Genomic DNA, 49,129 nt, shown 5'->3' with positions numbered 1-49,129 from the left:
GGGCACCAGCCGCGCGCCGGTGCGGGAAGCCTTGCGGCTCTTGGCGCAAGAAGGGCTGATCGAGCATCTGCCCCGGCGCGGATTCCGGGTGGCGGTGTGGTCCCGGACCGACATCCTGGAGCTGTTCGAGTTGCGGCGGGTCCTCGAGCGCTACGCCATCGACAGCGCGTTCCCGCTGGCCGCCGAGGGCGACCCGCTGCGACGGGTCCGAGCGGCACTCGAGGAGATGCGCGTCGCCGACGCCGCCGGTGACGCGTTCGAGCGCGACAATGCCCACCGCCGGTTCCACGCGGCCATCGTGGCGCTGTCCGGCAATCGGCAACTGGAACTGGCCTACGAGCCGATCCTGGTCAAGCTACAGCTGCCCATGGCCCGCAACCTGCGCGCCGAGTCCCGGCTCACCCAGCGCCACAACGGTATTCGACGGCACGAGGAGCTGCTGGCAGCCCTGGAATCCGGTGACGCCACGACGGCGCGCGAGGCGCTGTTGCGGCACGGGGAGCGGGCCTACCTGGACCTGGATATCCGCTAACACAGCGGATACATTGCGACACCGCCGATTTCACACATTCTGTCGACAATCGACAAATGGTGAACCCGAGCCCCACGATCGCGGAGATCCTGGCCTCACACGAAAGCGGCAGCGGCTCTCCGACCCACACCGCCGCCCGGGTCGCGGACGCCATCGCCGCGCGCGGCGACGACGGCACCTGGATCACGCCGGTCCCGCGCGAACAGCTGCTGGCGGCGGCCGCCGAGATCGAGCGACGGCCCGGCGCGCGCACGCTACCGCTGTACGGAGTGCCGTTCGGGGTGAAGGACAGCATCGACGTCGCGGGCCGGCCCACCACACTGGCCTGCCCCGACTACGGCTATACCGCCACCAGGACCGCGCCCGCGGTCGAGCGCCTGCTGGAGGCGGGCGCGCTGTTCGTCGGCAAGACGAACCTCGACCAGTTCGCGACCGGCCTCAACGGCACCCGCACGCCGTATCCGATCCCGCGCTCGGTGTTCGGCGGCGAATTGATATGCGGCGGTTCCAGTTCCGGGTCCGCCCGCGCGGTGGCGCTCGGCGAGGTGCCGTTCTGCGTGGCCACCGACACCGCCGGGTCGGGGCGGGTTCCCGCGGCGCTCAACGGAATCCTGGGCTGGAAGCCCTCGCGGGGGCTGATCAGCGCGCGAGGCCTGGTCCCGGCGTGCAAATCGCTGGACTGCCTGACGCTGATGGCGGGCACCGTCGAGGACCTCGATCGGGTCTTCGAGGTGATCGAGGGCGTGGATCCACACGATCCGTGGAGCCGCCCGCGCGGGCCGCGCTTCGGCGGCGGGCGGTTGCGGGTCGGACTGCCCGATCCCAGCGAGCTGGAGTTCTTCGGGGACGAAGTGTTCCGCACCGCGCACCTCGACGCCCGGAATCGACTGGTACGCCGCGGCTTCGACTGCGCGCCGACCACCCTGGAACCGTTCCTGGCCGCCGGAGAACTGCTCTATCAGGGCCCGTGGGTGGCCGAGCGGCTGGTGGAGTTCGAGGACTTCCTCGCCGAGCGACCGGATTCGATCCTGCCGGTGATCCGCGAAATCCTCACCGGCGGTTTCCGATTCACCGCGGTGGACGTCTTCCGGGCGCAGCAGCGCCTGCAAGAACTGCGCGCCACGGTGGCTCGGGTCTGGGACGACGTCGACGTGGTGGTGACGCCGACCATCGGCACCACGTTCACCGTCGCGCAGGTGCTGGCGGATCCGATCGCCACGAACACCGTGCTGGGCCACTACACCCACTTCGGCAACCTGCTGGACCTCACCGCGATCTCGGTGCCGATGGGCCTCGCCGCGGACGGCCGCCCGCTGTCGGTGATGGTGTTCGGCCCGGCGCTGGCCGACGACGTGGTGCTGGCCGCGGCGGCCCGCCTGCTCGACGAACCGCGCCCGGTCGTGGCGCACGCGGATCTCAGACTCGTACAGAAGGAACGGCGATGACGGCACTCTCCCGCGTTCCGGCGCGACCGGGCGACTTCACCTTCGACCCGAACCGGGTGGCGCTGCTGGTCATCGACATGCAACGCGACTTCCTGCTCCCCGGCGGCTTCGGCGAGAGCCTGGGCAATGATGTGGCCCTGCTGCGCACGGTCATCGAACCGCTGGCCGGGCTGCTGGCCACCGCACGGGCGGCCGGGATTCCCGTGATCCACACCCGCGAAGGTCATCGGCCCGACCTGTCGGATTGCCCGCCCGCGAAACTGCTGCGCGGGGATCCCACCCAGCGCATCGGCGACCCGGGCCGGTTCGGCCGCATCCTGATCCGCGGCGAGTACGGGCACGACATCATCGACGAGCTCGCGCCGGTGGACGGCGAAGTGGTGATCGACAAGCCCGGCAAAGGCGCGTTCTACGCGACCGGGCTGGCAGATGTACTGGCGGACAGGGGAATCCACTCGCTGCTGGTCACCGGTGTCACCACCGAGGTCTGCGTGCACACCACGGTGCGCGAGGCCAACGACCGCGGATTCGAATGCCTGGTGGTCTCCGACTGCGTCGGTTCGTATTTCCCGGAGTTCCAGCGCGTCGGGCTGGCCATGATCGCCGCCCAGGGCGGCATCTTCGGCTGGGTCGCCGACTCGGCCGCGGTCCGCGCCGCCCTCACCTCCGCCGTCTCCCCCCGCCCGGTCCAGTGAACAGGAAAGCCCATGTCCGTCGAAACCCCGATCGCCGGTGAAACCGGCAGCGCCGCACCGCTGTCGCTGCCGTGGTGGACCCGCGGCGACACCAATGCCTTCTTCGGCCTGTCGTTCAATATCCTCGTCAATGTCCTGACCCTGACCACGCTGTCGATCGCGGTGGTGAAGATCCCCAGCGCCGACGTGCTGGGCACCGTACTGCCCGCGCTGGGTGTGGCGCTGGTGCTGGGCAATCTGTACTACATGCTGCTGGCGCGGCGGCTCGCGCGGCGTGAGGGCCGCGCGACGGTCACCGCGCTGCCCTACGGGCCGAGCGTCCCGCACATGTTCATCGTGGTGTTCGTGGTGATGCTACCCATCTATCTGAAGACCAACGACCCGGTGCGGGCGTGGTCCGCGGGTCTGGCGTGGGCGTTCATGATCGGCGTGATCGTCATGATCGGCGCGTTCGTCGGACCGTACATTCGCCGGATCACCCCGCGCGCGGCCATGCTCGGCACGCTGGCGGGCATCTCGATCACGTTCATCGCCATGCGCCCCGCCGCGCAGATGTGGGAAGCGGCCTGGATCGGATTGCCGGTGCTGGCCATCATTCTCATCGGCTTCTTCACCGATGTGCGACTGCCCGGCAATGTTCCGGTCGGCCTGGTGGCACTGCTGGTGGGCACCGCCATCGGGTGGATCGGCGGCTACATGTCGGTGCCCGACGTCTCCCGGGCCGCACACGATATCGCCCTCGGGTTGCCGGACCTGCGCCTGCACCTGCTGTTCGACGGGCTCGCGCACCTGGCGCCCCTGCTGGCCACCGCTATTCCGCTGGGCGTCTACAACTTCACCGAGGCCATGAGCAATGTCGAGAGCGCCGCCGCCGCGGGCGACAACTACAACCTGCGCAGCGTGCTGCTGGCCGACGGGTTCGGCGCGATCATCGGGTCCGGTTTCGGCTCGCCCTTCCCGCCCGCCGTCTATATCGGCCACCCCGGCTGGAAGGACGCGGGCGGACGGACCGGCTATTCGCTCGCCAGTGGAGCGATCATCGGATTGATGTGCCTGCTGGGCCTTTTCGGCGTGCTCGCCACCCTGCTCCCCATTCCGGCGATCGTCCCGATCCTGCTCTACATCGGCCTGCTGATCGGCGCTCAGGCTTTCCAGGCCGTCCCGCGCCTGCACGCGGTCGCGGTGGTGGCCGCGCTGCTGCCCAATCTGGCCGAGTGGGGCGTCGGCCAGATCGACAACGCGCTCAGCGCCGCCGGGACCTCCGCCGACAAGATCGGCGCGGGCGCGCTGGGCCAGGCCGGCGTGGTCTACGACGGCCTGAAGACCTTGGGCGCGGGCGCGGTGCTGGCCGGGCTGGTCCTCGGCACCATGGTCACGTTCATCCTCGAAAAGCGCTTCCGCGCAGCCGCTCTCGCCGCCACGGTCGGCGCCGCGCTCAGCTTCGTCGGCCTCATCCACGCCACCGAGGTGGCCTGGGCCGCCGCCCCGAAGGTCGCCCTCGGCTACCTCTTCTTCGGACTCGTCTGCCTCGCGTGCTCGTTCCTGCGCGGCACCCGCCCGGCCCCTGACCCCGACCTGCCCGACTGAGCCGCTCGGGCGGTCACCGTCTCGCATCCGACGGCGGCCGCCCCGCACCACCCCCATCGGTCTCGTCCAGAAAGATCCGCAAGCCCTCCCCGATCTTGCCCGCCGCATTCTCCAACTGCTCGGGCGAGAGCACCTTCCCGAACGACGCTGCCTTCAGCAGCTGCCGCTGCACCTCCTCGAGGTTCATCGTCGCCCAGTCGCGTCGTGAGAGTTCCGCCATGGTCGGGGACAATACCTCGAGTAGAACGTTTGTTCGAGTGCCGGAATCGTGACAGCGGCGCGTCAGGGCGGTGTCAGCTCCGTGTAAGCGGGGGTGGGGATTGTCGGTGGCGTGAACAGCACTGTGATCGCCGATTCCGGACTGCGGACGATGTACCGGGAGCCGATGGATCTCGGGGCCCTCGATCCGGGCTTCGAGCGCGGGCTCACCGCCGTGGGCCGGTTTCTGCGTGGGGATCATGTGGTCGCGCAGTTGATTCGGTTCGCGGTGGTGGGTGGGGTCAGCAATATCGCGTATGTCCTGATGTTCATGGCGGTGAACGGGAGTGGGGCGCTGGTGGCGAATATCGCGGGGTCGGTGATCAGTACCGCGATCGCGAACGAGTTGCACCGGCGGTTGACTTTCCGGGCGGCCGGGCGGGTGGGGTGGTTCAGCGCACAATGGGAGGGCGGCGGGCTGGCCGCGGCCGGGCTGGTGATCAGTACGGCGGCGTTGGCGGGGCTCGGTTTCTGGGCGCCCGGGCTCGGGGAGCTCAGCCAGGCGACGGCCGTGCTCGTGGTGATGGCGGCGGTCGGCGGGATGCGGTTTCTCGCGCTGCGCGGGTTCGTGTTCTGAGGCGGGGTGTCACATTTCGATCGGCCGCGGTGTCCAGTGGGTGACACGAAAGACGGGAGCCCCGCCATGATCGGTACTCACCACCGGCTGGAAGCGATTCGGCGACACCGCGTCGTTCGACACCACCTTGGTCAACGGCCATCCCGCACTGGTCATGCGACGGGACGGTGAGGTGGACACCGTCCTGGCGTTGCGCATCGACGACGGCCTCATCACCGGGTTGTACGCGGTCCGCAACCCGGAGAAGCACTCCCACATGGACCACGTGACCGCGCTGAGCCGCTGACCCGTCAGCCGCGGCCGATGTAGGGCATGCCCGTCGCCATCACGGTCACGAACGGGACGTTCACGTCCAAGGGCAGGTCGACGGTTTGGGCGACGACCCGGGCGACGTGGGCGGCGTCGATGGTCGGTTCGGAGCGGATGCTGCCGTCGGCCTGCAGTGATCCCGCCGCGATGCCGGCGGTGAGTTCGGTTGCGGCATTGCCGATGTCGATCTGCCCGACCGCGATGCGGTGGGCGCGGCCCTCCAGGTTGAGCGCCTTGGTGAGACCGGTGATGCCGTGCTTGCTGGCGGCGTAGGCCACCGTGTTGGGGCGCGGGGTGTGGGCGGAGATGGATCCGTTGTTGATGATCCGCCCGCCGCGCGGCGTCTGGGTCTTCATGAGCCGGAACGCGGCCTGCGCGCACAGGAACGCGCCGGTGAGGTTGATGTCGACGACCTGCCGCCACTCCCCCGCGGACAGTTCGTCGATCGGCTTGCTGGGCCCGAAGATCCCGGCATTGTTGACCAGCACGTCCAGCCGCCCCCACTGCCGCGTGAGGTGCGCGAACACCTCGTCCACGGCGGCGGGATCGGTGACATCGGCGGGGACGACGTCCACGCCGCCCGGGCCGGGTGCGGCCGCGGCGGTCTCGTCGAGGGTGGCACGGGTGCGTCCCACCGCGACGACCTGATGCCCGGCGGCGGTCAGCGCGTGGGTCATGGCGCGCCCCAATCCGGCTCCGGCTCCGGTGACGAGAACGATCTTCGATGTGGTCACGGGATCCGAGCGTATTCGGTCAGTCCGCGGCCCGATCGGCCGGAAGCACGTTGGTGCGCAGGTGCCGGACCAGGGCGACCAGCCGTTCGAGGGTGGCGTGCTCGGGATCGGCGAGCCGCAACTGGAGCAGTTCGCGACCGGAGGCGTGCAGGATGCGCGCGGTGTATCCGGGAGCCGATTCGCGGGAGTGACGCGAGGTCAGGCGGTTCCGGCCGCGGTCACCCGGGCCGCCAAACCGTCGAGCACGACGGCTCGCTCGGGTGGCACGCCGATGTGCATGTGCACCAGATCGGTTCCCGCGGCGGCGAATTCGAAGGTGAAGAACGAGCAGCAGCTGGTTTCGCGGGCGGCGAGCTCGCGGGCCCGGGGTTCGGCGCTGCCGTCGAGGTCCAGCCGCAGCCGGGTCGCCGAGATCCGGTCCCAGCCGAGCACCGCGTCGCGGAACAGGGCGTCGAATTCGGCGACGCGCAGCGGTTGTTCGACGGTGGGTAGCGCGCACGCCTCCACCGGGACCCACGACGGCGCGGGGAGGTTGCCGATCGATCGAATCTCGGGTTTGCCGGCCATGACTCGCACCTCCTGCCGCCCGGGCCATCGGTCCGGGATCTCCCTACGATGCTAGGCCGTTCCAGTGGGCGCGGCACAGAGCCGTGATCACATCCGCTCGCGCAGAAGGAGATAGGCGTCGAGTTGGGCCGCGCCGGACAGCAGGGCACGGCCGCGGGCGTTCATGCGCTGCTGCCAGGCGGCGAGGAAGGCGGTCAAAGCCTCGGTTCCGCCTGCCTCGTGCAGGGATTCGAGGAATTGCGCGACGTGGGACAGCGGGTATCCGCCGCGGCGGAGCTGCCGGGCGATCTCCGCGTCGCGCACGACGTCGGGCCGGTACTGGCGATAGCCGGTGGCGGGGTCGCGGTCGGGGCGCAGAATGCCCTCGGTCTCCCAGGTGCGCAGGGTCGCGGCGTGCACGCCGAGGCGGTGCGCGAGTTCGCCGACGGTCAGCGGGCGGCCGGGAATCGGGGCGGGCGGTGCGGCGGAGAGGCTGTCGAGTGCGGTCGCGACATCGGTGAGGGTGATGCGTTCGGCGTGCAGCGCGGTGTGTGTGGCGTCGATGAGCCGATAGGCGGCCTCGGTGTCGCCGCGATGGCAGGCGCGCAGGATCTCCGCGGCGCGTTCGTGGCCGTGGCCGACGCGCAGGGCGAGGAAGGCGCGCAGGGCTTGCGCGTGTGCGGGGGTGTAGCGGCGGTAGCCGTTGTCGGCGCGCTCGGTGGGCGGGAGGATGCCCGCGTCGTCGTAGTTGCGGATCGCCTGTGCCGACAGGCCGTGCTCACGGGCCAGATCGATCGGCCGCACCGCCATCTCCTTTGAGGGTTTTCCTGCACTGAACAGGATACTTTTCACGTAAGTCTCACTCGAACCTTCAACGATACTGTCGAAGGCAGTCCTTCTGGAAGGAGTGCCATGTCCGCAACCACCCCCACCTCGCTGAGCGCGATCGGCCGCCGAGTCGATGATCGCGCGAACCTGGGCCTCGCCCTGGACGAGTTGCTGTCCACCCGCACCACGCCCCCGGCCGTGTTCGCGCTCGGCGAGCCGACCCACGGGATCGCGGCATTCCCGCTGCTGCGCAACGACATTCTGAGCCAGCTGGTCGACCGTGGGTTCCGGTCGATCGCGTTGGAGATCGATTTCCTCGCGGCGGGATTCGTCGACGACTACGTCAATGGGTCGGAGGCGGCGATCGACAGCGTGCTGTCCGCGGGGTTCAGCCACGGGTTCGGATCGATACCCGGTAATCGCGAACTCGTCGAGTGGCTGCGTGACTACAACGCGGGCCGCGCACCCTCGGATCGGGTGCGCTTCTACGGATTCGATGCGCCGGTGGAATATTCGGGCGCGCCGAGCCCCCGGTCCGCTTTGTGCGCGCTGGCCGGCCGACTGCCGAAAGCTCTGCTGCCCGCATCGGTCACTGAACTCGACGCCCTGGTCGGCGCCGACTCCGAGTGGACGAACCAGGCGGCCATGTTCGATCCGTCGGCATCGATCGGCGACTCCGAGCGCGCCCGCGCGCTGCGCCTGATCGCCGACGACCTCGCCGATACGCTGCACCGCGCGGGACCCTCGCTGCGCGCGAACGATCCGACCGGCTACGCCGAAGCCGTCGCCCAAGCGCGGATAGCGGTGGGGTTGCTGCGGTACCACGCCGCCATGGCCACCCCCGGCCCCGACCGCATCGGCAGCCTGTCCAGCGTGCGATCGGAGATGATGGCGGACAACATCCTCGCGATCGTCGAACGCGAGCAGCAGCGCGGCCCGACCCTCGTCTTCGCGCACAATTCGCACCTGCATCCCCGGGTGCCGGACCAGCCCGCATGGAGCAATGCCGGCGCGCTGGCCGCCTTCACCCTCCGCGAGCGCTATCTGTTCGTCGCGACCGACGCGACCCCCGATCCGGTTCCGGGCACTCTCCAGGGCATGCTCGCCGAGGCGACCCCCGGCCGCGCCCTGTTCCCGGCACGGGCGCTCGGCGCCGCTCTGTCCCCCGTGATCGTGTCCGCCGAACCGATCGTGCGCGGCCACTTCCCGCTCACCATCGCCGATCTCGACGGCGCCGACGCGGTCGTCTTCCTCACCGACACCGACGGCGTCCAGCATCAATACTGGTAGCGGACGCCCGCCGCGCGGACACCCGGCCACTGTCGGGTGTCACGGAATTGTCTGTGCCCACTGCCAGACTCACCGGTATGCGGTGGGCGGTGGCGGAGACGGGTGACGGCGGGGCACGGGTGTGCCCGCTGGACGAGCGCGGCCGACCGGCGGGCCCGGTGGTCGAGGAGTCCTCGCTCGCGGAGGCGGTGCGGGCGCGGCCGGAGGTCGAGCGGTGGGTGTGGCGGTCGACGGCGGCGATCTACAAGCGGCTGCTCGACACCGGGGTGCGGGTGGATCGCTGCTACGACGTGGAAGCGGCCGAGGCGCTGCTGATCGGGCACGAACAGGGCCAGTCGGGGCAGGCCCGGTCGCTGGCCGCCGCGTGGGCGCGCCTGCACGGCCTGCCGGTTCCCCAGGACGCGCCCGCCCGGGCCGCCGACACCGAACCGACCCTGTTCGAATCCGGGCCGGTGCCACTGCCGTCCGGGACCGACGAGTTCACCGCGCTGCTCGAGGTGTACGCGGGACAGGTGGCGCGCACCGCCACGGCCGAACACCCGGCCCGCATGCGCATGCTGCTCGCGGCCGAGTCCGCGGGGCTTTTGGTGGCGACGGAGATGTCACGCGCCGGGATTCCGTGGCGCGCCGATGTCCACCGTGAGCTGCTCGATTCCCTGCTGGGCGAACGCGTGCCCAGCGGGTCGGAGCCGCGACGGCTGGCCGAACTCGCCGACGAGGTGTCGCGGGCCTTCGGGACCGGGGCGCGGGTGCGGCCCGACCTCCCCCAGGACATCATCCGCGCGTTCGCGCGCGCGGGAATCCTGTTGTCCTCCACCCGCAAATGGGAACTCCAGGACATCGACCATCCGGCCGTCGAACCGCTGCTGGAGTACAAGAAGCTCTACCGCCTCCACACCGCCCACGGCTGGTCCTGGATCGACCAGTGGGTGCGCGACGGCCGATTCCGCCCCGAGTATCTGCCGGGCGGCACGGTGACCGGCCGCTGGACCACCAATGGCGGTGGCGCGCTGCAGATTCCGAAGATCGTGCGCCGCGCGATCCGCGCGGACCCCGGGTGGCGGCTGGTGGTCGCCGACGCCGACCAGATGGAACCCCGAGTGCTGGCCGCCATCTCCCGCGACCGCGGCCTGATGGAGGTGGCGGGCCGCGGCGAGGACCTCTACGCCGACCTGGCCGCCCGGGCCTTCGGCGGTGACCGCGCCCAGGCCAAGATCGCCATGCTGGGCGCGATCTACGGCCAGACCTCCGGCGACGCGCTCACCCACATGGCCGAACTGCGGCGACGCTATCCGGCCGCGGTCGCCTTCGTCGACGACGCGGCCACCGCCGGCGAACAGGGCCGCCTGGTCCGCACCTGGTTCGGCCGAACCTGTCCTCCCGCAACCGCTTTCGACCAAACCGACGACGAGGCAGGCGGTTCCCCGGGTTTCGGCAGCACCCCGCGGGCCCGCGCCCGAGGCCGCTTCACCCGCAATTTCGTCGTCCAGGGCAGCGCCGCCGACTGGACGCTGCTGGTGCTCGCGGGCCTGCGCCACGCCCTGCACACCGCCGGACTGCGCGCGGAGCTGGTGTTCTTCCAACACGACGAGGTCATCGTCCACTGCCCCGAGGAGGAGGCCGCGACCGTCGCCGAAGCGATCGCCGTGGCCGCGGACACCGCCGGTCAGCTCGCGTTCGGGCCGACCCCGGTGCGCTTCCCGTTCACCACCGCCATCGTCGAGTGCTACGCGGACGCGAAATAGGCCTGGTCGGGAGCGCCAGCCGCTCACGGCGTTTCACCCACCCAGGGCGGCGACTGCCCCGCAGTGTTCGTCGGCCGCCTGCGCTACTCATCGCGCGAGCCTCACTGCTCGCCCGCGCTCTCCAGCAGTCGCGCCTGGTAGTGCCGCATACCCGCCAGCCAGCGGTCGTAGTCGGCGCCCTTGCGGCGGTACATGTCGAGGACTTCCGGGTGCGGCAGGATCAGGAAGCGTTCGTCGTCGACGGCGGCCAGCACCAGTTCGCCGACCTCGTCGGGGGTCAGGACCGCGCCCGCCGAGGTGACCGCGCGGGTGGCGGCCATGCCGAGGGTGTCGCCGGAGTGTTCGCCCGCGCGCAGCAGCGGGGTCTCCACACCCATGGGGCACAGGCAGCTGACCCGGATCCCGGCGTCGCCGTAGGTCACCGAGAGCCATTCGGCGAATCCGACGGCGGCGTGCTTGGTGACCGAGTATGCGGCCGAACCGATCTGGGTGAGCAGCCCCGCCGCCGAGGCGGTGCTGACGAAGTAGCCCTCGCCGCGTTCGACCCAGCCGGGCACCAGCAGCCGCGCCGCCCGGATGTGCGCGTTGAGGTTCACGTCGAGCGTGACGCCCCAGTCCTTGTCGTCGCCGAGTCCGACCCCGCCCATGACGCCCGCATTGGCGAAATACAGGTCCACCGGCCCGAATTCGGTCTCGCACCGGGCGATGAGCTCGGCGATGCGATCGGCGTCGGCCACATCGGCTCCGACCGCCACCGCCGCGCCCGGGAATTCCGGTTCCAGCGCGGCGACCACGGCCGCGGCCGCGTCGGCGTTCAGATCCGCCACCACCACCCGCGCCCCAGCGCGCACCAGCCGAGCGGCGATCGCCCCACCGATGCCGCCGCCACCTCCGGTGACGATGGCGTTCTTACCCGCGACCTGCACGGATGCTCCCTCCAGCCGATTCCGGCCGCCGATCCGCGCCAGCGGAGGCTGGATCGAACGCGCCGGCTCATGGAAATATGAACCCTGCGTCGGATTCAAGTTCATGACTCTCTCGGCGTCAACCGTCCCGGTCCCGAAAAGGTGGACAACCGATGCGGACAGCACATCCGGTGGACGAGTGGAATCGGCTGGGCAGCGGGCAGGTCGCGACCAGTGGCATCGAACTGCGGGTGGTCGAGCACGGAGAGGGCGCGGGCCACTGGATTCAGCAGCAGCGGCCCGAGGAGGTCGATGCCGCGTTGCTCGAGTTCGCGCGCGGCCTGGGCTGACCGGTCAGTCCGTCTTCAGTTGCAGCGCGTTCACCCACAGCTGGGTCAGGGTGGTGACCAGCTTCTCGAACGGAATCCGTTGCTTCTGAACGAAAACCATCGACGCCATCCGGCTCACCATGGCCGACAGCGCGTGCGCGGTGATCATCGGATCCAGGTCGGCGCTGGCCTGCCCGGACTCCTGTAGTTCGCGGATCATGCGCGCATTGCGCTGCGCGAACGCCTTCCCGCGTTCCATCCGCATGCGCCGGAAGTTCTCGTCGATCTGGGCGACCTGTTCGAACAGGGCCATGAGCCGGGCATTGCGCTTGTAGGACAACAGGTAATCGCGGTTGGCCGCCTCGATCAGGGCGCGCGGATCGGTGATCCCGCTGCGCTCGCGCACGTGCGGATGCAGCATCTCCTCCGACACCTGCTCGACCAGCGCGGCGAAGATCTCTTCCTTGCTGTCGAAGTAGGTGTAGAAGGATCCGGCCGCCATACCCGCCGTCTTGGAGATATCGGCGATCTTGGCGTCCAGGTAGCCGTCCCGCTCGAACACCTCCCGGGCGGCCGCGATCAGCGCACCCCGGGTCCGCTGTCCACGCCGGGTGGGCGGCGCGGCCCGCCGCGACGCACTCTCGCCTGCCATCGATTCGGACGCCAAAACTGATCACTGCCTGTCGTTTCGCGGATGATTCTCCAGGCGGCAACCGTATCAATACGGGCGGGCCGGACAGCACAGGACGGCGCGCGCCCGCCCATCCGCCGTTCGGCGGCGGGTCGGGTGGAGACTGGGTGGATGCAGGAATCCTCGCAGGTGATCGTGGTGGACGCCGCCAATGTGGTCGGGTCGCGGCCGGACGGGTGGTGGCGTGACCGGGCCGGGGCGGCGCGGCGGCTGCTCGGCGAGCTGGGTGAGCTGCGGATGCTCCTGCCCGGGTCGACGCGGATCATCGTGGTGCTGGAGGGCGCGGCCAAGGCCGCCGCCGACCAGGACGGTGACGGGCACGCCGCCCACGGTGAGAGCGGGTCGGCGGGATTGCGCGTGGTGCTGGCCGGCGGGTCCGGCGACGACACGATCGTCGAGGTGGTGGCCGCCGAGGTCGGGGGCTCTGATCCCATGCCCGCGATCACGGTGGTGACGGCCGATCGCGGATTGCGGTCGCGGGTCGAATCCCTCGGCGCGACAACGGTCGGGCCCGGCTGGCTTCGAAACCACCTGTCATAGGCGGTCTTCCACCCCTGGTGATCGCGTTTACCCTGATACCGCCCTGAGGCGATATCCCCCGCGGGTGGGATTTCCCGGGCGGCGGTTTTCGGTAGGTTCGGAACGGTGCAGCCGCCGTTGAACGTTCGTCTGCGCGGGGTGGGCCTGATATTCGGTGTGCTCTGCGTGTCCCTGCTGGGTTCCTTGTTGGCGCCGCAGGCCCGGGCCGACGGGGCCGTGAGCGGCGGCGATCTGACCGTGGCGCAATCGCTCGGGGCCCGCGAGCTGACCGTTGTGGTGCGGCGGGCCGAGGCCGGGCCCCTGCGAGTCGAAGTCGTGACGCACGCGGGATCAGCGCCGGGGACGCTCGCGCTCACCGCCACGCCCGTCGATCGTGGGGGCGAGACGTCCACGGGGACTGTCGAGCTCGGGGATCGGCCCGGCATCTACGCCGCAACGCTGCGGGTGGATCACGCGGGACCGTGGGAGTTGACCGTCTCCGATGGCGAACGCACCGCGCGGATTCCGTTCCTCGTCGCCGCGCGGGTCGTGACGCCCTGGGAGCGAGCGGCTTACGGCGGATTCTTCGCGGCCGGAGCGCTGCTGCTGGTGGCCCTGGGCACCGCGCTGCTCTCCAAACGTGGGTGGCCGACCTTGATCCCCGTTGGCGCGTTGATCGCCGCGGTGACGGTGGGCACGACCGGGGCGGTGTTGTCCTCGCATGCGCCGCAGCCGCGGCCCGCGGGCAGTCTGCTCGATCCGACCTCGGGCAATATCGGAAATCCGTATCCGGAGCGGGAGCTGCCGCTGACCACGAATTACTCACGGCCCCCGGCCAATCTGACGGTGCGCGCGCAGCCCGCCGACACGGGAAAACCGGCCGAACTCGCGCTGTCGCTGACCGATTCGGCGACCGGGCGGCCGGTGGACGACCTATTGGTCAGCGATGACGCGCTCCTGCATCTGATGGTGGTCGGGCCCTCCGGACGGCTGTGGCACCGGCATCCGATCCGGGTCGCGCCCGGCGAGTATCGGGTCGGTCTGGGATCCATCGAATCCGGGGATTACGCGGTGGCCGCCGAGATCGCGCGGCGCGGTGGCGGCGTGCAACTGCTGCGCTCGGCGCTGCGGATCAACGGCCGAGGCGACACCGGTCCGGCCGATGGCCGGGGCGTCGCGCCGAGTGGGGCGACGCTGACCACGACCGAGGCGGTCTCGGGTGAACCCACCACGCTCACCGCCGCATTCGGCGGTCCGGCCGATCTCCAGCCGTGGCTGGGCATGGTCGGTCATCTCATCGCGGTCGGCCCGCTGCCCGAGGGCGTGCCCGCCGGAACGGCCGCGGCCACCGTCCCCGTCTGGGCGCACGCGCACGCCATGGCCCCGCTGCCCGCCGTCGGCTCGCAACCGCCCGACGAGACCGTGGCCGCGTTCGGCCCGAATGTTGCTTTCACCTTCACTTTTCCGCTGCCCGGCCGGTACCTGGTGTGGGCGCAGGCCGAGCGCGGCTACTCGGTGATGACCGTTCCGGCCACCGTCGACGTTCGAGCGGGGGTTCCGCAATGACCAAGCGCACCGGAGTAATCGTGGCCGTCGTCGCCGTCCTGGCGGCGGTCGCGGCGTGGCTGTTGTGGCCCGCCGATGCCGCGCCCTCGGTGTCCCGCAGCGCCGCCGGGCCCTATCAGGTGGAACTGCGGGTGTCCGGCGGGTCCGCGCACGCCGGTGACAACACCGTCGATCTCGAGATCACCGACGCCCAGGGCACGGCCGCGACACCGGAGAAGGTGTCGGTGGAGCCCGCCATGCCGCAGATGGGTCATGCCGTCCCGCCGAGCGCCGCCACGGCGGTGACGCCGGGCCATTACCGGGCGATGGTGACGCTGCCGATGCCCGGGCAGTGGGAGATCACCGTGAAGCTTTCCGGCGCACCGGGTTCCGGGAGCGCCGTCTTCTCCGTTCAGGCCGATTGAATCGAAGGAAAGAGGATCAGGAGCAGCATATGGACCTCACCGCCACTGGTCGCGGGCTCACCCCCGAAGCGACCGCACCGATCACCGTCCGCCCCTGGCTACCCGCGGCGATCCTGTTCGCCGCCAGTATGACCTTCGCGGTCGGGTCCACCTGGGACATCCAGTGGCACAGCGATGTCGGACCCGACACCTTCTTCACCCTGCCGCACCTGTTCATCTACGCCAGCGCGGCGGTGGCCGGATTCACCGGTCTGACAGTCATTCTCATCACCACCGCCGCCGGTCGTGCGGGCCGCCGGGTGGACGGCGAGCTGGGCGGTCCCGGTATCGGCGTGTTCGGCCGGACGTTCACCGCGCCGCTCGGGTACATGGTGGCCGCCCTCGGCGCGGCCTCGTTCCTGCTGTACGGGCTGTGGGATCTGTGGTGGCACAGCCTCTACGGGTTCGACGCCATCATCGACTCGCCGCCGCACATCGGGTTGTTCCTGTCCAGCACGGTGATCTCGGTCGGCGCGGTGATCGTGTTCGCGGCGGCGCGGGCGCACCGGTGGGGCCGGGTGGGCGCGCTGTTCGCGCTGGCGCATCTGGCGACGTCGAGCACCGTCACCGCGCTGGCGGTGCAGCGGCTCAGCACCGGGTCGGTGCGGTGGACCGTGGCCGTCACCGCGTTCATGGTGATCCTGCTGATGGTGGTCGGCGCCGGCTTCGAACGGTGGGGCGCGACCATCACCGCGATCTTCGCCTCCCTGACCCAGGGCGTGTTCTGGTGGTTCGCGCCGTGGGCGGCCCGGACCTACGCCGATTTCGTGGGATTGCCCATGCGCGAACACATTCGGGGCATTCCGGCGACCCCGGCGCTCATCCCGTTCTGCCTGATCCCCGTCGGCATCGTGATCGACCTGCTGCTGCGCCGCGCCGACGCCCGCGCCCGCCTGCTGCCCGTCGTGGCCGGCGCCCTCGGCGGGGCGATCATCGGCGGCTTCAACCCCGTCCAGCAGATCATCATCTACGACGCCCACCTCCCCCGGGCCGCGGTCATCGTGGCCACCACCGTCGCGGCCGCCGCGCTCGGCGCCCTGGCCGGGTACCTGGGCCGCCCGTTCGGCGAGATGCTGCGTCTGGCCGCCCCCTCCGAGAAGGTCAGCGCATGATCAACCGCCTCGTCACCCTCGCCGCAACGCTTTTCGCGATCATCGGACTGACCGCGGCCACCGCGGGCACGGCTTCGGCTTATCAACCGGTGAATATCGTCCACACCGAACACGTGCAGGCCGGACCATATTCGCTGACCGTCGGATTCAGTGAATGGCCCCTGCGCGCCATGCAATCCTTGGACTTCACTTTCATCCCCGACGGCGGTGTCGACGACAAGACCGGCACCCTCACCGAATACCTGCCCAATGGCAAAGTCCGCCGCGCCGAACCCCTGTCCCGGCATCCGCGCAAGCGCGACGTGTGGGGATTGGATGTCCGCTCGCTCGACCAAGAAGGCTCCTGGAAATTCCATTTCGCCATCGACGGCCCGCAAGGCCGCGGTGAAGGCGACCTCGCCAACCTCCAGGTCCTCGAACAGCCCGGTCCCCCACTGGGTATCAGCTGGGCGATCAGCACCCTCCCCCTGATCGGCCTGATCGCCTTCCTCGTCCACGCGTGGCGCCGCAACCGCCGCACGGCCCCGGTCATGCAACCGGCCTGATGGCCCGGCCGGTAGTCCCGACGAGAGCGCGGGACTACCGGCCGAACGGGCGGGCGCGGGTGAGGATTTCGTCGACAGTCTGCGAGACCGTCAGGTCGGACGTGTCGAGCCAGAGGCCCAATCGCGGGGTGTCGTCGCGAAGCCCGTGATCGAGGTCGGCAACCGTGAAGGTGCCGTACGCCTGCTTCGCGCGACCCGACTCCCGCCGTGCGACCACCTCCTGGCTCGGCGCCAGGACCACGACGTACAGCGGATCCGTACGGATCTCGCCGATCAGATACGGCAGCATCGCACCGAGCACGACGTCCTGCAGCACCGCGGTGAACCCGGCCTCGGCGTAGGCGTCAGCGGTTCGGGCCGCGGAACTGCTCGGGTTGCACCAAGAAGCCGGGCGGGTGGCTGAGCCGTGGTTGGCGTGGACGGCGGCCTTTCAGGAAATGGCGGGCCGTATCGGATGGATCGCCCCACCCCACATCGACTCGACCGGTACGCCCAAGGTCGACGACCGCCACCATGCCGGGGAGTTGATGGCCGCATCACTGGTGCGCCTGCGCGACCGCACCCGCCCACCGGTCCGTTGGTGGTCACGCCCCTAATCCATGTCCGAGCCTTACCGAAGGTGGGGCCCTTCGGGCTGCGTGCGTCACGAATGCTCGTGCGACAAGCGCGTTCGCAAAACTACATAGAGTGTGGTTGCGTCGCCTGTCCTACCGCACTGGGGCTGACGCCAAGCCAGGAGCCGTCACCCGCCGATCCCAGCCCACAGACTGGACGCATCACCTTCTACAGAAAACACCCAACCCCATCCCTTCGTCTTCCCCGGAATGACGCGCGGCCGAGCCGTGAGTGCGGCTGGTAGGTGAGGGGCCTCGCAAGCTCGGCCACCCTCTCCCTTCTCCAGGACCGTCCGACAGATCCTGGACACGACACCACGGTCAGCGTCTTTACGAGTCAGGACGACCACCGCGGGGTTCACCCACATCATTACTGCGTCTTTTGTCTCGAGTCTTCTTTTGCCCTTGCTCTTCTTGGCTTTGTGACACGCCGATGATCTCTGCGTGTATCGACTACGCCCAAGGTCCGGTTCGCCTAGCGTGAGCACGTTGGCGTCGAGAGGGGTCGAAGATGCGGGCCGGAATGTTGAGCGTGACGGACCTGGTGGCCAGAGTTGCGGCGGGCACCATCGATACGGTGCTGGTGGCCATGACGGACATGCAGGGCAGATTGCAGGGAAAACGTTGCTCGGCACAGTATTTCGTGGAGGAAGTACTCAACCACGCCACCGAGGCCTGCAACTACCTTCTCGCCGTGGATGTCGAGATGACGACGGTCGACGGCTATGACATGTCGTCGTGGGACACAGGCTACGGCGACTTCGTCCTGCGCCCGGACCTGAGCACCCTCCGCCTGCTGCCCTGGCTGCCCGGCACCGCCCTGGTGCTGTGCGATGTCGAGCAGGTCGACGCCCACGGAAACCACGGACAGCCGGTCACCGCCTCCCCCAGGCAGGTGCTGCGCGCCCAGCTGGATCGCCTGGCCGAGCACGGCCTGTACGCCTATGTCGGCACCGAACTCGAGTTCCTCGTCTTCGACGACAGCTACGAGTCCGCGTTCCGCGGCGGCTACCGGAACCTGACGCCCGCCAACCAGTACAACGTCGACTACTCCATGCTCGGCACCGCGCGCATCGAGCCCTTGTTGCGCCGGATCCGCACCGAAATGTCCGGTGCGGGAATGTATGTCGAGTCCGCAAAAGGCGAATGCAATCCGGGTCAGCACGAGATCGCCTTCCGCTACGACGAGGCGCTGGTCACCTGCGACAACCACAGCATCTACAAGACCGGCGCGAAGGAGATCGCGGCGCAGGACGGCCGCAGCATCACCTTCATGGCGAAATACAATGAGCGGGAAGGCAATTCCTGCCACATCCACATCAGCCTGCGCAATGCGGGCGGCGAGCCGGTGTTCACCGACGGCGACGGCCCCTCGAAGCTGATGCGGCACTTCATCGCCGGGCAGCTGGACTCCCTGCGGGACCTCACCTACTTCCTGGCCCCGAACATCAACTCCTACAAGCGATTCCAGGCCGGAAGCTTCGCCCCGACCGCGCTGGCGTGGGGCCGCGACAATCGCACTTGCGCCCTGCGCACCGTCGGCCACGGCCCGTCGCTGCGTTTGGAGAACCGCATCCCCGGCGGCGATGTGAACCCGTACCTGGCCGTCGCGGCGGTCATCGCCGCGGGCTTGCACGGCATCGACCAGCAGCTCCCCTTGGAGCCGGAGTTCCACGGCAACGCCTACCGCTCCAACCGCCCGCGCGTACCGAAGACCCTGCGCGAGGCCGCGCAGCTGTTCGGCGAGAGCAAGGTCGCCCAGCAGGCGTTCGGCGCGGACGTGGTGCGGCATTACCGCAATGCCGCACAGGTCGAGCTGGACGCTTACGATGCGGCGGTGACCGACTGGGAGCGCATCCGTGGCTTCGAACGACTCTGACCCCGCACGGCGGCCGATCATCGGCCTGCCCACCTACTCCGAACGCACCCGGTTCGGCCACTGGGACGTGGACGCCGCCGTGCTGGCGCGCACCTACGTGGACCTGACCGAGCGGGCGGGCGGGATTCCGGTCCTGTTGCCGCCCACCGGCGCCGCGCGGCCCGAGCTGATCGAGCGCCTCGACGGCCTGGTCCTCACCGGCGGCGCGGACCTGGATCCGGCCCGCTACGGCGCGACGCCCCATCCCGAGACGGGCCGACCGCGGCTCGACCGCGACGAATCGGAATTCGGGCTGTTCGAGCTGGCCCGGGAGGCTGATCTGCCGATCCTGGCGATCTGCCGCGGACTCCAGCTCGTGAACGCCGCCCTCGGCGGCACGCTGCACCAGCACGTCCCGGATGTGGTCGGCCACACCGGTCATTCCCGCACGCCCGGCGTCTTCACGGTCACGACCGTCACCACCGTGCCGGGCACCCGGCTGGCGGAGATCACCGGACCGGAGTTGAAGGCGCACTGCCACCACCATCAGGCCATCGACACGCTCGCCCCCGAACTCACCGTCGCCGCCCACGCCCAGGACGGCATCATCGAGGCGGCCGAGACCCGCGAGGGACCGTTCCTGCTGGGCGTGCAATGGCATCCGGAGGAGAACGCGACCGAGACCCGCCTCATGCGGGCCCTCGTCGATCAGGCCGCACAGTACGCGAAGGAGCGCAACCGGTGACCACGACCGACGTCGTCAACCCCGCCACCGAGACCGTGGTGGCCACCATCGAGGCGGCCGACGCGGCCGCCACCGACGCCGCCATCGAACGCGCCCACCGCGCGTCGACCGGCTGGCGGGCCGTCTCCCCCGGCGATCGGGCGCGACTGCTGCGCCGCTTCGCCGAGGCGGTCGACGCCGAGATCGAACAGCTCGCCCGGCTCGAGGTGAGCAATGCGGGCCACACCATCGGCAATGCCCGCTGGGAGGCCGGCAATGTCCGCGATGTGCTGCACTACAGCGCGGGCATGCCGGAACGGCTGACGGGCAATCAGATTCCGGTCGCGGGCGGGGTGAACATCACCTTCTGCGAACCGCTCGGAGTGGTCGGCATCATCGTGCCCTGGAACTTCCCGATGCCGATCGCGGCGTGGGGCTTCGGGCCGGCGCTCGCGGCCGGGAACACGGTGGTGCTCAAGCCCGCCGAACTCACCCCGCTCACCGCGATCCGGCTCGGCGAGCTGGCCCTGGAAGCGGGCCTGCCCGAGCATGTCTTCCAGGTGATCCCGGGCCGCGGCTCGGTGGTCGGGGCGCGCTTCGTCACGCATCCGGCCGTGCGCAAGGTGGTGTTCACCGGCTCCACCGAGGTGGGCAAGCAGATCATGGCCGGTTGCGCCGACCAGGTGAAGCGGGTGACCCTGGAACTGGGCGGCAAGAGCGCCAATATCGTGTTCGCCGACGCCGATCTGGAGCGCGCCGCCGCCACCGCGCCCTACGGCGTGTTCGACAATGCCGGGCAGGACTGCTGCGCCCGCTCCCGGATCCTGGTGCAGCGCAGCGTCTTCGACCGCTTCCTCGAACTCCTCGAACCGGCCGTGCGGGGCGTGCGGGTCGGCGATCCGGGTGACGAGTCCACCGAGATGGGCCCGCTCATCTCCGCCGCCCACCGCGATCGCGTCGCCGGATTCCTGGAACCGTCGACCAAGGTGGCCTTCACCGGCGCCCGCCCCGACGGTCCCGGATTCTGGTTCCCGCCAACGGTCGTGCTGCCCGCCTCCCCCACCGACCGGGTGCTCACCGAGGAAGTGTTCGGACCGGTCGTCGCGGTGCTCCCGTTCGACGACGAGGCCGACGCCCTGCGCATCGCCAATGACACCGAGTACGGTCTGTCCGGCTCGATCTGGACCTCCGACGTCGGCCGCGCCCTGCGGGTGGCGCGTGGCGTCGAGGCGGGGAACCTGTCGGTGAATTCCCATTCCTCCGTGCGGTATTGGACGCCGTTCGGCGGATTCAAGCAGTCCGGCTTGGGTCGCGAGCTGGGGCCCGACGCGGCGAGGGCCTTCACCGAAACCAAGAACGTCTTCCTCGCCACCGAATGAACCGCATCGCCGACATCCATCAATCGAAGGAGATACGTTGCAGCGCTTACAGGATCGGGTCGCGGTCGTCACCGGCGGCGGCAGCGGCATCGGACTCGCCACCGTCCGCCGGTTCGCCCAGGAGGGCGCCAAGGTCGTGGTCGGCGATATCGACCCGGTCGCCGGTGAGGCCGCCGCGGCCGAGGTCGGCGGGCTCTACGTGAAGGTCGACGTCACCGACGAGGACCAGGTGCGAGCCATGTTCCAGACCGCCGTGGACGCCTACGGCGGCCTCGACATCGCCTTCAACAACGCGGGCATCTCACCGCCGGACGACGATTCGATCCTCACCACCGGCATCGACGCCTGGCGGCGCGTACAGGAGGTCAATCTGACCTCGGTGTACCTGTGCAGCAAGTACGCCATCGAGCACATGCTCGAGCGCGGCAAGGGCTCGGTGATCAATACCGCGTCGTTCGTGGCGGTGATGGGCGCGGCCACCTCGCAGATCTCCTACACCGCCTCCAAGGGCGGCGTGCTGGCCATGAGCCGCGAACTGGGAGTGCAGTTCGCGCGCCAGGGGATTCGCGTGAACGCGCTGTGCCCCGGACCGGTCAACACTCCCCTGTTGCAGGAGCTGTTCGCGAAGGATCCGGAGCGGGCCGCCCGCCGGCTGGTGCACATTCCGACGGGCCGGTTCGCCGAGCCGGAGGAGATCGCCGCCGCCGTGGCCTTCCTCGCCAGCGACGATTCCTCCTTCATCACCGCCTCGCAGTTCCTGGTCGACGGCGGCATCTCCGGGGCGTACGTCACCCCGCTGTAGTCAGGCGCCGACGGGGGCCTCCGCGGCCCCCGGCGGCTCCTCCACGGTCCGCTTGGGCCCGGTGAACCAGCGCCGGGCCGAGGCGAACCACCAGATGGCGATCGCGCCGACCACCCCGACGAGGGTGATGGGCGCGTAATTCACCGAGTTCCAGGTGAATCCGTCCACCCACGGATATCCGTGGTCGTCGGTCGGCAGGATGAACAGCACGCTGATCAGCACGATCCAGATCAAGGCGATGATCCCGACCGGCCGGTACCAGCGCCCGAGCTGCCACGGCCCGGCCTGGAATCGATCCCCGCGCAACAGCCGCAGCAGCACCGGAATCCCGTAGGCGATGTAGAGCCCGATGGTGGCCACCGAGGTCGCCGCGGCGTAAGCGGTCGGGGCGTTGGCGGCGGGCACCAGCATCGACGGAATCAGCAGGATGAACGCGAACACCGACACGAAGATGACCGCGTTCACCGGCACCCGCCGCGACGACAGCGTCGCCCACAGCTTGGATCCCGGCACCGCGCCGTCGCGGGCGAAGGCGAACAGCATGCGCGAGGCCGCGGTCACCGAGGCGTAGCCACAGAACAATTGGGCGATGGCGGCGATGATCAGCAGCAGCCCGGACCAGAACGAATTCAGTGAATTCTGCAGGATGTAGATGACCGGATATCCGCTGTTCTTGGTCGGGTCCAGGGCATCGTCGAGATTCGGTATCGCGAACGTCACCGCCATGATGAGCAGATAGCCCGCGACCGCCGACACCACGATGGTGTTGATGATCCCCTTGGCCGCCATCCGCGAGGCGTCGTGGGTTTCCTCCGACATATGCGCCGAGGCGTCGTATCCGGTGAACGTGTACTGCGCGTGCAGCAATCCGAGCAGGAAACTGAACGCCACCCCGCCGAAGCCCACGGCACTGTTGTCGACCGTCTTGGTGAACACGAACCCGATGCTCTGATGGTGTTGCGCCCCGAATCCCAGCACCACCACGAACACGGCGACACCGCCCACATGCCACCAGGCCGACACATTGTTGATGACCGCCGACAGGTGCGGGCCGATCACGTTCAGCACCGCGTGCAGCACCAGGATTCCGGAGAACACCAGGAAGATGGCGGTGCGGTCGGTGCCGATGTCGATGCCGATCACATTGAGCACGGCGGTGGTGAAAATGGCCGCGCCATAATCGATCGCGGCGGTCACCGCGATCTGCCCGATCAGGTTGAACCATCCGGTGAACCAGCCCCACACCGGCCCGCCCAGTTCCGACGCCCACCAGTACAGGCCGCCGGAAGTCGGGTAGGCCGAGGCCAATTCGGCCATGGCCAGGCCCACGAACAGCACCATCACCGAGACCAGCGGCCAGCCCCACGCCATGGTGATGGGCCCGCCGTTGGCGAGTCCGATTCCGTAGCTGGCCAGGCCGCCGGTGAGAATGGAGACAATGGTGAAACTGATCGCGAAATTCGAGAATCCCGACCAGGATCGGGCCAATTCCTGTTTGTAGCCGAGTTCGGCGAGCCGCCGTTCGTCATCATCGGATCGAGACTGGGTTGCGGTCATGGGCACTCCCGAGTGAAAACGCCGCCCTCACACGGCGTTTGCCAGGAGCCCAGTGTGCGGCAATCCCGCTGGGTCCGCAGGGGCAACGCCGAAACCGGTCGCCCGGTAAGGTTGGCGGCCCGGCACACGGAGACAACGAAGCTTGACCATAGACACGGTGTCTCGATAAATTCGAAGGGTCCCCGCACGACCACGCTCTCGGCAGGAGAATCCGGTGACAACTCCCCCGCGCGATCCGCACCCCGAGTACCACGACCCGGACGCCGCCGACACCCTCTACGCGACCAAGCCGCCCTGGGACATCGACCGCCCCCAACGCCCGTTCGTGGACCTCGCCGACGCCGGTGAACTGCGCGGCCGAGTGCTCGACCTGGGTTGCGGCACCGGCGAACACGCCCTGCTCGCCGCGCGCCACGGCCTCGACGCCACCGGCATCGACCAGTCCGCCCACGCGCTGGACCTGGCCCGCGCCAAGGCCGCCGACCGCGGCCTGAAGGCCACCTTCCGCCGCCACAGCGCCCTCGAACTGCCGACGCTCGGCGAAACCTTCGACACGGTCCTGGACTGCGGCCTGTTCCACCTCTTCGACGGCGCGGACCGCACCGCCCTGGTGGCCGGCCTGGCCACGATCCTGCGCCCCGGCGGCCGCTACTTCCTGCTCGGTTTCAGCGACCGCCAGCCCGGCACCTGGGGACCGCATCGCCTGCACCGCGGCGATATCGAGTCCGCCTTCGCCGACGGCTGGCGGCTGGACTCGCTCGAGCCCGCCACACTCGACATCCTGCCCGACCCCACCCCCGTGGCGGCCTGGCTCGCGGCGCTGACCCGGCTCTGAACCGGCGCGCGCTCAGGCCAATCCGGCGCGGAGCACGAGAATCGCGATCTGCGTGCGGTTCTCGAGCCCGAGCTTGGCGATGACCCGGCTGACGTGCACCTTCACGGTCGACTCGCTCATGTGGAGGGTGCGGGCGATCTCGGCATTGCCCGCACCGGTGGCGACCGCCCGGGCGACCTCGCGTTCCCGGTCGGTGAGCGCCTCGAGCTGGGCCAGGGCGTCGGGCTGCTGCGCGCCGGGCCCCTGGGCGAACGCGGTGAGCATGCGCTTGGTGATCGAGGGGGCCAGGATGGCGTCACCGGCGGCGACCACCTCGACCGCGCGGGCGAGTTCCCGGGGCGGGGTGTCCTTGAGCAGGAATCCGGCCGCACCGGATTCCAGTGCGGCATAGACGTATTCGTCCAGACCGAAGGTGGTCAGCACGACGACCGCGGGCGGTGCGGGCAGGGCGCGCACGCGGCGGGTCACCTCCAGCCCGTCCACGTGTGGCATCCGGATGTCGGTGACGACGACGTCGGGCCGGTGTTTGGTGACCAGGTCCACGATGGACCGTCCGTCCCCGTCCTGCGCCACCACCTCGATCCCCCCGCCCGCCTCCAGGATCATGGAGATGCCGGAGCGCACCAGCTCCTCGTCGTCGAGCAGCACCACCCGGATCACGAAACCTCCTGCACCGCACCGTTGTTCGCCCGAACGCTCATTCCGCCACCACCAGCGGGAAGCTCGCGTGCACCCGATAGCCGCCCGAGGGCAACGGCCCGGAATGCACCGTGCCCCCGGCGAGCTCGACCCGCTCCCGCATGCCGAGCAGCCCGAAGCCCGATCCCGCCGCGGCCAGCGCGGTCCGCTCGCCGGGGCCGTTGCGCACGTCCACGTCGAGGCGTTCGCCGTCCACGGTGAGCGCCACCCGTACCTCGGCCCCGGCCGCGTGCTTGGCGGCATTGGTCAGCGCCTCCCGCACCAGGCGGTGGGCCGCCCGACCGACCGGCCCCGGCACCGGCGGCAGCTCCGGCGGCGTCGACAGGTCCACCAGCTGCCCGGATTCGGTCGCCTCCGCGATGAGCTCGGCGATGGCGGACAGGTCGGCGGCCGGTCGCAGCGGCGCGCTCTCCCCGCCGCCGCGGGCGCGCAGCACGCCGAGCAGTTCCCGCATCTCGGTGAGCGCGAGGGATCCGGTGGCGCGGATGGTGCCCGCGATCTCGGCGGGCTTGCCGTCGGCGGAGACCTCCAGCGCGCCCGCCAGCACGGTGATCTGCGAGATCCGGTGCGCGACAATGTCGTGCAGCTCGCCCGCGATGCGCAGCCGCTCGGCTTCCACGGCCGCGGCGGCGCGCAGACCCTGTTCGCGTTCGGCCTGCTCGGCGCGTTCACGCAGGGCGGCAAGGGTTTCGGCGCGCTGGTTGGTCCACAGCCCGTACAGCAGCGGGACGGCCATGGTTATGGCGATGATCGCGCCGCGCGCGAGGAACAGCCCCCACGACGATCCCGCGCCCCACGGCACCACGGCGACGACCAGCGCGACCACCGACGCCAGCACGCTCGGCCGCCGGGTGCCGTAGCGGCGGGCGACGGTGTACAGCGCGAGCAGCGCGGGCGCGAGCGCCCCGGTCAGCACGTGGGCGAGCAGCGTGACCGCCAGCACCACCAGGGGCTCGTAGCGCCGGAACAGCAGAGCGACCCCGGCCACGATCGCCACCGCCGGTCCCGCGGCGGCGGGCAGCAGGCCGATGGACGAGGTGTGGACCTCCGAGAAGCCGACCGCCCCGAAAGCGACGGCGAGCACGACATCGAGGATCAGCAGGCCGATCCGTCGTGTCGTGCTCATTCCGGCAACCCTAGTCGGCACGCGATCCCTACACGTCACGGCGCGCGAGCAGGGCGCCACCGACTGCCAGCAAACCGGCGGCCAGCGCGGTCAGCGGCAGCGCGAGCAGGACCGGACTGCCGTTGCCGGGCGTCACCAGCTGTCCGGCGGCCAGGAAGGGCATCAGCTTCGGGCTGGCGCCCGCCAGCACCGCGCCGGTCTCGGCGACGGTCGGGACGCCGAGGGCGGCGACCATGGCGACGGTGGCGTTGCGGGTCACGGCGGCGATGCCCATCCCGGCCAGCGCGGCCAGGGTGACGTACACCGGCGCGGCGGCGAATGCCCGTGTGATGTCGGCGGTTTCGGCGGGCAGCTGCGAGGTCGCCAGCTGCACCAGTACGGCCACGCCGATCAGCGCGAGGCCGTAGACCGCGGCGAGCACGCCGCTGGTCACCGCCTTGGCGGCCAGCACCCGGCCCGGGCGGCGCAGCGTGAGCATGGTGGTGGTGATGGTGCCGTAGCGGTATTCGTGTCCGAAGGCGTTGACGGCCACCGCCGTCGCGAACAGTGCGCCCAGCAGCAGCGACAAGCCCGACGTCGAGGCGGTGAACTGCTCGCTCGGGGTGGCGTAATCGCGGATCGCGGAGAAGTAGGCGATGACCCCTTGCAGGGCGAGCCCGGCGGCGAGCAGCACCCAGGTCGAGCGGACCGTCGCGAGCCGGGTGACTTCGTAGCGAATGGCGTTGAGCATCAGAGTGATTCCCTTCGGAGGATGCGGGCGGTCAGGCCGCGACGTGGCCGCGGTACTGGGCGGCGTCGGCGGTGGCGTGGAAGTAGGCGTCCTCGAGGCTGCTGCGGGCCTGGGTCAGCTCGGTGACGAGCAGCCCGGCCCGCATGGCGAGGGCCGCGACGGCCTGGCGGTCGTCGCCGTCCACCAGCACCGCGCCGTCGGCCTCGACGCGCGCCCGGAACCCGTTGCGGCCCAGCAGGTGCGCCAGTTCGCGCGGCCGGTCGGTGCGGGCCACGACGGTGGAGGCCGAGTTGCGGCCGATGAACTCGCGCACCGACTCCGCGGCCAGCAGCCGACCGCCGCCGATGACCACCAGCGAATCCGCCAGGTGCGCCATCTCGTTGAGCAGGTGCGAGGAGACGAATACGGTGCGGCCCTGGCGCGCCAGGCCTTTGAGCAGATCACGCAGCCAGCGCACGCCCTCGGGGTCCAGGCCGTTGGCGGGCTCGTCGAGGACGATGGTCGCCGGATCGCCCAGCAGCGCGACCGCGAGCCCGAGCCGCTGCCGCATGCCGAGACTGAAACCGCCGGCCCGCTTCCCGGCCACATCGCACAGTCCGACCTGGCCCAGCACCTCCTCGACCCGGGCCCGCCCGATGCCCGCGCCGTCGGCGATCATCCGCAGGTGCGCGATGGCGGTGCGCTTGGGGTGCACGGCCCGGGCATCGAGCATGATGCCGACCGAGCGCAGCGGATCGGCGAGTTCGGCGTAGGTCTGCCCGTCGAACAGGGTGCGCCCGCTGCCGTGGTCGAGGCCCAGCATGAGCCGCATGGTGGTGGACTTGCCCGCGCCGTTGGGGCCCAGGAACCCGGTCACCACGCCCGGCGGCACGTCGAACGACAGCTCGTGCACCGCCGCCACGTCGCCGTAGCGCTTGCCCAGTCCGCGCGCCTGAATCATTCCGCTCACCTCGCCTTCGGAGAGCGACGCCCGGTGCGCCGCCTGTCCTCTCCGAGATTGCCGGGTGGGCGCGGCCCGGAAATCAGACGACAGCACACGGCGGTGTACCACTTTCGGCTTACCCGGAGCCTTTCGCGGTTCGCATGGATGCGAAAAGCAGGGCGCAATTGTGGTTAGCCCCCTCGACAGAACTCCAGGCCCGCAGCCTGGAGTGATACGTTTTCTCTATGGTCGGTTCGACCCATTAACTCTTCTTCGCGCATCAGGGAGATGGCGTGTCCAGAACTGTGAAGGTTTCCGTCGCATGGGTTTGCGGGGGCATTCTCGGGATTGTTGCCGGTTTGTCAGGAGCCGGGGGTGCGTCCGCCGACACGGCGGGCGGCCCGGTGCAGGTCGGGGATGCTCAATATTTCAGCCTGGGCGGGTGGAACTGTTCCATCGCCGCGGACGGCGCGGTGGGATGCGACCTGATGGTCCCGGCCGCCGTCATGAATGTGCTCTACCTCGGCGCGCAGGTGCCGCTGCCGAATGTGCCCGCGATCGTCATCGATTCGACCGCGGCCCCGGCGCATCCGGAGTGGAACTCCAACGGCAGTCACACACTGCCGGGCGGTAATCCGGCGCTGGCGCCCATCGCGCAGGTGAGCGGGCACGATCCGCAATTCTCGGTCTCCTTCGCCGGAGCGACCTGTCAGATCACCTATTCCGGTGCGGCCGTGTGTACTTCGATGGGGCACGGGTTCAGCCAAAGGGGACCAGAGCCTTTCGGCTACTGATCCCCTTCGGATTCGTTCGATGACCGATGTCACCGGTACCAGACGCCGGAATCCCAGTCGCCGTAGTCCCAGACATCGAAATCGTAACGACCATGGGCGCCTCCGAAGAGGTAGCCCCACCAGCCGGCCGACGTGTCGCAGATCTGGTCGTCGTGGTTGCACACCGTCAGGACCGGGAAGCCGCCGAACCAGTCGTCGACGCCCGCGAGCGGGTAGCCGATGATGCCGCTACCGGGTGTGGAGGACAAACCGCCCCAGCCCGGACCCGGAGCCCGTTTGGGATCCGACAGCAGAATGGCATTGGCATTGTCGACGTCCTGGTGTGCGGTGACCCAGGCGTGGACGAGACCCGCGCCCTCGCTGTGCCCGATCAACCGGATGTGGTCGCCGGGACATTCGTTGCGATGCTGCCAGAACAACCGGTTGAGTTCGTTCAACCCCGACATCGGGTCGGCGGAGTTGTAACCCACCGGTTGATTCACGAACGGTGCGAAGATGGACGAGGTGTTGTCGCCCAGTCCGCCGATGCCGATGGCCCAATCACCGGTGCAGTCATCGGCATGGGCCCGCGGAGCCGTCAGGTGTGTGATGGAAAAAAGGATGGCCAACAGTAATGCGGCGAAGAGCGCCGTTGCTCTACGCATGGTCGTAACTCTCTGAATTGTCTTGCCTCCGGGGCGAGCCCGGCTTCAGCAGGATGTACCCAGAAATTGCTGGGGTGTCTGATTCCTGGCGAAACGGTTACATCCGCACCGGTTTTGTAGGCCGTACCGCGATGTCGCGGCGAAATCGCCCGGGAAGCGGGTCAATTGCGCAGTCGGACCACCGCGATGGGGCATTCACTGCCGTGCAGCAACGCGTGACCGGTCGAGCCGAGCGCCATGCCCGGATATCCGCGGGTGCCGTGACTGCCGACCACCAGCAATTGCGCTCCCGCGGCGGCATCGAGCAGGATGCGGGCCGGATGCCCCTCCATGACAAGGGTTTTCACCTCGACGCCCGGGAATTCGGCGGCATTGCGGTCCAGCATGCCGGTCAGCAGTTCCACGGCCTCGGCGTGGCTGCGGGTGTCGCCGGACAGTTCTTCCCACACGTGCACCGCCAGCAGCGGCACATCGCGCCGCGAGGCCTCGTCGAAGGCGATCTCGAGCGCACGGACGCTGTGCACCGACCCGTCGACCCCGACGACGACCGGGCGGTCCGAAATCGGCTCGGTCCCACCGGGAACCACCACCACCGGCCCCTGCGCGTGACGCGCCACGCCGGTGCTCACCGAGCCGAGCAGGCTGCGGTGGTAGGCGCTCATGCCGCGCACGCCGACCACCACGAAGTAGGCGGTCTCGGCCAGCCCCGAGAGCACGGTCACCGCGGGCTCATCGACGAGGAAGGTGCGGATACCGGGAACCAGCCGGTCCCCCACCGCTTTCCGGGCGATCTCCGCGGCATTGTCGAGTGCCGCCTGGGCGGTGTCGCGCAGCCGGTCGTGCAGCAGCCGGACAGGACTCTCGTCCAGGGGCGCGTCGTCGACCGGGGGCACCGCGAACACCAGGTGCAGCGGCGCGCCGCGCAGAGCGGCGTCGACCGCGGCCCAGCGCACCGCGTCCAGTGCGGATTCGGAGGCATCGACGCCCACCACGATCGACCGGTCGAGACTGTTGGCAGGCACCGCGTTCCGCCTCCTCCCAGGCCCCCTCCGTGGGCGATCCTACGGACCGACCACCCGGTCTTGCGGCTGACTCGCCGTGGGCAACCCAACCACGAAGATCGGCTGCCCCGGGCTCATGGTCGCCGACTGATCCCGCAGGATCTGCCACATCAGGGAATACGGCACCCCGGTCACCGAGTCACGCAACCGCATGACCGTGGGCGCGCCGGTGAGAATGCGATGATCACCGGTCCAGATCCGCCGGAACGGCTCGAAGCGCCCGAGTTCGGCCAGCACCCGCGCGTCCTCCTCGGTCTCGCCCTCATCCATGGCCAGCAGCCCGCGCAGGGTCGAGATGGCATGGCGCAGCGAGGCGTTCCAGTCGACGAGGACATGACGCGCGAGATCGTCGGTGAGCATCCAGTGCAGGAAATTGCCGTCGTCGCCGAGGCCGGGGAACGTGCGCAGATGGACGGCGTTGGCGGCCAGCACATTCAGGCGACGGTCGAGATAGGCCGCGGGATGCGGCAGATGGACGTCGAGGTTGTCCAGCATGGCCGCGGTCAGCGGCAACTCGTCGCGCGGCGGGGCGTGCTGCCCGAGCGCGGCCAGGTCGTGCAGATACCGGTATTCGGCCATGGTCAGGCGGGCGACCCGGTCCAGGTAGCGGACCATGGCGGTGAGCACCTGTTCGGTGGGGCGGCCGCGTTCCCCGCGTTCCATCCGGGTGATGTAGCTGGCGCTCACCCCCGCCCCGAAGGCCAGCCGTTCCCGCGAGATTCCCCGCCGCTCGCGCAGTCGCCGCAGCGTGCCGCCGAAATTCGGCGGCGCGGGTGGGCCGGGGTCGTGGACCCCGCCACGATGCTCATGCCCTGCGCTGCCGATGGTCGACTCGGTCATCATCCCGCCCCCGGAATTCGCCCATCCGCCATGGATGGACCCTGAACATGTGGCTACTTCCTAGCAGCCTGCTACCGGGTCGGCAAGTCGGGAATCCAGCAAAAATGGGGGCAGAGCTGCGTATTTACCGTTTCGGACAGAAAATGCGGCCGTGACCGGCGGAAATTGACGGACCAGGCGGCACTCACTTTGTGTCCAGCCCCCTACTGCAACGATCCGCCGGGTGGATACGCCCCGGTAGGCCCGAATCCATTGCCCGCGATGTGAGGGGCAACCTGTGCGCGACCGACGAAACCGGCTGCGGGAGCAGGTATTCCGCGCGGGCATTAGCGGGCCATTGGTCGGTTGTTGGTGGGCGCGGCGAATCTCGGGTCGTACCGAACGACCACCGGTACCGAACGATCAAGGGACGACACCATGCGATACCGGATTCCGACCCTCGCCCTCGCCGCCGCGGCGCTGGCGGGCTCGACCGCCGCGTTCACCGGCGCCGCCGGCGCGACCGCGCCGTGGTGCACCACCTCGCGGATCCAGGCCTCGGTGACCGCGGGCGAGCAGCTCGGCTCCAACCTGCGCACCGCGAACATCACGCTGCGCAATGTCTCCGCGCAGACCTGCCGCACGCAGGGCTACCCGGGCGTGGACCTGGCGGTGTGGGGCCGGCCCGGACAGCACGCGGTGCGCAACGGCGCGACCGGCCACCCCATCGAGCTCGCCCCGGGACAGTCGGCGACGGCCACGCTCACCTACAAGTTCGGCGCGACCGACTGGATCGCCAACGAACTGATCGTCACCCCGCCCGACAACACCCGTCCACTGCGCCTGTACTGGGATTGGCGCAAGCTCGGCTCGGTCACCTTCGACCAGCCCGGCGCGGTCACCATCGGCCCGCTGCGCGCCTGACTCCCCCTGTCCCCGGCGGCGTGTCGAGAAATGGTGTCGGTTGGACGACGGATCGGTGGAGACACCGCCCGTCGGCGTGGCTGCCGCGTCGCGCCGACGAATGCTGATCCACTGATCATGATCATCGGCACCCGGTGAAGGAGGCACGCGATGGCAGTCCGACGCCGTCAATTACTGCTCGGATTCGCCGGAGCGAGCGGGCTGGTACTCGCGGGCTGTGGCCGGGACCATTCGGCGCCGTCCACGCCCGCCAAGATCCATTTCGAGCCCGCGCCGGGGCCGCGGCCGGTGTCGGCCCGCGCGCCCGGCACGGTGACCGTCACCGACGGCACCCTGACCTCGGTGGAATGGCTCGACGAGACCGGCCGCCCGCTGCCCGGCGCGCCGGCCGCCGACCACAAGAGCTGGGTCAGCGCCGAACCGCTCGGCTACGGCCACACGTACACGGTGAAAGCCGTGGCCAAGGGCGAGTCCGGCGACCTCACCGCGACCGCGAATTACACGACGCCCCAGCCCGATCGGATCATCGATGTCTCGCTGCGGTCGGCGAATCAGGTGGAGCTCGCCGAAAACGACACGTACGGCGTCGGTTTCGTGCTCGTCGCGCATTTCACCGAGGCCGTGGACCGCGTGGCCGCCGAAGCCGCGCTGAAAGTCGTGACCACGCCCGCCGTCGCGGGGGCCTGGTACTGGCTCGACGATCGCAACGCGCACTGGCGGCCCGAGCTCTATCACGCCCCCGGCACCCGGATCACGGTGACGGCGGACCTGTTCGGCGTCCCGCTCGGCGACGGCGCGTTCGGCCAACGCGATCAGCGGGTGTCGGTGACCATCGGCGCGGCGCACGTGGCGATCGCCGATGACGACACCAAGATGATCGACGTCTTCGACAACGGAAACCTGGTGCGCTCCATGCCGACGTCGATGGGCAGGGGCGGCAGCGCGGTGGTCGGCGGGCGCACACTGTCGTTCTGGACCCGGCCGGGCACCTACACGGTGCTGGACCGCACGGATCCGGTGATCATGGATTCGGCGTCCTACGGCCTGCCCACCAACACCAGCCTCGGCTACCGGACCACCATCCATCACGCGGTGCGGATCAGCCATGACGGCATCTACGTCCATGAGCTCGCGCAGAGCGTGTGGGCGCAGGGCAATACCAATGTCTCGCACGGCTGCCTCAACATCTCCCCCGACGACGCCACCTGGTTCTTCGACTTCGTCGTCCCCGGTGATGTGGTGGAGGTCCGCAATACCGGCGGCGAACCGCTCGACATCTGGCAGAACGGCGACTGGTCGATCCCGTGGCCGGAGTGGCAGCAGGGCCGGGCGTAGTCCTGACCTAGCGGCGCGCGCCGACGATCCGCAGCGCGAGGTCGACGTAGTAGTCGCCGATCTCCTCGGGCGAGAGCGGCCCGTCGTCGCGGTACCAGCGGGCCAGGTCGATGCCCAGCGACAGCAATGCCACCGCGGCCATGCGCGGATTCGGATTGTCGAACACGCCCGCCGCGACGCCGCGTTCGATGAGCTGCCGCATCTCGGTGTCGATGACGCGGCGGACGTCCTTGATCTCGCGCTGATGCTCGGGGCTCAGGGCGGCGAGCTCGTAGTTCACGACCCGCGCGCCGGTGTGCCCGCGGGCGTGGTCGATGGCGAAATCGCGCATCACCGCGACCAATTGCTCCACCGGGTCGCCGGAGGAAGACAGTGCGTCGCGCAGCCGGGCCAGGGTGTTCTCGTGCCCGGCGCGCGAAACCTGGTAGAGCAGTTCCTCCTTGGACCGGTGGTGCACGTAGATGGCCGCGGTGCTCAATCCGGCGATCGAGGTGATGTCACGGGTGGTGGAGCCGTGGAAGCCGCGCTCGGCGAAGGCGACGATCGCAGCGTCCAGCAGCCGTGCCCGCGTCTCGTCCGCGCGCGAGCGATCCTCTGATCCGGTCACCGGTACAGTCTCGCAGCCACCGGAGAACTTCCGGCGCGCGGCTAGCGGGCGCGCTTTCCCCACTCGGGGTCGCGACGGCGCAGTTCCCACTGGGCGATGGAACGCTTGTGCACCTCGTCGGGTCCGTCGGCCAGGCGCAGGGTGCGCATGTGGGCGTACATGTTGGCGAGCGGGAAGTCGTCGGAGACGCCGGCGCCGCCGTGCACCTGGATGGCGCGGTCGATCACCTTCAGCGCCACATTCGGGGCCGCGACCTTGATGGCGGCGATCTCGGTGCGGGCGGCCTTGTTGCCGACGGTGTCCATCAGGTACGCGGCCTCCAGGGTGAGCAGCCGGGCCATATTGATCTCGATGCGCGCCTCGGCGATCCAGTCCTGGATATTGGCCCGGTTGGCCACCGGCTCGCCGAAGGTGACGCGCGACTGCGCCCGGTCGATCATCAGGTCCAGGGCGCGTTCGGCCATGCCGACGGCGCGCATGCAGTGGTGGATGCGGCCGGGGCCCAGGCGGGCCTGGCTGATCATGAACCCGTCGCCCTCACCGGCGAGCAGGGCGGTGACGGGGACGCGCACGTTCTCGAAGAGCACCTCGGCGTGGCCCTCGCGGTCCTGGTAGCCGAAGACCGGCAGTCCGCGCAGCACGGTGACGCCGGGGGTGTCCATGGGCACGACCATCATCGACTGCTGACGGTGGGTGGGGGCGTCGGGATCGGTCTTGCCCATCACGATCATGACCTTGCAGTTCTTGTGCAGGGCGTTGGAGGTCCACCATTTGCGGCCGTTGAGCACGTACTCGTCGCCGTCGCGTTCCATGCGCAGCTGGATATTGGTGGCGTCGGAGCTGGCGACCGCGGGTTCGGTCATGGCGAACGCCGAGCGGATCTCGCCGTCGAGCAGCGGGCGCAGCCACTGTTCCTGGTGTTCGGGGGTGCCGAACAGGGTCAGCACCTCCATATTGCCGGTGTCGGGGGCGTTGCAGTTGGTGGCCTCGGGCGCGAGAACCACACTGCGGCCCATGATCTCGGCCAGGTGCGCGTACTCCAGGTTGGCCAGTCCCGGGCCCCATTCCGGGTGCGGGTGGAAGAGGTTCCACAGGCCGCGCTTGCGGGCCTCGGCCTTGAGCTCCTCGAGCACCGGCGGATGGAAGTGCGGATCCCCGGATTCCGCCATCTGCGCCTCGTACACCGCTTCGGCCGGATAGACGCGCTCGTCCATGAAGGCGAGCAGCTCGTCCCGGTATCCGCGGGCCCGCTCCGACAGCTCGAACATCGACAACTCCTGATCGTAGGAAGCGCACAGTGTTTACTGACTCGCCAGGAACGTTATCCGAACTTGATTCCGGATTCAAGTACGGCCGCTCGACACGCACTCTTTATTGTGCACCAACAGATTTGGATAATTCCGAATGCGGCTTCAAGTTTGAGATAGGTTACGCCGGACGAGGTGCCGAGCTTGTTCGCCATCGCGCCGTGAACCGCGATGCGGCCTGACCGCTGAGCGGAGACGAAAACGGTGCCGTGACATCGGGTGTCACGGCACCGTCTCGGGCGAAGCGGCCGGTCTCGGATGTACCTAGTCCCCGATTCCGTGCCCCGCCATCGGAAGATCGATCAGGGTGGCGAGCGTCGCGCGGTGACGCCCAGCACTGCCCAGACCGATCTGGTCCGCTTCGGCGCGGCGGTCATCGGCCGATCTCCTTGACGGCGTCGATCCCGGCTTGCAGCAGCGGTTCGACGGCGTCGCCGATGGTGTCGAATCCGGCGCCCACGGTCTGGCCGTGCAGGTAGCGGTAGTGGATGCCTTCGAGGATGGCGGCCAGTTTGAAGGCGGCCAGTCCCTGGTAGAACCCGAAGTTCGCGAGGTCGCGGCCGCTGTGCTCGGCGTAGCGGGCGAGGGTCTCGGCCTCGGTGAGATAGCCGGGGGCGCCGGACATGTCGCCGGGCACGCCCAGATCGCCCAGCCGCTGATACAGGGTCAGCAGGGCGACGTCGGTGAGCGGGTCGCCGACGGTAGCCATCTCCCAGTCGACGACGGCGGCCACTCGGTCCTGGGCGTCGACGAGGACGTTGTCGAGCCGGTAGTCGCCGTGCACGATGCCGTCGGGCGACTGCTCGGGCTGCTCCGCGGCGAGCAGCGCGTAGAGCGCTTCGGCGGCGGGCAGATCGCGGGTGTAGGAGGCGTCGAGCTGCTTCTTCCAGCGGTGCACCTGCCGGGTGAGGAAGCCGCTCGCCTTCCCGAAGTCCCCGAGCCCCACCGATTCCGGGTCGACGCCGTGCAGTGCGGCCAGCGCGTCGACCATGCCCTCGGAGATCACGCGGGTCCGCTCCGGTCCGAGCGCCTCGAGTTCGGCCGCCTCCCGATAGGGCACGCCCGCAACGTTTTCCATGAGATAGAACGGTGCGCCCAGGATGTCGGGGTCGGTGCACAGCACGTAGGTGCGCGGGACCGGGACGGCGGTGTCGGCCAGGGCGCTCATGACCCGGAACTCGCGGCCCATATCGTGCGCGGTGGCCAGCACGTGCCCCAGCGGCGGGCGGCGCAGGATCCATTCGGAGACACCGTCTCCCACCACATAGGTGAGATTGGAGCGGCCGCCGGAGATGAGCCGTCCGGCCAGCGGCCCCGCCGCGAAGCCGGGCCGGGCGCCTTCCAGCCACGTGGCGAGCCGGGTCAGGTCCAGCCCGGGCAGCTCGCCGCCCGCCGGGGCGCTGTTCGGCGCGCTCATCACGGCACCAGCAGGGCGACGTGCTCGGCGACGCAGGCCGGTTTGGCGGAGCCGTCGATTTCCACCGTGACCCGCGCGACCAGTTGCACGCCGGCGTTCGTCGGGGTCAGCGACACCAGTTCGACGCCCGCCCGGACCCGGGAGCCGACCGGCACGGGCGCCGGGAAGCGAACCTTGTTGGCGCCGTAATTGATTCCCATCGACAGCCCCTCGACCGTGTACACGCTGCCGGTGAGCATCGGCAGCAGCGACAGGGTCAGGAAGCCGTGCGCCACGGTCGCCCCGAACGGTCCCGCGGCGGCGCGTTCGGCATCGACGTGGATCCACTGGTGGTCACCGGTGGCGTCGGCGAACAGGTCGATCTGCTGCTGGGTCACGGTATGCCAGTCGCTGTAACCCAGATGGGTGCCGACGGCCTTCTCCAGTTCGGGCAAGCCCTGGAATACCCGCATCGCTCGCGTTCCTTCCGTTCCGATCGTGCCGCGCGGCTAGTTCTTCGGCCCGCCGGCCACGTAGATGACCTGGCCGGACACGAAGCCCGCGCCCTCGCTGACCAGGAACGAGACGGTGTGCGCGATGTCCTCCGGCTTGCCCGACCGCGCCACCGGGATGGTCGCGATCAGGGCCTGGCGGAAGTCCTCGAAGGACATGCCGAGGCGTTCGGCGGTGGCGTGGGTCATCTCGGTCTCGATGAAGCCGGGCGCGATCGCGTTGGCGGTGACGCCGAACTTGCCGAGTTCGAAGGCGAGGGTCTTGGTGAAGCCCTGGATCCCGGCCTTGGCGGCGGAGTAATTGGCCTGGCCGCGATTGCCCAGCGCCGAGGTGCTCGACAGGTTCACGATGCGGCCGAAGCTCTGCTCCACCATGTACTTCTGCACGGCCTTGGTGCACAGGAACGCGCCGCGCAGATGCACGCCCATGACGGCGTCCCAGTCGTCGACGGTCATCTTGTACAGCATGTTGTCGCGGATGATGCCCGCGTTGTTGATCAACACGGTCGGCGCGCCGAGCTCGGCGGCCACCCGTTCCACCGCGGCGGTCACCGACTGCTCGTCGGACACGTCCGCACCGAGGGCGACGGCCCGGCCACCGGCCGCCTCGATCTCGGCGACCACCGGCTTGCAGGCGGATTCGTCCAGATCCAGCACGGCGACGGCCATCCCGTCGGCCGCCAGCCGCCGTGCCACGCCCGCGCCGATGCCGCGCGCGGCCCCGGTAACGATCGCTACCCGCTGTGTTTCGTTGCTCATAGGGTTCTCCCGAGGGGATTAGGGGGTGTGGACGACACGGCCGACGGTCTTGCCGTCGGCCAGGCGCTGAACGCCGTCGGCGAGGTCCGCCAGGGACAGTCGCTCGCTGACCAGGGGCCGGATCGCGCCGTCAGCGGCCAGCCGGGTCAGTTCCCGGTGGCAGTGGGCGACCGCCGCGCGGTCGTGGGTGTTGTAGAGACCCCAGTGCAGTCCGACGATCGAATAATTCTTCACCAGCGCGTGGTTCAGGGCGGCGCTTTGGATCTCACCGCCCGCGAAACCGACCACCAGGATGCGGCCCTCGAACGCGACGCACTTGGTCGACCGCGCGTAGGTGTCGCCGCCGACCGGGTCGTAGACGATGTCCGCGCCGCGATTGTCGGTGGCGGCCTTCACGATCTCGACGAAATCCTGCGTCCTGCGGTCGATCACGATGTCCGCGCCGAGCTCGCGGGCGTACTCCGCCTTCTCCGGACCGCCGACCACGCCGATGACCCGGGCGCCGGCGGCCTTGCCGAGCTGGATGGCGGCGCTGCCGACACCGCCCGCGGCCGCGTGCACCAGGAGGGTCTCCCCCGGACGCAGGGCGGCGCGCCGATGCAGGCCGAACCAGCCGGTCTGATAGCCGATGTACAGGGCCGCCGCCTCGGCGTCGTCGAGATCCGGTGGCGCGGAGAAGGTCTGGTTCGCGTTCATCACGGCGTATTCGGCGAACCCGCCGTGCGGCAGGGCGGTCCCACCCAGTACACGCTCGCCGACGGCGAACCCGGTCACGTCCTCGCCGAGGGCCACCACCTCACCGCACAGCTCGATGCCCGGCGCGAACGGCAACTCCGGCCGCACCTGGTACTGACCGCGGCACATGAGGACATCGGGGAAGTTCGCCGCAGCACCGAGCACCCGCACGACCAGTTGCCCCGGCCCGGCCTCGGGACGGGCGACCGTGTCCAGGCGCATGACCGTCGCGGGCTCGCCCAGTTCGTGGACCCGCCACGCCAGCATGTCCGCCACTAGACGCCGCCGGTGAGGGTGATGCCGCCGTCGACGACGAGCAATTGCCCGGTGAGCCAGGCGGAGTCGGCCGAGAGCAGGAACGCGACCACGCTCGCGATGTCCTCGGGCACGCCCAAGCGCTTGAGCGGGTAGGTGGCCGCGATGGCTTCCTCGCGGCCCTCGTAGAGCGCGGTCGCGAACTTGGTCTTCACCACCGCCGGGGCGACCGCGTTCACCCGGATGTCCGGGCCGAGCTCGACCGCGAGTTCCTGGGTGATGTGGGTGAGCATCGCCTTGCTCGCGCCGTAGAAACCGATCCCGGGCGCGGGCTTGATCCCGGCCACCGAGGAGACGTTCACGACCGCGCCGCCGTGATCCTGCATCCAAGCGCCGTACGCCTGCTGTACCCACGACAGCGCGGCCAGGCAGTTGACCTCGACGATCTTGCGAGCCGCCTCGAGGTCGAGCTGCATCATGGTCCCGTAGACCGGGTTGACGCCGGTGTTGTTGACCAGCAGGTCGGCGCTGCCGAAGGTGTCGACGGCCCGCTTCACCGTCTCGGCCTGATGGGCCACGTCGTCGGCGCGACCGGCCACGGCCAGCGCCTTGTCCGGTCCGCCCAGCGCCGCCACCGCCTCGTCGAGGGCATCCTGCTTGCGGGCGGTGATGACGACCCGCGCGCCCTCGTCCACCAGGCGCTGCGCGATGCCGAGCCCGATCCCGCGGCTCGCGCCGGTGACGATGGCGGTCTTGCCCTCGAATCTGGTCATGTGAGAGTCCTCCGATGGTCGGTGCGGTCCGGCGAGCGGGCAACTTACTAAGCGCTTAGTTCTTCGGACACCATGCTCGAAAAGCCCATCCCGGTCAATACCGGCAGCATCGAACCCTGCGTGTGATCTGTCGCACACGCAGGGTGAAAGTGCAGTTCATACACCGGTTATCAGGCCACTGTTGAAACCTGATTCAGATTCACGACCGTCTGCGCGGCTGCACGCGGCTAGCGGTGCAGCCGCCGGTTCGGCGGCGCGGGCTCCGAACGCGCGAACTGCCCGGGGGTCTGCCCCTTCCAATCGCGGAACGCCGTCGCGAACGCCGACACGCTGGTGTAGCCGAGGCGCGTGGCCACCGTGTCGACGGTGAATCCGGTGGCCAGCAATTCCTCCGCGAGCAGGCCCGTCGTCTCACAGGCCAGTTCCCGGAAGGTGGTGCCCTCGTCGGCCAGGCGGCGACGCAGGGTGCGCACGCTCATGTGCAGGTCGGCGGCGATGGCGGCCTGGTCGATGGCCCGGCCGTGGCGCATGAGCAGGCCGCGCACCTGGCCGGCCAGCCCGACCCGGGCGCGGCGGCGTTCCACGATCTCGGCGCACAGCTGCTCGTACTGGCGGCGCAGCATCGAATTCGCCTGCGGCATAGGGCGTCGCAGGTCGGCGGCGTCGAGGACCAGCACGTCGGCGGGCCGGTCGTAGCCGATATCGCCGATCCCGAGCAGCATGCCGACCGCCTCGTAGACCAGCGCGTAGGGCAGGGTCAGCTCCAGGCGGCGCACCTGGATGTCCCAGTTCAGCAGCTCGCGCTGGATGATGCGCAGCGCCGCCAGGTCGCGTTCGATGGCGAAGCGGCGCAGTCGGGGCGGCACCGGCTCGGTGTCGAGGGTGACCAGCACCCGGTCCTGCGCGTCCGCGATGCCGAATAGGCAGTAGGCGAAGGACAATTCGGCGTGCCGCGCCCACAGCTCGGCCATCTCGCGGACGGTGGAGCAACTGCTCATGGCGATGCCGAGGCCGCCGAGCATGCTCAGATGCACCGAAAACCCGGCCAGCAGGCCCAAACCCGGCTCGTCGCCGGTGGCGTCCAGGATATTCTCGATGAGCCGGAACTCCTGGGCGATTCCTATCTCGATGTCCGGGTCGTCGAGATCTGCCTCGCTGAGCCCCGTCCCGGCCAGGACGGCGGCTCTGGTCATCGCGCGGCTAGTGGCGAACTCGACCAGCACGGCAGCGCTGTGTATCGAACGGACACACCAGGAGTCGTCGAGCATGTCGCAGATGATCTCCCATCCGATCCCCGCGAATGGCCCAATTGAGCAATTCTTCAGCTAATTTTGAGCGACCTCGGGCGTGTCGCCCGCGCGCCCTTCGTCCGGGCCCCGTGTGCCACACGCCACGCGCATCCGTGGCCTGGCCCAAATCCGCAGAGGCGTGGCCCCGCGGTGCACCCCGGACCCGACGACCCCGGCCCTAGCAGACCGGCATCGACGGCCTTGCGCAGCCGTTCCTCACCCGCGCGACGCTCGACATCGGAGATCCGAATGTCGTTGGGGTGCAATGGTTCGTTCACCGCATCGATCCTGCCATTCCGGGCTCCGGCACGCCCGGTTCCCGGTCAGGGGCGGGACGTCAGCGCGCCCATCGTGAGCGCGACCAGCCGGGCGATGCCCGCGTCGTCGCTCGTCTCGGCGGCCGCGCCCAGGGCGTGCAGGCTGTAGGCGGCTAGTTCGGCGGCGGGCACGTCGTCGCGCAGGTCGCCGGAACGCACTCCCTCCTCGACCAATTGACCGATCAATTCGCGAAGCTGGTTGTGCGCGTGGACGACCTGCTCGTCGGGGTGTAGGAAGGCCACCAATTCCCGGTCGTGGCCGCGGCTTTGCCGGGCGATGTGCGCGTAGCTGGTCAGCACCGCCGCCAGCCGCTCCCCCGGCGAGCCCGCACCGTCGCGCACCGCCGCGAGTTCGCGCAGGTGCCCGTCGATCCGGCGCACATGCCAGGTCCGCAGGACGGTCTCGACATCGGAGAAGTACTTGTACAGCGTGGCCCGCCCAATCCCGGCCCGCTCCGCGATCTGCGACATCGTCACCCCGCGCAACCCACGATCGGAGGCCAGCGCACCCGCCGCGTCCAGGATCGCCTCCCGCACCTGACCCCGATGCGCCTCGATCGTCTCGTTCCACAGCTTCGGCACAGCTCGACTATACGTTCTGACCTCCACCTGAACAGTCAGCATTGACCACAGACACCCTGTCTCGATAAATTGGAAAACACCCCGCCGACCTGGAGGTCGAGCGACGCGGCCTCCTGTCCCCGGTCGTGGATCGGCGGCCGGCCACCGATCCTCAGCGCACGTAGGACAGGATGCCCATCATGCCCGCTTCGCCGTGATAGGCGTTGTGGCAGTGCAGCATCCACTGGCCGGGGTTGTCGGCGTCGAAGTCGACTTCCACGGTCTGCATGGGCGTGACGATGGAGGTGTCCTTGCGCGGGCCCGTGCCGTCGCGGTTGACGACCTGGTAGGTGTGGCCGTGCAGGTGCATGGGGTGGAACATCATCGACTGGTTGCGGAAGCGCAGGCGGATGCGCTGCCCCTGGGAGACGTTCAGCATGGCGTGGTCGGGGTATGCCTTGCCATTGATGGTCCAGACGTAGTTCTTCATGTCCGAGCCGAGGGTGACGTCGAGGGTCTGGTCGGGTTGTTTCGGCTGGAGGCGAACGGGTTCGGCGGAGGTCAGGCGGTCCGCGGTGAGCGGTGCGACAGCGAGTTCGGCGGGTTGCGCATCGGCTGGGGGCGGGGTGCCGCCGCCGGTGCGGACCAGCGCGAAGACGCGGCCGGGTTTGCCCTCCGCGGCGGCGACCAGCGGGAAGACGCCGTCGGTCAGTTCGACGATGGCGTCGTAGCGTTCACCCATTCCGATGAGCAGGCTCGCGGTGGTGACGGGCCGCACCGGGTAGCCGTCGGTGTGGGTGACGCGGAGTTGATGCCCGCCCAGCGCGACCCGGAACGCGGTGTCGGCGGCGGCATTGATGATCCGCAGCCGCATGCGCTGGCCGGGCCGGGCGGTGAATACCGTTGGGTCGGTGCCGAGTTTGCCGTTGATCAGGAAGTACGGGTAGGTGACGTCCCCGGCATCGGAGCCGAGCGGCGCGTTGGGATCGGCGGACATGGACATGCCGCCGCCCATGGTCATACCGCCGTGGTTCATGCCGGACCCGCCCATATTCATCCCGGCCATGCCCTTGTCCCGCAGCTGCCGCAACTCCTGGTCGGGGTCGCGGCCGGCGACGCCGTCGAGCCAATCGTCCAGTACCACTACGGCTTCCACGTCGTAGTCCTTGCCGTCGGCTGGGTCCTCCACGATGAGCGGCGCGTACAGGCCGCGGTCGAGCTGGACGCCGACGTGCGGGTGGAAGAAGTAGGTGCCGGGGTCGGGCGCGGTGAACTCGTAGCGGAAGGTCCCGCCGGGCGCGATCGGCGGCTGCGTGACGTCGGGGACGCCGTCCATGTCATTGCGCAGGGCGATGCCGTGCCAGTGCACGGTGGTCGGGGCGGGCAGCGCGTTGGTGACGTCGGCGCGCACCACTTCGCCCTTGGCGACACGGATCTCGGGTCCGGGCACCCGGCCGCCGAAGACCCAGGTCGGCACCCGCACGCCACCCAGGTCGACCACGGTCGGCTCGGCACGCAGGCTCACCTCGCGCACGGCCGCGCCCGCCGCGCGGCGAGCGGCCTCGGCGGCCCGCACAGCCTCGGAGTCCGGTGTCACGAGCCCACGCGCGGGGGCCGGATTCTTCGAGCAGGCGGCCAGCGTCACGGCGGCCGCGGCACCGGCGCCGACGGCGAACAGCCCGCGCCGGGTCAGCGGACGCGCGAGCGGGGAACGGTTGGAGGACATGATTTCTCCCTGAGTTGTCGAGTTCTGGGCGCGCCCGCAGGGGGCGCCGGCCGGGATCGGAAAGTCGGCCGCGCCCCCGATCCGGGCGCGGCGCACGACCTGTCAGATCCGCAGAATGGACAGTTCGGAGAGGGAGAGTGAGGTCCAGGGCGGGGGACGTTCGCGGTGAATCCGCCACGTCGCGAGCGCCGGTGGACGGATATCGCGGGACCTGTCGGTGATCCAGCCCAGGAGAACCAGGCCGATGCCGAGCATCAGCCCGGACAGGACCAGGTAGTCACAGCCGTGCGAGCTCGTGTGCCCGCCGGAATGATCGCCCTGGGGGCCGGGCGCGTGACCCGAAGCCGTCATCGATCCGGCCATCACCACACTCGGCCCGGAGGCCGCGGGCATATCGTGGCCCGCCGAGAAAAAACCGGCGTGCATGGCCGCGATCCCGAGCAGCAGCGCCAGCACACCGAGCAGCCGGACGTATCCGGTCGCTCCCGGCGCAACGCGCTGATCAGCCACGTCACCCATAGTAGTCGCCGACGGACGGCCACCCCCCAGGGGTATTGAACGCCACAGTGCCCGCTGGGGCCGCTACAGCAGGCTGTCGGTGGCCAGCCGGGCCAGGCAGGTATCGAGAACATCGGCGGCGGAACCGGATTCCTCGCCCGCGGCCCACAGTTCGGTGGCCAGCCGCACGGCGGTATTGGCCATGGCCGCGGCCAGCGCCACGTCGAGGTCGTCGGCGGCGCGGCCGGTGCGGGCGGCGATGATCGGGATGAGCTGGGTCTCGCAGTCGTACTGCACTCGCAGCCAGGTCGCGCGCAGCGCCGGGAGCTGGGTGGCGGCCCGCACCAGCGGCCGCAGCCGGTTCTCGACGATGCCCTCGGCGGCCAGCGTGCCCAGGGTCGCGATCCGATAGGACCGGCTCAGCGCCTCACGCAGCGGCAGTTCCGGCGGGCACGCGGCCAGTTCGTCGGCCCAGGCCTGGGTGCCGATGGCCAGCAGTGGCGCGACCACGTCCTCCTTGCCCGCGAAATAGCGGTAGAAGGTGCGCAGGCCCATGCCGGCTGCCGCGGCGATCTCCTCGACCGTGGTTGCGGCGTAACCGTTTTCGATGAACAGGTGCGCCGCCACCGTGGCCACTTCGCGGCGCGTGGCCGCACGGCGGGTCTCGCTCAGGGCCGGTCGCCCGGCACGGTTTCGCTCGCTGCTCACCCGGGAACTGTACCGAGACCGAAAACGTTTCCTGGCGCTGCGTGCCATTTTCGGCATATCGTGTCAGAAACCAGCTTCACCGACGAAGCTGGTTGAACCGATCAGGAAGTGACCCATGAACCGTCTCGAGCAGCGCCGCATTCTGGTTACCGGTGCCGGATCCGGCATCGGCCAGGCCACCGTCCTCCGCCTGCTGTCCGAAGGCGCGGTCGTCGCCGGGGCCGACGTCAATGTCGAGGGCCTGGAACTGACCCGCAAGCGGGCCGCCGAGGCCGGCACCGACGCCCGCTTCACCACGGTCGAGATGAACATCGGCCAGGAGTCCGAGGTCATCGCCGGCGTGCGCACCGCCATCGAGGCGCTGGGCGGCTTGGACGCGCTGGTGAACGCGGCGGGCATGCTGCGCGCGGCCCACACCCACGAGACGTCCCTCGACCTGTGGAACCAGATCATCAATGTCAACCTCACCGGCACCTTCCTGGTGACCCGGGAGGCCCTGCCCGCGCTGCTGGCGAACCCGCGCAGCACGGTCGTCAACTTCAGTTCCACCTCGGCCACCTTCGCGCACCCGTACATGGCCGCGTACTCGGCGAGCAAGGGCGGCGTTCAGACGCTGACCCACGTGCTGGCCCTGGAATACGGCAAGCAGGGTCTACGCGCGGTGAGCGTGGCGCCCGGCGGCATCAAGTCCGGCATCACCGACGCCACCCCCGGCTATCTGCCGCAGGACTCCGACTGGTCGCTGTTCGGCCGCCTGATCGCCATACTGCCGCAGGACAATCCGGAGGAGCTGGCGGGCCCGGAGAACGTGGCCGGCGTCATCGCCATGCTGGTCTCCGACGACGGCCGCTTCATCAGCGGCACCGAGATCCGCATCGACGGCGCGGCGCACACGTAATCACCCGGCGCGCATTCGCTTCGAATACGGCTGGGCCCCGATCGGTGATCCGATCGGGGCCTCGCCACCTCGGCCGGGCGGCCGACACGATCAACTCGCCGCGCCGACCAGTCCGCGCACGATGCCGTCCGCGGTGCCCGACGGCCATTCCAGGGCCGCGTCGAGCTTGGCCAGCAGATCCTCGGCGGGCTCCTCGATCAGGCACCGCTCGATCTGGCTGATCGAACCCGCCGACGGGCCGCCCTTCTTCGCCACATCGGCCTGCGTCCAGCCGTTCTCCTTGCGACGCGCCTTGACCCGCTCGGCCAGCGCCTTGATGTCCGGCTGCCCGGCAGCGGATTCCGAAACCGCGGCCGCGGGCGCGGCAACCTGCTCCACGACCGGCTGCTCCGCGACGGCCACCGGGGCCACCGGCTCGGCGGCGACGGCCGCGTCCCGCTTCACCTGCGCGGCCTCCGGCCGCGTCTTCCCGGAAGTCATCAGTCCCTGCGTAATGAGCCGAGACCGCTTCCGCCTACCCATCTTCCCCATATACCGCTCCTCGATCCGCATCCCAGCCTTCGCTGAAGCACCGGATAGGTTGCCATAAGTTCGCGAGAATCCCTCGCCATCGGCGAATGTCGGCGTGGCAACACGCGAAAACGGCAGATACCGAGGAGTATCTGCCGGTTTCGGGGCGAATGCCAGATCAGTCCGCGAGGGCGTAGCCCGCGTCGGCGACCGCGGCGGCGAGGGCGCCGGACGCGATCGGGGCATCGCTGTCGACGACGACGCGGCCGCTGTCGACGTCCACGTTCACGCCGGTGACGCCGGAGATCTTGCCGACCTCCTCGCTCACGGAGTTCGCGCAGCAGCCGCAGGTCATTCCGGTGACGGTGACGGTGGTGGTGCTCATGACTTGGACTCCTCTTCGCTTGGGACAGCCGGTTCCGGCCGCTCCTTCGTCGCTACCATACCCCCCTATAGTATTTCGTCAACAGGCCGGAGTCGCCTCGGGGCCCGTGGGCCGCATCACACGAACCGGAGTTGCGCATACCCCCTAGGGGTATTACCGTCCCTCCTGTCGAACACCACGAAGAGGAGAATTCCGATGCAATCCGCCCCCATGCTCACCTCCCTCTTCCGCAATCGGGACTATCTGCGACTGTTCACCGCGCAGGTCTCGGGTCTGTTCGGCACCGGATTGACCACCGTCGCACTGGGTTTGCTGGCCTACGATCTGGCGGGCGGCGCGGCCGCGGCGGTGCTGGGGACCGCGCTCACCATCAAGATGCTGATGTACGTGACCGTCGCGCCGGTGGTGGCCGCGTACGCGCATCGCCTGCCCCGCCGTGGTTTTCTGACCGGACTGCACCTGGTGCGCGCCGCCGTCGTGCTGGCACTGCCGTTCATCGATCAGATCTGGCAGATCTACGTCCTGATCGCGATCCTGCAAACCGCCTCGGCCGCATACACACCCACCTATCAGGCGGTCATCCCCGACATCCTGCCCAACGAGCGCGAGTACACCCGCGCGCTGTCGGCGGCGCAGCTGGCCGCCACCATGGAGACGCTGCTGAGCCCCATGCTCGCCGCGGCCGCCCTGACCGTCATGAGCTTCCACTGGCTGTTCGTGGGCACCGCGATCGGCTTCGCGGTCTCGGCGGTCCTGGTGCTGACCACCCGGATCCCGAACTCGACTGCCACCGGCGGTGATTCGTTCCGGGAGCGGATCACCGCCGGGGTGCGGATCTTCGTCGCCACCCCGCGGCTGCGCGGACTGCTCGGACTGAATCTGGTCGTCGCGGCGGCCGGTTCGGTGATCATGGTCGATACCGTCAACTACGTCCGCGACACCCTCGGCGGCACCCAGTCCGGCGTGGCGATGCTGTTGGCGGCCAACGGTTTCGGCACCATGCTGGTGGCGCTGTCGCTCCCCCGCGTGCTGGATCGGATCGGCGCGCGCCCGGTCATGCTGACCGGCGCGGCCACCCTGCTGACCGGCCTGGCCGCCACCATCGCGCTGTCACTGGCCGACGCGGGTGACTGGCGATGGGTTGCGGCCCTGGCGGTGTGGGCCACCGTGGGCGCGGGCACCGCGGCCATCCTGACCCCCACCGGTCAGGTGCTGCGTCGCTCCTCGCGGGCGTCGGATCGTCCCGCGCTGTTCGCGGCCCAGTTCTCGCTCTCGCACCTGGCGTGGCTGCTGACCTACCCGGTCACCGGATTACTCACCACCACAACGGGATTCACCGTCACCTGGGTGACCCTGGCGGCGCTGGCGACGGCGGGCACCACCGTGGCGGCGCGGATGTGGCCGCGCGAGGATCCGGAGGTGATCACCCACCTGCACCCGGTCGGCAGCATCGATCCGGAGCGGCTGGGCGACGCGGAACTGCGGGCCGACGGCTTCTACGTCCACACCCACCCGTACGTGATCGACGCCGATCACCTGCGGTGGCCGGTCCGGACGCGACGCGGACTGGAGGTTCCGACCGCGGCCTGAGGCCGGACGGCCGACGGCAGGCACCCGCCCCGGGTGCCTGCCGTTTTGTATTGCCCTCCGGACCGACACTGGCGAGTGCGAGCACAGAAGAGGGTCGCCCGATCGGGGTTTACGCCCGGTTCGCGCCTGCCTAGCGTGGAGTGGGTCGGCAGGTCGCACCGATGGGCGGCCAAGATCGGGGCCCGCGTGTCGTCCGGCGCGCGCACCCCGGCGGTGGGTGTGACCGTGTGGGCGCGGCGCGGCGGGCTCGGCGACGCGGTCACCTGGCTCGTTCTCGACGAACCGGCGACCTTGCGGAAGTACCGCAGCACCTCGGACACGCCCTTGACAGCGGCCGAACTGGACGCCGCGGGCCGCCGCTGAACCCGACCCCACGGCCAGAATCCGCCAACCACGCCGACTAGCGGCGGCGGATGATCGTATTCGCCCGGCCATCAGGCAGACTCGGAGCCGATAAACCGAACCTTGCTTCGAGGAGTAACCGTATGCGCAAAATCCTGCCCGCTTCCCTCCTGGCCGCCAGCGCCATCGGCGCGATGCTCGTCCTCCCCGCCGGCACCGCCAGCGCGCTGTCCCCCGCCTGCCAGACCGCCGGCGACATCTACAACAGCTACGGCTCGCTGGGCCCGAGCCCGCAGCAGCGTCGCGAGGTCGCCGACCGCCTGCGCGCCATCGAGGCCTCGGGCGACGAGCGCACCGCCATCGACAACTTCGCCAACGCCCTCGCCAACGGCGACGTGTCCCAGATCAGCACCATGGGCGTCCTGCTCAACGGCATCTGCGGCCGGGGCTAGTCCTCCGCAGTCCGCAGCACACTTCGGGCC

Annotated in this window: 56 protein-coding genes; 27 read left to right on the top strand and 29 right to left on the bottom strand. The window is 69.6% G+C overall.

All coding sequences use genetic code 11. The annotated features are described in order from the left end of the window. From ACFV4K_RS12395 to ACFV4K_RS12380, 4 genes are all read left to right on the top strand, one after another. Window positions 1-532 (top strand): GntR family transcriptional regulator (locus ACFV4K_RS12395; protein ID WP_379274378.1); only part of this gene is annotated, 532 nt, incomplete at its 5' end. Window positions 533-588: 56 nt separating this feature from the next. Then, window positions 589-1,977 (top strand): allophanate hydrolase, encoded by a 1,389-nt coding sequence (locus ACFV4K_RS12390; RefSeq protein WP_379274376.1) that lies wholly within the window; start codon window positions 589-591, stop codon window positions 1,975-1,977. Beyond that, window positions 1,974-2,672, top strand: coding sequence for a cysteine hydrolase family protein (locus ACFV4K_RS12385; RefSeq protein ID WP_379274374.1), 699 nt, complete (start codon window positions 1,974-1,976; stop codon window positions 2,670-2,672). The genes ACFV4K_RS12390 and ACFV4K_RS12385 overlap by 4 nt, the downstream gene beginning before the upstream one ends. A gap of 12 nt (window positions 2,673-2,684) precedes the next feature. Further along, the gene (locus ACFV4K_RS12380; protein ID WP_379274372.1) at window positions 2,685-4,259 is read left to right on the top strand and encodes a regulator; all 1,575 of its coding nucleotides are present in this window, start codon (window positions 2,685-2,687) and stop codon (window positions 4,257-4,259) included. Window positions 4,260-4,272: 13 nt separating this feature from the next. Here ACFV4K_RS12380 and ACFV4K_RS12375 read toward each other — a convergent pair whose 3' ends face one another. Then, window positions 4,273-4,479: a DUF6374 family protein gene (locus tag ACFV4K_RS12375; protein WP_379274371.1), complete on the bottom strand. Its 207-nt coding sequence runs from the start codon at window positions 4,477-4,479 to the stop codon at window positions 4,273-4,275. A 165-nt stretch (window positions 4,480-4,644) separates the two neighbouring features. Between ACFV4K_RS12375 and ACFV4K_RS12370 the strand changes: the two genes are divergently transcribed. Together ACFV4K_RS12370 and ACFV4K_RS12365 are read left to right on the top strand one after the other, a co-directional pair. After that, window positions 4,645-5,094 carry a GtrA family protein gene (locus ACFV4K_RS12370; protein WP_379274381.1) on the top strand — a complete coding sequence of 150 codons (450 nt, stop codon included), beginning with the start codon at window positions 4,645-4,647 and terminating at the stop codon, window positions 5,092-5,094. A gap of 154 nt (window positions 5,095-5,248) precedes the next feature. Continuing rightward, complete coding sequence (locus ACFV4K_RS12365; RefSeq protein ID WP_379274370.1) at window positions 5,249-5,380, top strand: hypothetical protein; 132 nt, start codon at window positions 5,249-5,251, stop codon at window positions 5,378-5,380. Window positions 5,381-5,384: 4 nt separating this feature from the next. On the opposite strand, the gene ACFV4K_RS12360 is transcribed toward ACFV4K_RS12365, so the two are convergent. The 3 genes from ACFV4K_RS12360 to ACFV4K_RS12350 form a co-directional block, all read right to left on the bottom strand. Further along, the gene (locus ACFV4K_RS12360) at window positions 5,385-6,137 is read right to left on the bottom strand and encodes an SDR family oxidoreductase (RefSeq protein WP_379274369.1); all 753 of its coding nucleotides are present in this window, start codon (window positions 6,135-6,137) and stop codon (window positions 5,385-5,387) included. Between the two features lie 198 nt (window positions 6,138-6,335). Beyond that, a complete protein-coding gene (locus ACFV4K_RS12355; RefSeq protein ID WP_379274367.1) occupies window positions 6,336-6,704 on the bottom strand; it encodes a hypothetical protein in 369 nt (122 codons plus the stop codon). An 87-nt stretch (window positions 6,705-6,791) separates the two neighbouring features. Next, window positions 6,792-7,487, bottom strand: a complete 696-nt coding sequence (locus ACFV4K_RS12350; protein WP_379274365.1) for a TioE family transcriptional regulator — start codon at window positions 7,485-7,487, stop codon at window positions 6,792-6,794. A 108-nt stretch (window positions 7,488-7,595) separates the two neighbouring features. Between ACFV4K_RS12350 and ACFV4K_RS12345 the strand changes: the two genes are divergently transcribed. Beyond that, window positions 7,596-8,801, top strand: a complete 1,206-nt coding sequence (locus ACFV4K_RS12345) for an erythromycin esterase family protein (RefSeq protein WP_379274364.1) — start codon at window positions 7,596-7,598, stop codon at window positions 8,799-8,801. A gap of 53 nt (window positions 8,802-8,854) precedes the next feature. Then, window positions 8,855-10,546 (top strand): bifunctional 3'-5' exonuclease/DNA polymerase, encoded by a 1,692-nt coding sequence (locus ACFV4K_RS12340; RefSeq protein WP_379274362.1) that lies wholly within the window; start codon window positions 8,855-8,857, stop codon window positions 10,544-10,546. Between the two features lie 101 nt (window positions 10,547-10,647). On the opposite strand, the gene ACFV4K_RS12335 is transcribed toward ACFV4K_RS12340, so the two are convergent. Next, window positions 10,648-11,472, bottom strand: a complete 825-nt coding sequence (locus ACFV4K_RS12335) for an SDR family oxidoreductase (RefSeq protein ID WP_379274361.1) — start codon at window positions 11,470-11,472, stop codon at window positions 10,648-10,650. Between the two features lie 152 nt (window positions 11,473-11,624). Between ACFV4K_RS12335 and ACFV4K_RS12330 the strand changes: the two genes are divergently transcribed. Then, window positions 11,625-11,801 carry a hypothetical protein gene (locus ACFV4K_RS12330; protein WP_379274359.1) on the top strand — a complete coding sequence of 59 codons (177 nt, stop codon included), beginning with the start codon at window positions 11,625-11,627 and terminating at the stop codon, window positions 11,799-11,801. 4 nt (window positions 11,802-11,805) lie between these two features. On the opposite strand, the gene ACFV4K_RS12325 is transcribed toward ACFV4K_RS12330, so the two are convergent. Beyond that, window positions 11,806-12,432, bottom strand: a complete 627-nt coding sequence (locus tag ACFV4K_RS12325) for a helix-turn-helix domain-containing protein (protein ID WP_357083777.1) — start codon at window positions 12,430-12,432, stop codon at window positions 11,806-11,808. A 150-nt stretch (window positions 12,433-12,582) separates the two neighbouring features. On the opposite strand from ACFV4K_RS12325, the gene ACFV4K_RS12320 reads away from it, so the two are divergent. The 5 genes from ACFV4K_RS12320 to ACFV4K_RS12300 all read left to right on the top strand — a co-directional run bounded on the left by ACFV4K_RS12320 (window position 12,583) and on the right by ACFV4K_RS12300 (window position 16,656). Beyond that, entirely contained in the window at window positions 12,583-13,011 is a 429-nt protein-coding gene (locus ACFV4K_RS12320; RefSeq protein ID WP_379274357.1) for a hypothetical protein, read from the top strand. A gap of 105 nt (window positions 13,012-13,116) precedes the next feature. Continuing rightward, window positions 13,117-14,556, top strand: coding sequence for a hypothetical protein (locus tag ACFV4K_RS12315; protein ID WP_379274355.1), 1,440 nt, complete (start codon window positions 13,117-13,119; stop codon window positions 14,554-14,556). After that, the gene (locus tag ACFV4K_RS12310) at window positions 14,553-14,960 is read left to right on the top strand and encodes a FixH family protein (protein ID WP_379274353.1); all 408 of its coding nucleotides are present in this window, start codon (window positions 14,553-14,555) and stop codon (window positions 14,958-14,960) included. Before ACFV4K_RS12315 ends, ACFV4K_RS12310 begins: the two co-directional genes overlap by 4 nt. 29 nt (window positions 14,961-14,989) lie before the next feature. Then, window positions 14,990-16,111: a hypothetical protein gene (locus ACFV4K_RS12305; protein WP_379274352.1), complete on the top strand. Its 1,122-nt coding sequence runs from the start codon at window positions 14,990-14,992 to the stop codon at window positions 16,109-16,111. Then, the gene (locus ACFV4K_RS12300) at window positions 16,108-16,656 is read left to right on the top strand and encodes a hypothetical protein (protein ID WP_379274350.1); all 549 of its coding nucleotides are present in this window, start codon (window positions 16,108-16,110) and stop codon (window positions 16,654-16,656) included. The genes ACFV4K_RS12305 and ACFV4K_RS12300 overlap by 4 nt, the downstream gene beginning before the upstream one ends. A 34-nt stretch (window positions 16,657-16,690) precedes the next feature. On the opposite strand, the gene ACFV4K_RS12295 is transcribed toward ACFV4K_RS12300, so the two are convergent. Next, a complete protein-coding gene (locus ACFV4K_RS12295) occupies window positions 16,691-16,972 on the bottom strand; it encodes a hypothetical protein (protein ID WP_379274349.1) in 282 nt (93 codons plus the stop codon). A 79-nt stretch (window positions 16,973-17,051) separates the two neighbouring features. Between ACFV4K_RS12295 and ACFV4K_RS12290 the strand changes: the two genes are divergently transcribed. From ACFV4K_RS12290 to ACFV4K_RS12270, 5 genes are all read left to right on the top strand, one after another. Then, entirely contained in the window at window positions 17,052-17,252 is a 201-nt protein-coding gene (locus ACFV4K_RS12290) for a hypothetical protein (RefSeq protein ID WP_379274347.1), read from the top strand. Window positions 17,253-17,793: 541 nt separating this feature from the next. Beyond that, complete coding sequence (locus ACFV4K_RS12285) at window positions 17,794-19,149, top strand: glutamine synthetase family protein (RefSeq protein ID WP_379274345.1); 1,356 nt, start codon at window positions 17,794-17,796, stop codon at window positions 19,147-19,149. Continuing rightward, the gene (locus tag ACFV4K_RS12280; protein WP_379274343.1) at window positions 19,130-19,873 is read left to right on the top strand and encodes a gamma-glutamyl-gamma-aminobutyrate hydrolase family protein; all 744 of its coding nucleotides are present in this window, start codon (window positions 19,130-19,132) and stop codon (window positions 19,871-19,873) included. The genes ACFV4K_RS12285 and ACFV4K_RS12280 overlap by 20 nt, the downstream gene beginning before the upstream one ends. Continuing rightward, entirely contained in the window at window positions 19,870-21,231 is a 1,362-nt protein-coding gene (locus tag ACFV4K_RS12275; protein WP_379274341.1) for an aldehyde dehydrogenase family protein, read from the top strand. Before ACFV4K_RS12280 ends, ACFV4K_RS12275 begins: the two co-directional genes overlap by 4 nt. 22 nt (window positions 21,232-21,253) lie before the next feature. After that, window positions 21,254-22,033, top strand: a complete 780-nt coding sequence (locus ACFV4K_RS12270; RefSeq protein ID WP_379274379.1) for a 3-oxoacyl-ACP reductase — start codon at window positions 21,254-21,256, stop codon at window positions 22,031-22,033. Here the strand turns inward: ACFV4K_RS12270 and ACFV4K_RS12265 are convergent, their stop codons facing one another. Continuing rightward, window positions 22,034-23,590, bottom strand: coding sequence for an amino acid permease (locus ACFV4K_RS12265; protein ID WP_379274339.1), 1,557 nt, complete (start codon window positions 23,588-23,590; stop codon window positions 22,034-22,036). A 214-nt stretch (window positions 23,591-23,804) separates the two neighbouring features. Between ACFV4K_RS12265 and ACFV4K_RS12260 the strand changes: the two genes are divergently transcribed. After that, window positions 23,805-24,425 carry a class I SAM-dependent methyltransferase gene (locus ACFV4K_RS12260; RefSeq protein ID WP_379274337.1) on the top strand — a complete coding sequence of 207 codons (621 nt, stop codon included), beginning with the start codon at window positions 23,805-23,807 and terminating at the stop codon, window positions 24,423-24,425. A gap of 12 nt (window positions 24,426-24,437) precedes the next feature. Here the strand turns inward: ACFV4K_RS12260 and ACFV4K_RS12255 are convergent, their stop codons facing one another. From ACFV4K_RS12255 to ACFV4K_RS12240, 4 genes are read right to left on the bottom strand one after another with little or no spacing between them, the layout of a single operon-like run. Next, complete coding sequence (locus ACFV4K_RS12255; RefSeq protein ID WP_379274336.1) at window positions 24,438-25,085, bottom strand: response regulator; 648 nt, start codon at window positions 25,083-25,085, stop codon at window positions 24,438-24,440. Window positions 25,086-25,122: 37 nt separating this feature from the next. Next, a complete protein-coding gene (locus tag ACFV4K_RS12250; RefSeq protein WP_379274334.1) occupies window positions 25,123-26,250 on the bottom strand; it encodes a sensor histidine kinase in 1,128 nt (375 codons plus the stop codon). Between the two features lie 28 nt (window positions 26,251-26,278). Continuing rightward, window positions 26,279-26,980 carry an ABC transporter permease gene (locus tag ACFV4K_RS12245; protein ID WP_379274332.1) on the bottom strand — a complete coding sequence of 234 codons (702 nt, stop codon included), beginning with the start codon at window positions 26,978-26,980 and terminating at the stop codon, window positions 26,279-26,281. A 31-nt stretch (window positions 26,981-27,011) separates the two neighbouring features. Beyond that, window positions 27,012-27,920: an ATP-binding cassette domain-containing protein gene (locus tag ACFV4K_RS12240; RefSeq protein ID WP_379274331.1), complete on the bottom strand. Its 909-nt coding sequence runs from the start codon at window positions 27,918-27,920 to the stop codon at window positions 27,012-27,014. A gap of 341 nt (window positions 27,921-28,261) precedes the next feature. Here ACFV4K_RS12240 and ACFV4K_RS12235 point away from each other — a divergent pair, with 341 nt between their 5' ends. Continuing rightward, the gene (locus ACFV4K_RS12235; protein ID WP_379274329.1) at window positions 28,262-28,696 is read left to right on the top strand and encodes a hypothetical protein; all 435 of its coding nucleotides are present in this window, start codon (window positions 28,262-28,264) and stop codon (window positions 28,694-28,696) included. A gap of 29 nt (window positions 28,697-28,725) precedes the next feature. On the opposite strand, the gene ACFV4K_RS12230 is transcribed toward ACFV4K_RS12235, so the two are convergent. From ACFV4K_RS12230 to ACFV4K_RS12220, 3 genes are all read right to left on the bottom strand, one after another. Beyond that, window positions 28,726-29,340 (bottom strand): hypothetical protein, encoded by a 615-nt coding sequence (locus tag ACFV4K_RS12230; RefSeq protein ID WP_379274327.1) that lies wholly within the window; start codon window positions 29,338-29,340, stop codon window positions 28,726-28,728. Between the two features lie 161 nt (window positions 29,341-29,501). Beyond that, window positions 29,502-30,362 (bottom strand): universal stress protein, encoded by an 861-nt coding sequence (locus ACFV4K_RS12225; RefSeq protein WP_379274325.1) that lies wholly within the window; start codon window positions 30,360-30,362, stop codon window positions 29,502-29,504. Window positions 30,363-30,401: 39 nt separating this feature from the next. After that, the gene (locus ACFV4K_RS12220) at window positions 30,402-31,241 is read right to left on the bottom strand and encodes a helix-turn-helix domain-containing protein (RefSeq protein ID WP_379274323.1); all 840 of its coding nucleotides are present in this window, start codon (window positions 31,239-31,241) and stop codon (window positions 30,402-30,404) included. A 417-nt stretch (window positions 31,242-31,658) separates the two neighbouring features. Here ACFV4K_RS12220 and ACFV4K_RS12215 point away from each other — a divergent pair, with 417 nt between their 5' ends. Continuing rightward, window positions 31,659-32,144, top strand: coding sequence for a DUF4232 domain-containing protein (locus ACFV4K_RS12215; protein WP_379274322.1), 486 nt, complete (start codon window positions 31,659-31,661; stop codon window positions 32,142-32,144). A gap of 150 nt (window positions 32,145-32,294) precedes the next feature. Further along, window positions 32,295-33,479 (top strand): Ig-like domain-containing protein, encoded by a 1,185-nt coding sequence (locus ACFV4K_RS12210; RefSeq protein ID WP_379274320.1) that lies wholly within the window; start codon window positions 32,295-32,297, stop codon window positions 33,477-33,479. Between the two features lie 7 nt (window positions 33,480-33,486). Here the strand turns inward: ACFV4K_RS12210 and ACFV4K_RS12205 are convergent, their stop codons facing one another. The 12 genes from ACFV4K_RS12205 to ACFV4K_RS12150 all read right to left on the bottom strand — a co-directional run bounded on the left by ACFV4K_RS12205 (window position 33,487) and on the right by ACFV4K_RS12150 (window position 44,922). After that, window positions 33,487-34,086, bottom strand: a complete 600-nt coding sequence (locus ACFV4K_RS12205) for a TetR family transcriptional regulator (RefSeq protein WP_379274318.1) — start codon at window positions 34,084-34,086, stop codon at window positions 33,487-33,489. 41 nt (window positions 34,087-34,127) lie between these two features. Beyond that, complete coding sequence (locus tag ACFV4K_RS12200) at window positions 34,128-35,360, bottom strand: acyl-CoA dehydrogenase family protein (RefSeq protein WP_379274317.1); 1,233 nt, start codon at window positions 35,358-35,360, stop codon at window positions 34,128-34,130. Window positions 35,361-35,766: 406 nt separating this feature from the next. After that, complete coding sequence (locus ACFV4K_RS12195; RefSeq protein WP_379274315.1) at window positions 35,767-36,810, bottom strand: phosphotransferase family protein; 1,044 nt, start codon at window positions 36,808-36,810, stop codon at window positions 35,767-35,769. After that, window positions 36,810-37,262, bottom strand: a complete 453-nt coding sequence (locus ACFV4K_RS12190) for a MaoC family dehydratase (RefSeq protein ID WP_379274313.1) — start codon at window positions 37,260-37,262, stop codon at window positions 36,810-36,812. The genes ACFV4K_RS12195 and ACFV4K_RS12190 overlap by 1 nt, the downstream gene beginning before the upstream one ends. 36 nt (window positions 37,263-37,298) lie before the next feature. Next, on the bottom strand, window positions 37,299-38,060 hold the full coding sequence (fabG, locus tag ACFV4K_RS12185; RefSeq protein ID WP_379274312.1) for a 3-oxoacyl-ACP reductase FabG: 762 nt from the start codon (window positions 38,058-38,060) through the stop codon (window positions 37,299-37,301). Window positions 38,061-38,078: 18 nt separating this feature from the next. Further along, window positions 38,079-39,062 carry an NADPH:quinone oxidoreductase family protein gene (locus ACFV4K_RS12180; RefSeq protein ID WP_379274310.1) on the bottom strand — a complete coding sequence of 328 codons (984 nt, stop codon included), beginning with the start codon at window positions 39,060-39,062 and terminating at the stop codon, window positions 38,079-38,081. An 8-nt stretch (window positions 39,063-39,070) separates the two neighbouring features. Beyond that, window positions 39,071-39,823, bottom strand: a complete 753-nt coding sequence (locus ACFV4K_RS12175) for an SDR family oxidoreductase (RefSeq protein ID WP_379274308.1) — start codon at window positions 39,821-39,823, stop codon at window positions 39,071-39,073. Between the two features lie 227 nt (window positions 39,824-40,050). Further along, on the bottom strand, window positions 40,051-41,016 hold the full coding sequence (locus tag ACFV4K_RS12170; protein WP_379274306.1) for an AraC family transcriptional regulator ligand-binding domain-containing protein: 966 nt from the start codon (window positions 41,014-41,016) through the stop codon (window positions 40,051-40,053). Between the two features lie 419 nt (window positions 41,017-41,435). Continuing rightward, on the bottom strand, window positions 41,436-42,011 hold the full coding sequence (locus tag ACFV4K_RS12165; RefSeq protein WP_379274304.1) for a TetR/AcrR family transcriptional regulator: 576 nt from the start codon (window positions 42,009-42,011) through the stop codon (window positions 41,436-41,438). A gap of 151 nt (window positions 42,012-42,162) precedes the next feature. After that, on the bottom strand, window positions 42,163-43,716 hold the full coding sequence (locus ACFV4K_RS12160) for a multicopper oxidase family protein (RefSeq protein ID WP_379274302.1): 1,554 nt from the start codon (window positions 43,714-43,716) through the stop codon (window positions 42,163-42,165). Window positions 43,717-43,818: 102 nt separating this feature from the next. Then, on the bottom strand, window positions 43,819-44,226 hold the full coding sequence (locus ACFV4K_RS12155; RefSeq protein ID WP_379274300.1) for a DUF6153 family protein: 408 nt from the start codon (window positions 44,224-44,226) through the stop codon (window positions 43,819-43,821). A gap of 72 nt (window positions 44,227-44,298) precedes the next feature. After that, window positions 44,299-44,922, bottom strand: coding sequence for a TetR family transcriptional regulator (locus tag ACFV4K_RS12150; RefSeq protein WP_379274298.1), 624 nt, complete (start codon window positions 44,920-44,922; stop codon window positions 44,299-44,301). Between the two features lie 115 nt (window positions 44,923-45,037). On the opposite strand from ACFV4K_RS12150, the gene ACFV4K_RS12145 reads away from it, so the two are divergent. Further along, window positions 45,038-45,820, top strand: a complete 783-nt coding sequence (locus ACFV4K_RS12145; protein WP_379274297.1) for an SDR family NAD(P)-dependent oxidoreductase — start codon at window positions 45,038-45,040, stop codon at window positions 45,818-45,820. Between the two features lie 90 nt (window positions 45,821-45,910). Here the strand turns inward: ACFV4K_RS12145 and ACFV4K_RS12140 are convergent, their stop codons facing one another. Beyond that, complete coding sequence (locus ACFV4K_RS12140) at window positions 45,911-46,300, bottom strand: helix-turn-helix domain-containing protein (protein WP_379274295.1); 390 nt, start codon at window positions 46,298-46,300, stop codon at window positions 45,911-45,913. Between the two features lie 208 nt (window positions 46,301-46,508). After that, complete coding sequence (locus ACFV4K_RS12135) at window positions 46,509-46,715, bottom strand: heavy-metal-associated domain-containing protein (RefSeq protein ID WP_379274294.1); 207 nt, start codon at window positions 46,713-46,715, stop codon at window positions 46,509-46,511. 195 nt (window positions 46,716-46,910) lie between these two features. On the opposite strand from ACFV4K_RS12135, the gene ACFV4K_RS12130 reads away from it, so the two are divergent. From ACFV4K_RS12130 to ACFV4K_RS12120, 3 genes are all read left to right on the top strand, one after another. Next, a complete protein-coding gene (locus tag ACFV4K_RS12130) occupies window positions 46,911-48,305 on the top strand; it encodes an MFS transporter (RefSeq protein WP_379274292.1) in 1,395 nt (464 codons plus the stop codon). 135 nt (window positions 48,306-48,440) lie between these two features. Further along, complete coding sequence (locus ACFV4K_RS12125) at window positions 48,441-48,668, top strand: hypothetical protein (protein WP_379274290.1); 228 nt, start codon at window positions 48,441-48,443, stop codon at window positions 48,666-48,668. 122 nt (window positions 48,669-48,790) lie between these two features. After that, the gene (locus ACFV4K_RS12120; protein ID WP_379274288.1) at window positions 48,791-49,099 is read left to right on the top strand and encodes a hypothetical protein; all 309 of its coding nucleotides are present in this window, start codon (window positions 48,791-48,793) and stop codon (window positions 49,097-49,099) included. Window positions 49,100-49,129: the final 30 nt, after the last annotated feature.

The organism is Nocardia sp. NPDC059764 (genome assembly GCF_042732555.1).
Lineage (GTDB): Bacteria > Actinomycetota > Actinomycetes > Mycobacteriales > Mycobacteriaceae > Nocardia.
Note: the sequence above shows the minus strand (reverse complement) of the source record. Positions and strands in the feature narration are given on the sequence as shown.

What these genes read in the sequence shown, in the direction of transcription:
- ACFV4K_RS12190 (WP_379274313.1), bottom strand. Translation starts at nt 37,262, where the DNA reads ATGCGGGTATTCCAGGGCTTGCCCGAACTGGAGAAGGCCGTCGGCACC.
- ACFV4K_RS12390 (WP_379274376.1), top strand. Translation starts at nt 589, where the DNA reads ATGGTGAACCCGAGCCCCACGATCGCGGAGATCCTGGCCTCACACGAA.
- ACFV4K_RS12345 (WP_379274364.1), top strand. Translation starts at nt 7,596, where the DNA reads ATGTCCGCAACCACCCCCACCTCGCTGAGCGCGATCGGCCGCCGAGTC.
- ACFV4K_RS12220 (WP_379274323.1), bottom strand. Translation starts at nt 31,241, where the DNA reads ATGACCGAGTCGACCATCGGCAGCGCAGGGCATGAGCATCGTGGCGGG.
- ACFV4K_RS12300 (WP_379274350.1), top strand. Translation starts at nt 16,108, where the DNA reads ATGATCAACCGCCTCGTCACCCTCGCCGCAACGCTTTTCGCGATCATC.
- ACFV4K_RS12330 (WP_379274359.1), top strand. Translation starts at nt 11,625, where the DNA reads ATGCGGACAGCACATCCGGTGGACGAGTGGAATCGGCTGGGCAGCGGG.
- ACFV4K_RS12310 (WP_379274353.1), top strand. Translation starts at nt 14,553, where the DNA reads ATGACCAAGCGCACCGGAGTAATCGTGGCCGTCGTCGCCGTCCTGGCG.
- ACFV4K_RS12135 (WP_379274294.1), bottom strand. Translation starts at nt 46,715, where the DNA reads ATGAGCACCACCACCGTCACCGTCACCGGAATGACCTGCGGCTGCTGC.
- ACFV4K_RS12305 (WP_379274352.1), top strand. Translation starts at nt 14,990, where the DNA reads ATGGACCTCACCGCCACTGGTCGCGGGCTCACCCCCGAAGCGACCGCA.
- ACFV4K_RS12385 (WP_379274374.1), top strand. Translation starts at nt 1,974, where the DNA reads ATGACGGCACTCTCCCGCGTTCCGGCGCGACCGGGCGACTTCACCTTC.
- ACFV4K_RS12375 (WP_379274371.1), bottom strand. Translation starts at nt 4,479, where the DNA reads ATGGCGGAACTCTCACGACGCGACTGGGCGACGATGAACCTCGAGGAG.
- ACFV4K_RS12355 (WP_379274367.1), bottom strand. Translation starts at nt 6,704, where the DNA reads ATGGCCGGCAAACCCGAGATTCGATCGATCGGCAACCTCCCCGCGCCG.
- ACFV4K_RS12325 (WP_357083777.1), bottom strand. Translation starts at nt 12,432, where the DNA reads ATGGCAGGCGAGAGTGCGTCGCGGCGGGCCGCGCCGCCCACCCGGCGT.
- ACFV4K_RS12215 (WP_379274322.1), top strand. Translation starts at nt 31,659, where the DNA reads ATGCGATACCGGATTCCGACCCTCGCCCTCGCCGCCGCGGCGCTGGCG.
- ACFV4K_RS12365 (WP_379274370.1), top strand. Translation starts at nt 5,249, where the DNA reads ATGCGACGGGACGGTGAGGTGGACACCGTCCTGGCGTTGCGCATCGAC.
- ACFV4K_RS12170 (WP_379274306.1), bottom strand. Translation starts at nt 41,016, where the DNA reads ATGACCAGAGCCGCCGTCCTGGCCGGGACGGGGCTCAGCGAGGCAGAT.
- ACFV4K_RS12230 (WP_379274327.1), bottom strand. Translation starts at nt 29,340, where the DNA reads ATGCGTAGAGCAACGGCGCTCTTCGCCGCATTACTGTTGGCCATCCTT.
- fabG (WP_379274312.1), bottom strand. Translation starts at nt 38,060, where the DNA reads ATGAGCAACGAAACACAGCGGGTAGCGATCGTTACCGGGGCCGCGCGC.
- ACFV4K_RS12240 (WP_379274331.1), bottom strand. Translation starts at nt 27,920, where the DNA reads ATGATTCAGGCGCGCGGACTGGGCAAGCGCTACGGCGACGTGGCGGCG.
- ACFV4K_RS12370 (WP_379274381.1), top strand. Translation starts at nt 4,645, where the DNA reads ATGGATCTCGGGGCCCTCGATCCGGGCTTCGAGCGCGGGCTCACCGCC.
- ACFV4K_RS12210 (WP_379274320.1), top strand. Translation starts at nt 32,295, where the DNA reads ATGGCAGTCCGACGCCGTCAATTACTGCTCGGATTCGCCGGAGCGAGC.
- ACFV4K_RS12130 (WP_379274292.1), top strand. Translation starts at nt 46,911, where the DNA reads ATGCAATCCGCCCCCATGCTCACCTCCCTCTTCCGCAATCGGGACTAT.
- ACFV4K_RS12195 (WP_379274315.1), bottom strand. Translation starts at nt 36,810, where the DNA reads ATGAGCGCGCCGAACAGCGCCCCGGCGGGCGGCGAGCTGCCCGGGCTG.
- ACFV4K_RS12320 (WP_379274357.1), top strand. Translation starts at nt 12,583, where the DNA reads ATGCAGGAATCCTCGCAGGTGATCGTGGTGGACGCCGCCAATGTGGTC.
- ACFV4K_RS12245 (WP_379274332.1), bottom strand. Translation starts at nt 26,980, where the DNA reads ATGCTCAACGCCATTCGCTACGAAGTCACCCGGCTCGCGACGGTCCGC.
- ACFV4K_RS12265 (WP_379274339.1), bottom strand. Translation starts at nt 23,590, where the DNA reads ATGACCGCAACCCAGTCTCGATCCGATGATGACGAACGGCGGCTCGCC.
- ACFV4K_RS12160 (WP_379274302.1), bottom strand. Translation starts at nt 43,716, where the DNA reads ATGTCCTCCAACCGTTCCCCGCTCGCGCGTCCGCTGACCCGGCGCGGG.
- ACFV4K_RS12175 (WP_379274308.1), bottom strand. Translation starts at nt 39,823, where the DNA reads ATGACCAGATTCGAGGGCAAGACCGCCATCGTCACCGGCGCGAGCCGC.
- ACFV4K_RS12380 (WP_379274372.1), top strand. Translation starts at nt 2,685, where the DNA reads ATGTCCGTCGAAACCCCGATCGCCGGTGAAACCGGCAGCGCCGCACCG.
- ACFV4K_RS12180 (WP_379274310.1), bottom strand. Translation starts at nt 39,062, where the DNA reads ATGCTGGCGTGGCGGGTCCACGAACTGGGCGAGCCCGCGACGGTCATG.
- ACFV4K_RS12140 (WP_379274295.1), bottom strand. Translation starts at nt 46,300, where the DNA reads ATGACTTCCGGGAAGACGCGGCCGGAGGCCGCGCAGGTGAAGCGGGAC.
- ACFV4K_RS12120 (WP_379274288.1), top strand. Translation starts at nt 48,791, where the DNA reads ATGCGCAAAATCCTGCCCGCTTCCCTCCTGGCCGCCAGCGCCATCGGC.
- ACFV4K_RS12250 (WP_379274334.1), bottom strand. Translation starts at nt 26,250, where the DNA reads ATGAGCACGACACGACGGATCGGCCTGCTGATCCTCGATGTCGTGCTC.
- ACFV4K_RS12145 (WP_379274297.1), top strand. Translation starts at nt 45,038, where the DNA reads ATGAACCGTCTCGAGCAGCGCCGCATTCTGGTTACCGGTGCCGGATCC.
- ACFV4K_RS12285 (WP_379274345.1), top strand. Translation starts at nt 17,794, where the DNA reads ATGTTGAGCGTGACGGACCTGGTGGCCAGAGTTGCGGCGGGCACCATC.